The sequence below is a fragment of the Streptomyces albipurpureus genome, assembly GCF_023701525.1.
GTDB lineage: Bacteria > Actinomycetota > Actinomycetes > Streptomycetales > Streptomycetaceae > Streptomyces > Streptomyces albipurpureus.
The window spans coordinates 1-57,671 of the sequence record NZ_JAMQAW010000052.1 but is presented as its reverse complement, the minus strand read 5'-3'; the positions used below and the strand labels follow the sequence as shown (position 1 = coordinate 57,671).

48 protein-coding genes (1 of these 48 running past the window's edge) are annotated in these 57,671 nt (G+C 69.0%); 32 read left to right on the top strand and 16 right to left on the bottom strand.

Translation table 11 applies throughout. The features are described 5' to 3' along the window. On the bottom strand, positions 1-980 hold the 5' portion of the coding sequence (locus NBG84_RS32285; RefSeq protein ID WP_486679382.1) for an NsdA family TPR-like regulatory protein. Its footprint begins 250 nt before the window's first position; only the first 980 of its 1,230 coding nucleotides appear in the window; it begins with the start codon at positions 978-980; its stop codon lies beyond the left edge, outside the window. A 375-nt stretch (positions 981-1,355) separates the two neighbouring features. Between NBG84_RS32285 and NBG84_RS41655 the strand changes: the two genes are divergently transcribed. From NBG84_RS41655 to NBG84_RS32235, 11 genes are all read left to right on the top strand, one after another. Next, positions 1,356-1,844, top strand: coding sequence for an ATP-binding protein (locus NBG84_RS41655; protein ID WP_425608738.1), 489 nt, complete (start codon positions 1,356-1,358; stop codon positions 1,842-1,844). A 512-nt stretch (positions 1,845-2,356) separates the two neighbouring features. Continuing rightward, positions 2,357-2,497, top strand: coding sequence for a hypothetical protein (locus NBG84_RS32280; protein WP_250923234.1), 141 nt, complete (start codon positions 2,357-2,359; stop codon positions 2,495-2,497). 937 nt (positions 2,498-3,434) lie between these two features. Continuing rightward, on the top strand, positions 3,435-3,647 hold the full coding sequence (locus NBG84_RS32275) for a hypothetical protein (RefSeq protein ID WP_250923233.1): 213 nt from the start codon (positions 3,435-3,437) through the stop codon (positions 3,645-3,647). Between the two features lie 31 nt (positions 3,648-3,678). Further along, entirely contained in the window at positions 3,679-4,017 is a 339-nt protein-coding gene (locus tag NBG84_RS32270; RefSeq protein WP_250923232.1) for a MazG-like family protein, read from the top strand. 236 nt (positions 4,018-4,253) lie between these two features. Further along, positions 4,254-6,200 (top strand): acyl-CoA dehydrogenase family protein, encoded by a 1,947-nt coding sequence (locus tag NBG84_RS32265; protein ID WP_250923231.1) that lies wholly within the window; start codon positions 4,254-4,256, stop codon positions 6,198-6,200. 52 nt (positions 6,201-6,252) lie between these two features. Then, positions 6,253-7,503, top strand: coding sequence for a 1-deoxy-D-xylulose-5-phosphate reductoisomerase (gene dxr, locus NBG84_RS32260; protein WP_250923230.1), 1,251 nt, complete (start codon positions 6,253-6,255; stop codon positions 7,501-7,503). Beyond that, positions 7,500-8,801, top strand: coding sequence for a M50 family metallopeptidase (locus NBG84_RS32255; RefSeq protein ID WP_250923229.1), 1,302 nt, complete (start codon positions 7,500-7,502; stop codon positions 8,799-8,801). The genes dxr and NBG84_RS32255 overlap by 4 nt, the downstream gene beginning before the upstream one ends. 166 nt (positions 8,802-8,967) lie before the next feature. Continuing rightward, entirely contained in the window at positions 8,968-10,125 is a 1,158-nt protein-coding gene (ispG, locus tag NBG84_RS32250) for a flavodoxin-dependent (E)-4-hydroxy-3-methylbut-2-enyl-diphosphate synthase (protein WP_250923228.1), read from the top strand. A gap of 368 nt (positions 10,126-10,493) precedes the next feature. Then, positions 10,494-11,339, top strand: coding sequence for a GNAT family N-acetyltransferase (locus tag NBG84_RS32245; RefSeq protein WP_250923227.1), 846 nt, complete (start codon positions 10,494-10,496; stop codon positions 11,337-11,339). Positions 11,340-11,500: 161 nt separating this feature from the next. Further along, positions 11,501-12,049 carry a GNAT family N-acetyltransferase gene (locus tag NBG84_RS32240; protein WP_250923226.1) on the top strand — a complete coding sequence of 183 codons (549 nt, stop codon included), beginning with the start codon at positions 11,501-11,503 and terminating at the stop codon, positions 12,047-12,049. A 69-nt stretch (positions 12,050-12,118) separates the two neighbouring features. Then, on the top strand, positions 12,119-13,816 hold the full coding sequence (locus tag NBG84_RS32235) for a proline--tRNA ligase (protein ID WP_250923225.1): 1,698 nt from the start codon (positions 12,119-12,121) through the stop codon (positions 13,814-13,816). Positions 13,817-13,946: 130 nt separating this feature from the next. Here the strand turns inward: NBG84_RS32235 and NBG84_RS32230 are convergent, their stop codons facing one another. From NBG84_RS32230 to NBG84_RS32220, 3 genes are all read right to left on the bottom strand, one after another. After that, a complete protein-coding gene (locus NBG84_RS32230; RefSeq protein ID WP_250923224.1) occupies positions 13,947-14,807 on the bottom strand; it encodes an aminoglycoside phosphotransferase family protein in 861 nt (286 codons plus the stop codon). Positions 14,808-14,958: 151 nt separating this feature from the next. Then, the gene (locus tag NBG84_RS32225) at positions 14,959-15,402 is read right to left on the bottom strand and encodes a ferritin-like domain-containing protein (protein ID WP_250923223.1); all 444 of its coding nucleotides are present in this window, start codon (positions 15,400-15,402) and stop codon (positions 14,959-14,961) included. Further along, the gene (locus tag NBG84_RS32220) at positions 15,399-15,938 is read right to left on the bottom strand and encodes a hypothetical protein (RefSeq protein ID WP_250923222.1); all 540 of its coding nucleotides are present in this window, start codon (positions 15,936-15,938) and stop codon (positions 15,399-15,401) included. Before NBG84_RS32220 ends, NBG84_RS32225 begins: the two co-directional genes overlap by 4 nt. A 161-nt stretch (positions 15,939-16,099) precedes the next feature. On the opposite strand from NBG84_RS32220, the gene rimP reads away from it, so the two are divergent. The 8 genes from rimP to NBG84_RS32180 all read left to right on the top strand — a co-directional run bounded on the left by rimP (position 16,100) and on the right by NBG84_RS32180 (position 24,823). Next, positions 16,100-16,600, top strand: coding sequence for a ribosome maturation factor RimP (gene rimP, locus NBG84_RS32215; RefSeq protein ID WP_250923221.1), 501 nt, complete (start codon positions 16,100-16,102; stop codon positions 16,598-16,600). A 2-nt stretch (positions 16,601-16,602) separates the two neighbouring features. After that, on the top strand, positions 16,603-17,676 hold the full coding sequence (gene nusA, locus NBG84_RS32210) for a transcription termination factor NusA (protein WP_250923220.1): 1,074 nt from the start codon (positions 16,603-16,605) through the stop codon (positions 17,674-17,676). A gap of 168 nt (positions 17,677-17,844) precedes the next feature. Further along, entirely contained in the window at positions 17,845-18,141 is a 297-nt protein-coding gene (locus NBG84_RS32205; RefSeq protein WP_250923219.1) for a YlxR family protein, read from the top strand. A 151-nt stretch (positions 18,142-18,292) separates the two neighbouring features. Then, on the top strand, positions 18,293-21,463 hold the full coding sequence (gene infB / locus NBG84_RS41240; protein ID WP_250923218.1) for a translation initiation factor IF-2: 3,171 nt from the start codon (positions 18,293-18,295) through the stop codon (positions 21,461-21,463). A gap of 159 nt (positions 21,464-21,622) precedes the next feature. Beyond that, positions 21,623-21,916: a DUF503 domain-containing protein gene (locus NBG84_RS32195; RefSeq protein ID WP_250923217.1), complete on the top strand. Its 294-nt coding sequence runs from the start codon at positions 21,623-21,625 to the stop codon at positions 21,914-21,916. A 33-nt stretch (positions 21,917-21,949) separates the two neighbouring features. Continuing rightward, positions 21,950-22,393 carry a 30S ribosome-binding factor RbfA gene (gene rbfA, locus NBG84_RS32190; RefSeq protein WP_250923216.1) on the top strand — a complete coding sequence of 148 codons (444 nt, stop codon included), beginning with the start codon at positions 21,950-21,952 and terminating at the stop codon, positions 22,391-22,393. Beyond that, entirely contained in the window at positions 22,390-23,286 is an 897-nt protein-coding gene (gene truB, locus NBG84_RS32185) for a tRNA pseudouridine(55) synthase TruB (RefSeq protein ID WP_250923215.1), read from the top strand. Before rbfA ends, truB begins: the two co-directional genes overlap by 4 nt. Before the next feature lie 589 nt (positions 23,287-23,875). Next, entirely contained in the window at positions 23,876-24,823 is a 948-nt protein-coding gene (locus NBG84_RS32180) for a bifunctional riboflavin kinase/FAD synthetase (RefSeq protein ID WP_250923214.1), read from the top strand. A 170-nt stretch (positions 24,824-24,993) separates the two neighbouring features. Here the strand turns inward: NBG84_RS32180 and NBG84_RS32175 are convergent, their stop codons facing one another. From NBG84_RS32175 to eccE, 8 genes are all read right to left on the bottom strand, one after another. After that, entirely contained in the window at positions 24,994-25,992 is a 999-nt protein-coding gene (locus NBG84_RS32175; protein WP_250923213.1) for an ABC transporter ATP-binding protein, read from the bottom strand. Next, entirely contained in the window at positions 25,989-26,975 is a 987-nt protein-coding gene (locus NBG84_RS32170) for an ABC transporter ATP-binding protein (protein ID WP_250923212.1), read from the bottom strand. Before NBG84_RS32170 ends, NBG84_RS32175 begins: the two co-directional genes overlap by 4 nt. Continuing rightward, positions 26,972-27,859 (bottom strand): ABC transporter permease, encoded by an 888-nt coding sequence (locus tag NBG84_RS32165; RefSeq protein ID WP_250923211.1) that lies wholly within the window; start codon positions 27,857-27,859, stop codon positions 26,972-26,974. Before NBG84_RS32165 ends, NBG84_RS32170 begins: the two co-directional genes overlap by 4 nt. Beyond that, complete coding sequence (locus tag NBG84_RS32160) at positions 27,856-28,881, bottom strand: ABC transporter permease (protein WP_250923210.1); 1,026 nt, start codon at positions 28,879-28,881, stop codon at positions 27,856-27,858. The genes NBG84_RS32165 and NBG84_RS32160 overlap by 4 nt, the downstream gene beginning before the upstream one ends. Before the next feature lie 87 nt (positions 28,882-28,968). Further along, complete coding sequence (locus NBG84_RS32155; protein WP_250923328.1) at positions 28,969-30,756, bottom strand: ABC transporter substrate-binding protein; 1,788 nt, start codon at positions 30,754-30,756, stop codon at positions 28,969-28,971. A gap of 202 nt (positions 30,757-30,958) precedes the next feature. Beyond that, positions 30,959-34,636 (bottom strand): SCO5717 family growth-regulating ATPase, encoded by a 3,678-nt coding sequence (locus NBG84_RS32150; RefSeq protein WP_250923209.1) that lies wholly within the window; start codon positions 34,634-34,636, stop codon positions 30,959-30,961. A 318-nt stretch (positions 34,637-34,954) separates the two neighbouring features. Further along, entirely contained in the window at positions 34,955-35,674 is a 720-nt protein-coding gene (locus NBG84_RS32145; RefSeq protein ID WP_250923208.1) for a hypothetical protein, read from the bottom strand. Then, complete coding sequence (gene eccE, locus NBG84_RS32140; protein ID WP_250923207.1) at positions 35,674-36,969, bottom strand: type VII secretion protein EccE; 1,296 nt, start codon at positions 36,967-36,969, stop codon at positions 35,674-35,676. The genes NBG84_RS32145 and eccE overlap by 1 nt, the downstream gene beginning before the upstream one ends. Positions 36,970-37,186: 217 nt before the next feature. Between eccE and eccB the strand changes: the two genes are divergently transcribed. The 4 genes from eccB to NBG84_RS32120 all read left to right on the top strand — a co-directional run bounded on the left by eccB (position 37,187) and on the right by NBG84_RS32120 (position 40,842). Then, positions 37,187-38,725: a type VII secretion protein EccB gene (gene eccB / locus NBG84_RS32135; RefSeq protein ID WP_250923206.1), complete on the top strand. Its 1,539-nt coding sequence runs from the start codon at positions 37,187-37,189 to the stop codon at positions 38,723-38,725. 13 nt (positions 38,726-38,738) lie between these two features. Continuing rightward, a complete protein-coding gene (mycP, locus tag NBG84_RS32130) occupies positions 38,739-40,022 on the top strand; it encodes a type VII secretion-associated serine protease mycosin (RefSeq protein WP_250923205.1) in 1,284 nt (427 codons plus the stop codon). A 145-nt stretch (positions 40,023-40,167) separates the two neighbouring features. Next, entirely contained in the window at positions 40,168-40,503 is a 336-nt protein-coding gene (locus NBG84_RS32125) for a WXG100 family type VII secretion target (protein ID WP_250923204.1), read from the top strand. A gap of 45 nt (positions 40,504-40,548) precedes the next feature. Next, entirely contained in the window at positions 40,549-40,842 is a 294-nt protein-coding gene (locus tag NBG84_RS32120; RefSeq protein ID WP_250923203.1) for a WXG100 family type VII secretion target, read from the top strand. 78 nt (positions 40,843-40,920) lie between these two features. Here the strand turns inward: NBG84_RS32120 and NBG84_RS32115 are convergent, their stop codons facing one another. After that, a complete protein-coding gene (locus NBG84_RS32115) occupies positions 40,921-41,166 on the bottom strand; it encodes a DUF397 domain-containing protein (RefSeq protein ID WP_250923202.1) in 246 nt (81 codons plus the stop codon). A 102-nt stretch (positions 41,167-41,268) separates the two neighbouring features. Beyond that, on the bottom strand, positions 41,269-45,222 hold the full coding sequence (eccCa, locus tag NBG84_RS32110; protein ID WP_250923201.1) for a type VII secretion protein EccCa: 3,954 nt from the start codon (positions 45,220-45,222) through the stop codon (positions 41,269-41,271). Between the two features lie 191 nt (positions 45,223-45,413). Between eccCa and eccD the strand changes: the two genes are divergently transcribed. From eccD to NBG84_RS32080, 6 genes are all read left to right on the top strand, one after another. After that, entirely contained in the window at positions 45,414-46,895 is a 1,482-nt protein-coding gene (gene eccD, locus NBG84_RS32105; RefSeq protein ID WP_250923200.1) for a type VII secretion integral membrane protein EccD, read from the top strand. A 208-nt stretch (positions 46,896-47,103) separates the two neighbouring features. Beyond that, positions 47,104-47,394 carry a 30S ribosomal protein S15 gene (gene rpsO / locus NBG84_RS32100; protein WP_250923199.1) on the top strand — a complete coding sequence of 97 codons (291 nt, stop codon included), beginning with the start codon at positions 47,104-47,106 and terminating at the stop codon, positions 47,392-47,394. A 335-nt stretch (positions 47,395-47,729) separates the two neighbouring features. Then, positions 47,730-49,955: a polyribonucleotide nucleotidyltransferase gene (locus NBG84_RS32095; RefSeq protein ID WP_250923198.1), complete on the top strand. Its 2,226-nt coding sequence runs from the start codon at positions 47,730-47,732 to the stop codon at positions 49,953-49,955. Beyond that, positions 49,952-51,331 (top strand): M16 family metallopeptidase, encoded by a 1,380-nt coding sequence (locus NBG84_RS32090; RefSeq protein WP_250923197.1) that lies wholly within the window; start codon positions 49,952-49,954, stop codon positions 51,329-51,331. Before NBG84_RS32095 ends, NBG84_RS32090 begins: the two co-directional genes overlap by 4 nt. A 44-nt stretch (positions 51,332-51,375) precedes the next feature. Next, on the top strand, positions 51,376-52,128 hold the full coding sequence (dapB, locus tag NBG84_RS32085; RefSeq protein ID WP_250923196.1) for a 4-hydroxy-tetrahydrodipicolinate reductase: 753 nt from the start codon (positions 51,376-51,378) through the stop codon (positions 52,126-52,128). Positions 52,129-52,141: 13 nt separating this feature from the next. Beyond that, on the top strand, positions 52,142-52,600 hold the full coding sequence (locus tag NBG84_RS32080) for a tetratricopeptide repeat protein (RefSeq protein ID WP_250923195.1): 459 nt from the start codon (positions 52,142-52,144) through the stop codon (positions 52,598-52,600). A 137-nt stretch (positions 52,601-52,737) separates the two neighbouring features. Here the strand turns inward: NBG84_RS32080 and NBG84_RS32075 are convergent, their stop codons facing one another. Both NBG84_RS32075 and NBG84_RS32070 read right to left on the bottom strand, forming a co-directional pair. Continuing rightward, complete coding sequence (locus NBG84_RS32075; protein ID WP_250923194.1) at positions 52,738-53,289, bottom strand: hypothetical protein; 552 nt, start codon at positions 53,287-53,289, stop codon at positions 52,738-52,740. 96 nt (positions 53,290-53,385) lie between these two features. After that, positions 53,386-53,625, bottom strand: a complete 240-nt coding sequence (locus NBG84_RS32070) for a hypothetical protein (protein WP_250923193.1) — start codon at positions 53,623-53,625, stop codon at positions 53,386-53,388. 253 nt (positions 53,626-53,878) lie between these two features. Between NBG84_RS32070 and thyX the strand changes: the two genes are divergently transcribed. The 3 genes from thyX to NBG84_RS32055 all read left to right on the top strand — a co-directional run bounded on the left by thyX (position 53,879) and on the right by NBG84_RS32055 (position 57,608). After that, on the top strand, positions 53,879-54,619 hold the full coding sequence (gene thyX, locus NBG84_RS32065) for an FAD-dependent thymidylate synthase (protein WP_250923192.1): 741 nt from the start codon (positions 53,879-53,881) through the stop codon (positions 54,617-54,619). 271 nt (positions 54,620-54,890) lie between these two features. Beyond that, positions 54,891-55,790, top strand: a complete 900-nt coding sequence (gene dapA, locus NBG84_RS32060) for a 4-hydroxy-tetrahydrodipicolinate synthase (RefSeq protein ID WP_250923191.1) — start codon at positions 54,891-54,893, stop codon at positions 55,788-55,790. 132 nt (positions 55,791-55,922) lie between these two features. Beyond that, positions 55,923-57,608, top strand: a complete 1,686-nt coding sequence (locus NBG84_RS32055; RefSeq protein WP_250923190.1) for a ribonuclease J — start codon at positions 55,923-55,925, stop codon at positions 57,606-57,608. Positions 57,609-57,671: the final 63 nt, after the last annotated feature.

Below are 57,671 nucleotides of genomic sequence, written 5' to 3'. Positions count from 1 at the left end.
GCCGCGAGCCCTGACACTTCCGCCGCGTTGAGGAAGTTCAGCCAGACGGCTGGCGGGCCGCCGACGGGGACCCGGTCGTAGGCTTGCTCGGCGCGGAGCAGGGCTCGCGCTGTCTTCGACCGGTCGCGGTTGCGGGCGTGCCCGCACGCGAGTCGAGCGTGCAGGAGAGTGCAGATGTACGGGTCCTGCCGTGCGCGGCGATCGCTGAGGGCGGTCTCTACGATCTGGACCGCCTCGCGGTGACGACCTTCGAGCCGGGCTTGGATGGATAAGGCCGACCACGCGCGCGCAGCGGCAATCGAGTCACCGGCCACAAGAGCGCTTTGTAGGGAAGCGGAGTGCATCCGCGACGCCTGAACGATGTTGTCGCTGTCCCAGGCTCCCCATCCGGCTTTGCAGTACAGGCTGCTGATCGACTTGAGCAGTTCCTTTTCGACCCGGTCGCTGTAGGAGCAGCCATCGAGCGCGGCTCGTAGCCGCGTGATGTAGGCAACTGCGACTTCAACGAGAGGGCTGCCGCCGATGGCAAAGAACTCGGCTTCGAGCCGATCGATCCGCTCGTTCACGCGGCCTACATCGCCCATGGAGATGCGGCCCTGCTGTGGTGTTTCGTCGATTCCGAGGGTGGTAGCGAACGTTGCGGCTGTGGAAGCGGTGACGAACCGGCGACGCAACACTGGGTCCTCCTCCGATTCGAGCGGCGCGGGCGGTTTTGGCACCACGCTGCTCTTTCCTCTCGGCACAAAGCCGATCTCATGGGCTGGGCGCCCGAAAATGTGTTCCAGTGCGACAAGATAGCGCGCGTGCGGCCAGCGGACCTGGCCCGACAGCCAGCGTCGGATGTTCCGGTCCGTGCAAGGTTGAAGACCACCACCGCAGAAGAGAGCTGCTGTTTCATTGATCCTCTCGGCCAGGCTTTCTTGCGTATAGCCGAACTCCTGCATCAGAAGACTAAGTTGACGGTTCGCCGGACTGCTCATCGGATACCCCACTTGCCGCGAGTTGTACCGCTGACCGTAGCTATGACCCACCCGTCCGTTGGTCAAATTGTCCGCCTCCCCGGCGCGAAGTCGGTGCCTTCTGACCTGTGAGTGCATAACTCAGACCGGTTGACTTGAGGAGCACCACAGACGGGTGCCCGGGGAGAGCGGGACAGCTCCGGCGCCCGACTGACCATTCTGGGCAACAGACCGTCGTATGACCTCCGGATCTGAGCTGACCTGCGGCCCAGGAACCACCTCCTCTGAGCCATCTGAAACGCATGGGTGGCCGTTCGGATACGGACCGTGCCAGCAGAGAACATCACGTGGCACAAGCGCCACCAGCGCGTTCCCGACTGATGGAGAGACACCCTCATGTCGCCCTCAACGTCTCGTCAGACCACACTTACCGTCCGCGACGCTCCGTCCCCGCCGAAGGGCGCGCCCATCTTCTCTCTCTGCCTGCGCCCTAGTACTCGGCCTGGTCACCCCATGACGCCGGAGGACAGACAAAGGCCCGGTCAGATCCGCCGCCTCGGCCGTGCTCACGCGAGCCTGTGGGGCTTCTCATCCTTCGGTGATGCCGTCAGCCTGTGCCTCTCCGAGCTGGTCACGAACGCGTTCCTCCACGGGGAGGGCAACGTCGGGGTGCGCATGTGGTGTACGAACACCCAGATCCATATCGAGGTGAGTAGCAGCACGGGCCGCCAGCAGATGCCGTTATGCCCGCGTGAAGTAGATCTACTAGACGAGAGCGGTCGTGGGCTGATGCTGGTGGACGCCTACGCAGATAGCTGGGGGGTTGTTGAGGACGGCTCGCTTAACCGCACTTGGTGTGTCTTTGCGCTTGGAGGCGGTCGGTGACCTCCGGCCGGCTCGCGTATTGGGCCCAGGCCGTGGCCGAGGTGGAGTCGCCTGATTCTTCACCTCCTCGGGTCGTACTCGGCACGTTCGCGACCCCCTACGCGGGGCGGGCCATGCGGTGGTTGTGCGTCCAGGCGGTCCGGATCGCCAACGGGCTTGATCCTGACCCCGATGTGCCCTGGTCGGCCGCCTTGATCTGCGTAGCCATAGAGCCCCAACTCGCCCTTGATCTTGGTGATGCGCCGACCCAATTGCGGATGTGGGTCAACGACGAGCGCCGTCGATACAACGACTTCGAAAGGCTCAAGGCAGGCCAGCCGTTCACACTCGTTGCATCTGACTGGTCCGGCCGATATGTGCTGGGTTTGGTGCCCACGGTCCTCCCCGTCCGCGCTGACCAGAGCGCATTTGGTCCTCCGCGTGCACAGCCACCGAAACGTCGACCCGGATTCCTCTCACGGCGCTGAATGCGCCACCGCCAAATCTTGCGCTGAACAGTTAAGGAGAGCCGGTTGCGACGTCCTCAGGCGGCATATGGCGAGCTAGGGAAACGCCCCCTTGCCAAGAAGGCCGAGCGGATACGTCAGGCCCTGTGCGTAGCGGTCGTCGCCGGATGGATGACCGTGCTCGCGTACAGCGTGACCAGTCAATGAGTAGACGCCGATGTCCCTTTGCATTCCCGACGGGAACCTTATGACCCGACCAGACGCGCTCCGCCGAAATCGTCTCCTGGACACCATCGAGGTGGAGCGGATTCTCCGGGATCTTGGATTGACTCCCTCCTCGGCCGTCCGAGGCGGCATTTCCTATCGCACGCTGCCCGATGGGCTTGGTTGGTGCCAGGTGCTCTCCGCACCCGAAGAAGCGTGGCCGCCCGGTGCGACTCGATGTGTCGTCGTGCGCTGGTATCCCGATAGGACCTGGCGCCGAGACACTAGAACCGGTCTGACACCGACCGGTGCCGAAGAGCACTGGAAGGCGCGTACGAAATCGCTCTGCGAGTCCTTGCGGACGCTGGGATATCAGGCCGAGATCACCGGCCCGCAGAGGGTGCCCAGCCTCCATGCGAATGAAGACATCCTGGTGTGGCGCCAGGACCACGATGAGTTGTGGCCACCCCCGTGCGCGTGGGAGGGATCGGAGCCGGCTCGCCCGCACCTCGGCCAGCCCGCCTACGTATACCCGGAGCGTGATCCCTTGCGCATGGTGCAAGCGGTGCTCAGCCAGACGCAGAGCCAGTGGGCTCAGCCCCACGGGACCCTGATGGCGCAACAGGCACTGGCGGTCCTATGGCCTCCGTACGCCGAGTTGTGTGTCCGGGTCCTGTGGCGGCCAGCCCCCGCGTTTCTGCGTCATCCGGACGGCGCGGTCCCGGCAGCGGCGGGGGAGCACTGGCGAGGGGGGATCGACCGTGTGCGGCGGGGGCTGACCGCAGCCGGCTACCACGTACGTGAGCCTGAGCGAGAGAGGACACCGGCACTAGACGACTACGCCGGGTTCCTGGCGTGGCGTGGGCGTCGTCAGTAGAGGACGGGCCGCTACGTCGATGCGTTCCGTCTGCTCTCCCCGAACACCCTGGAGTACTCATGGGTGGGACGCACCGGGGACGGCTATCGCTACGACCACGCCCATGTATCCGCTCCGCTCAAGGATCGCGTGCGCAACTGCCAGCACGTGCACGAGCCCCGGATCGGACCCGATCGACTCACGGACCATTCGGCCCTGACCTTGGCGCTCGACCGCGACGCCACGGAGCCGCTGTCCGTGACCGACCCGGTCCGTGCCGTGCCTGCCCTTTTCTGACCCCCGCCAGCGAAGACAGAAGGAGACCGATATGGAAGCGAACACCACCTGGGCCCGGGTGGAGCTGTTGAAGGACTGGCTGGACAGGGAAGCCGTCGTGGCTGAGGCGGGAGACGTCAAGCTGCTGCGGGTGCTCAAGATCGGTGAGGAGTACGGCGAGGTCGCACAGGCCCTGCACGGCGCGTTGGGCGCCAATCCCCGTAAAGGATTCAGCCACACCTGGCAGGACGTGGAGAAGGAGCTGTGCGATGTCATCGTGACCAGCATGGTCGCGTTGGCCACCATCACCCCGGACGGGGAGAAGCTGCTCGATGACCGGCTTCGGCACCTGGTGGCCAGGAGCCTGCCGGGTTCCGCTGGCGAGGGATGACCAGCCTGGCACACCCGTGGTGCGGGTCCTGGCCGACCAGCTCCGGGACCGCTGGCGCCCACACCGCGAGGTGACGCGGAGGCCGATTCCCCACCCCTCCGCCCCACCATTCCCCCACCTGCTGCCCCCATATGGTGAGCGGTCCCGTAATCGGGTAATACGGACGAGTAGTACCGGTTGGTCGAGCGCCCCGCCCCGACCGGCGCCCCAACCCGACTCGCGGCGAGGTGGACCTCATGACCGCACCACTGGAGAAGGACCGCACCCCCAAGGTCACCGAGCGTGAGGCCCGGCAGGTCGCCGAGGCCGCGCGTGAGCAGGACTGGCACAAGCCGAGCTTCGCCAAGGAGCTGTTCCTGGGCCGGCTGCGGCTCGATCTGATCCATCCTCACCCTGTTCCCTCGGGTGAGGCCAGCCGGCGGGGCGAGGAGTTCCTCGCCAAGCTGCGCGAGTTCTGTGAGACCCGTATCGACGGCGCGCTCATCGACCGTGAGGCCCGTATCCCCGATGACGTCATCAACGGCCTCCGGGAGATCGGCGCCCTGGGGATGAAGATCGACACCAAGTACGGGGGGCTCGGTCTGACCCAGCTCTACTACAACCGGGCCCTGGCGCTCGTGGGCTCGGCCAGCCCCGCGATCGGCGCGCTGCTCTCCGCTCACCAGTCGATCGGCGTACCGCAGCCGCTGAAGACCTTCGGCACCGAGGAGCAGAAGGACACCTTCCTGCCGAGGCTCGCCCGTACCGATATCTCGGCCTTTCTGCTCACCGAGCCCGATGTCGGCTCCGACCCGGCCCGGCTCGCCACCACCGCGGTGCCGGACGGGGACTCGTACGTCCTCGACGGGGTCAAGCTCTGGACCACCAACGGTGTCGTCGCCAACCTCCTGGTGGTGATGGCCCGGGTGCCGAAGTCCGATGGGCACCCCGGGGGCATCACCGCCTTCGTGGTGGAGGCGGACAGCGAGGGCATCACGGTGGAGAACCGCAACGCCTTCATGGGGCTGCGCGGTCTGGAGAACGGTGTCACCCGCTTCCACCGGGTACGGGTCCCGGCCGCCAACCGCATCGGTCCCGAGGGGGCCGGGCTGAAGATCGCCCTCACCACCCTCAACACCGGCCGGCTGTCGCTGCCGGCGATGTGCGCCGCCGCGGGGAAGTGGTGTCTGAAGATCGCCCGCGAGTGGTCATCCGCCCGGGAGCAGTGGGGCAAGCCGGTCGCCCAGCACGAGGCGGTGGGCGCGAAGATCTCCTTCATCGCCGCCACCACCTTCGCCCTGGAAGCCGTCATCGACCTCGCCTCCCAGCTGGCCGACGAGGACCGCAACGACATCCGTATCGAGGCGGCCCTGGCCAAGCTGTACGGCTCCGAGATGGCCTGTCTGATGGCGGACGAGCTGGTCCAGATCCGCGGCGGCCGTGGCTTTGAGACCGCGGACTCGCTGGCCGCCCGCGGTGAGCGGGCGGTGCCGGCCGAGCAGATGCTGCGCGATCTGCGGATCAACCGCATCTTCGAGGGTTCCACCGAGATCATGCACCTGCTGATCGCACGCGAGGCGGTCGACGCCCACCTCAAGGTGGCGGGCGACCTCATCGATCCGGACAAGTCACTGGGCGACAAGGCCAGGGCCGGGGCCCAGGCGTCCGCCTTCTACGCCCGCTGGCTGCCCAAACTGGTGGTGGGAGCGGGCCAGAGCCCCCGGTCGTACGGCGAGTTCCACCCCCGTGGCTACCCCGATCTGGCCGTGCATCTGCGCTACGCCGAACGCTCCGCCCGTAAGCTCGCCCGCTCGACCTTCCTCGCCATGTCCCGCTGGCAGGGCCGGATGGAGACCAAACAGGGTTTCCTGGGCCGGATCGTCGACATCGGCGCCGAACTGTTCGCGATCAGCGCGGCCTGTGTACGGGCGGAGATGCTGCGCGGCTCCGGTGAGCACGGCCGTGAGGCGTACCAGCTCGCGGACGCGTTCTGCCGGCAGTCCCGGGTGCGGATCGAGGAGTTGTTCACCCGGCTGTGGTCCAACACCGACGACATCGATCGCCGCGTGGTCGACGGGGTGCTCGCGGGACGGTACGAGTGGCTGGAGGAAGGCATCGTCGACCCCAGCGGTGAAGGCCCCTGGATCGCGGACGCCAGCCCCGGCCCCTCCCAGCGGGAGAACGTCCACCGGCCCATCCCCTGACCCGGTCGGCACCGCTGTCAGGGCCGCCGGAGATTACGGCCACAATGGGGGGATGAGCGACAGCCCATCCCCCCTTGCCGATCCGCACACCGTCTTCGATCCGGCCACCGGCCGCAGGGACGTCGTCGTCCTCGGCAGCACCGGATCGATCGGCACCCAGGCCATCGACCTCGTCCTGCGCAACCCGGAGCGCTTCCGGGTCACGGCGCTCTCCGCCGCGGGCGGGCGGGTCGCCCTGCTGGCCGAGCAGGCCCATCGGTTGGGAGTCCGCGCCGTCGCCGTGGCCCGCGAGGAAGCCGTTCCGGCGCTCCGCGCCGCACTCTGCGCGGAGTACGGTTCCCAGCCGCTGCCCGAGATCCTGGCCGGACCGGACGCGGCCACCGACCTGGCCGCATCCGAGTGCCACACCGTGCTCAACGGAATCACCGGCTCCATCGGGCTCGCCCCCACCCTGGCCGCGCTCCGGGCGGGCCGCACCCTGGCCCTCGCCAACAAGGAGTCGCTCATCGTCGGCGGGCCCCTCGTCAAGGCCCTCGCCAAACCGGGCCAGATCATCCCGGTGGACTCCGAGCACGCCGCGCTCTTCCAGTCGCTCGCCTCCGGCAAGCGCTCCGAGGTCCGCAAGCTGGTGGTCACCGCCTCCGGCGGCCCCTTCCGCGGGCGTACCCGGGCGGAGCTGGCCGAGGTCACCCCCTCGCAGGCACTGGCACACCCCACCTGGGCCATGGGCCCGGTGATCACCGTCAACAGCGCGACCCTGGTCAACAAGGGCCTGGAGGTCATCGAGGCACACCTCCTCTACGACATCCCCTTCGAGCGCATCGAGGTCGTCGTCCACCCGCAGTCCTACGTTCACTCCATGGTGGAGTTCATCGACGGCTCGACGCTGGCCCAGGCAACGCCGCCCGATATGCGCGGCCCGATCGCGCTCGGCATCGGCTGGCCCGAGCGGGTGCCCGACGCGGCCCCGGCCTTCGACTGGACCAAGGCGTCGGCTTGGGAGTTCTTCCCCCTGGACACCGAGGCCTTTCCCTCGGTGGGTCTGGCCCGCCGGGTGGGCGAGCTGGGTGGCACCGCACCGGCCGTGTTCAACGCGGCGAACGAGGAGTGCGTCGAGGCGTTTCTCGCCGGCCGGCTGCCGTTCAACGCCATCATGGATACGGTCACGGAGGTCGTCACCGAACACGGAGTGCCCGCCCGGGGAACTTCACTGGCGGTGTCCGACGTCCTGCAAGCGGAGACCTGGGCCCGGGCCCGGGCTCGGGAACTCGCGGTCAAGGCCACAGCGGAGGCTCGCGCATGACGATGTTGTTGACCATCCTCGGCATCGGGCTGTTCGCCGTGGGGCTGCTGTTCTCCATCGCCTGGCATGAGCTGGGCCATCTCTCCACGGCGAAGCTCTTCGGCATCCGGGTGCCCCAGTACATGGTCGGTTTCGGCCCGACCCTCTTCTCCCGGCGCCGGGGGGAGACGGAGTACGGCATCAAGGCCATCCCCATGGGCGGCTACATCCGCATGATCGGGATGTTCCCACCCGGGGCCGACGGCCGCATCGAGGCCCGTTCCACCTCGCCGTGGCGCGGCATGATCGAAGACGCCCGCACCGCTGCCTACGAGGAGCTCCAGCCGGGCGACGAGAAGCGGCTGTTCTACACCCGCAAGCCGTGGAAGCGCGTCATCGTGATGTTCGCCGGGCCGTTCATGAATCTGATCCTGGCCGTGGCGATCTTCCTCGGCGTGGCGATGACCTTCGGTTTCGCCACCCAGACCACCAAGGTCGCCGGTGTCCAGAGCTGTGTCATCGAGCAGAGCGAGAAGCGTGACAAGTGCGCGGCCGGCGACCCGGTGTCGCCCGCCAAGCAGGCCGGCCTCCAGGAGGGCGACAAGATCGTCGCTTTCAACGGTGAGCCCGTCTCCGGCTGGCCCGAGCTCTCCGACCGCATCCGCGAGACGATCGGCCCGGCCTCCATCACGGTCGAGCGCGATGGAACCGAGCAGGTCCTCCAGGCCACCCTCATCAAGAACATGGTGGCCAAGAAGGACTCCGACGGCGAGGTCGTCCCGGACGCCTTCATCCCGGCCGGCTACCTCGGCTTCGCCGCCCAGACCGAGATCCTGCCGCTGAACTTCCCGCAGTCCGTCGACCGCATGGGCGACATGATGGAGAACGGCGTCGAGTCGATCATCGCGCTGCCCGCCAAGGTCCCGGACCTCTGGGACGCGGCCTTCAGCGACGGCGAGCGCAAGGACGACTCGCCGGTCGGTGTGGTCGGCGCGGCCCGCATCAGCGGTGAGGTGATGAACCTCGATGTGCCCACCGAGAACATCATCGCCACCTTCATGATGCTGCTCGCCGGCTTCAACCTCTCCCTGTTCCTGTTCAACATGCTGCCGCTGCTGCCCCTGGACGGCGGCCATATCGCCGGCGCCCTGTGGGAGTCCGTACGCCGCAACGTGGCGAAGGTCTTCCGGCGCCCGGACCCCGGCCCCTTCGACGTCGCCAAGCTGATGCCGGTCGCCTATGTGGTCGCGGGCGTCTTCATCTGCTTCACCCTGCTGGTGCTCGTCGCGGACATCGTCAACCCGGTCAAGATCAGCTGAAGGGCCCCCTTGTGCGGCGGCCGGGTGCACTTTGCACCCGGCCGCTCACCTATGGGTGGTGTTTTCCTCGCGCGATGTGCTTGTCGTAACCCCGGTGCCGTAATCTCGACTACCTGGAGCCCGCCGTTCTCGGGACCTCGATCCACACCTTGGGGTTGCACAGCAGATGACCGCGATTTCTCTCGGAATTCCTCCCGTTCCGATCAAGCTCGCCGACCGACGGGTCAGCCGGAAGATCCAGGTCGGGTCCGTGGCGGTAGGCGGTGACGCCCAGGTCTCCGTGCAGTCGATGACGACGACCCGCACCTCCGACATCGGTGCGACCCTTCAGCAGATCGCCGAGCTGACGGCCTCCGGCTGCCAGATCGTCCGGGTGGCCTGCCCGACCCAGGACGACGCCGACGCGCTCGCCACCATTGCGCGCAAGTCGCAGATTCCGGTCATCGCCGACATTCACTTCCAGCCGAAGTATGTCTTCGCCGCCATCGACGCCGGCTGCGCCGCGGTCCGGGTCAACCCGGGCAACATCAAGCAGTTCGACGACAAGGTGAAGGAGATCGCGGGGGCCGCGCTGGCATCCGGCACCCCGATCCGGATCGGGGTCAACGCCGGCTCGCTGGATGCGCGGCTGATGAAGAAGTACGGCAAGGCCACCCCCGAAGCGCTGGTCGAATCGGCGCTGTGGGAGGCCTCGCTCTTCGAGGAGCACGGCTTCCGGGACATCAAGATCTCGGTCAAGCACAACGACCCCGTGGTGATGGTCAACGCCTACCGCCAACTCGCGGCCCAGTGCGACTACCCGCTCCACCTCGGTGTCACCGAGGCAGGACCCGCCTTCCAGGGCACCATCAAGTCGGCCGTGGCGTTCGGCGCACTGCTGAGCGAGGGCATCGGCGACACCATCCGCGTCTCGCTCTCGGCCCCTCCGGTCGAGGAGATCAAGGTCGGCATCCAGATCCTGGAGTCGCTCAACCTCCGCCAGCGCCGACTGGAGATCGTCTCCTGCCCCTCCTGCGGTCGGGCCCAGGTCGATGTCTACAAGCTCGCCGAGGAGGTCACCGCCGGCCTTGAGGGCATGGAGGTGCCCCTGCGGGTCGCCGTCATGGGCTGTGTGGTGAACGGACCGGGCGAGGCCCGTGAGGCCGACCTCGGCGTGGCATCCGGCAATGGCAAGGGGCAGATCTTCGTCAAGGGCGAGGTCATCAAGACCGTCCCCGAGTCGAAGATCGTGGAGACCCTGATCGACGAGGCGATGAAGATCGCCGAGGAGATGGAGAAGGCCGGCATCGGCTCGGGCGAACCGACGGTCTCGATCGGCGTCTGAGTCCGGCTCTGCCACGCGCGCTTGCGGCCCCGGCGCTGGGAGGCCCGCGCCGGGAAGCCTGTGCGGGGAGGCGACGTTCCCCCTCCGTGGTTTCGCTGGGCCTACCGCAGCGATATGCGGTGGGCCCCGCGACAGCCCCCGGGTCCGCCCAGCGGGAACACCGCGGAAACGGGTGCACGACCCCGGTCACAGCCCTGACCGATGCCCACTGGGCCCACCCGCCCCGAAACCGTTGACCAGCCCCTCACCAGGGCATTTCGGCCCCGTATCCGTCTCCGTCGCGGTTGCGGGGCCATCCGCTGCTCGGCACCCCGCCCACCTGGCAGGTACAGTTCGGGGATCAGCAGACCGTTTGGTGAGGCCCCCTCGTGTTGACGCAGACCACCACCCGGGTCCTCGAACCCAGCGAACTCGGAGCGGCGCTCGCCGTTCTGGAGAGCGAACCTGTGACGAACGCCTTCGTCACCTCTCGGGTTCAGGTCGCCGGACTCGACCCCTGGCGGCTCGGCGGCGAGATGTGGGGCTGGTACACCGACGGCCGCCTGCGCTCCCTGTGCTACTCCGGCGCCAATCTGGTGCCCATCTGCGCCACCCCCGAGGCCATCCGCGCCTTTGCCGACCGCGCCCGCCGGGCCGGCCGTCGCTGCTCGTCGATCGTCGGCCCGGCCGAACCCACGGCCAGACTCTGGCGCCTGCTGGAACCGAGCTGGGGCCCGGCCAGGGACGTACGCCCCCATCAGCCGCTGATGGTCGCCGATCGGCTGCCCACCGACATCGAGCCCGACCCCTATGTCCGCCGCATCCGCAAGGATGAGATGGATGTGATCATGCCCGCCTGTGTGGCGATGTTCACCGAGGAGGTCGGCATCTCCCCGATGGCCGGTGACGGCGGACTCCTCTACCAGGCACGGGTGGCGGAACTCGTGGGGGCCGGCCGCTCGTTCGCCCGCATCGACGACGGCAGAGTCATCTTCAAGGCCGAGATCGGCGCCGCCACCCCCCAGGCCTGCCAGATCCAGGGCGTCTGGGTCGACCCCGAGTACCGGGGCCGCGGACTGTCCGAGACCGGTATGGCCGCCGTGCTGCGCTACGCACTCGCCGATGTGGCGCCCGTCGTCAGCCTCTATGTGAACGACTACAACACCGCCGCGCGGGCCGCGTATCGACGGGTGGGCTTCGAGGAGACCGGCGCCTTTATGAGCGTCCTGTTCTAACGCCAACCCCTGACGTTCGCCTCTGGCGCCCAGTTCCGGCGCCCTGTCCTGGTGCCTCTTCCCCCGGCCATCGGTGAACCGGCTGGGCAGCGGGCCGCGCATCCGCCCCTTGGTCACCGTGCGCCGACCTGGACACCGAGTGCGCCCAGTAGGGTTCGCGCATGGCAGCACTCTCCGATGTTGTGGTCGGGCCGGTCAATCTCGCCGCCCGGATCGACGAAGCCCTTGCGGTGCAGGCCCTCGCCTTCGGGCTCACCGACGAAGAGATCGGCGTGCGCCGCCACATCGTCTACCGCCATCTGCTCCAGCCGGGCGCCTGGGCCCTCGGCGCCCAGACGGAATCCGGCCGGCTCGTGGGGTTCGTCTACGGCATGCCCAACGACCGCGGGCACTGGTGGTCCACCGTGGTGGAGCCCTACCTCCGCCGCCAGGGCATCGACCACTGGCTCGATGACTCGTTCGTCATCACCGAACTCCATGTCCACCCCGCCTTCCAGGGCCGGGGCATCGGGCGTTCGCTGATCACCTCCATCACCGACGGCGTGGATCAGCCGCGCTCCATCCTCTCCGCCCTCGACTTCGAGTCCCCGGCCCGCGGGCTCTATCGCAGCCTCGGCTACCAGGACCTCGCGCGCCCGGTCCACTTCCCCAGCGCACCCAGTCCCTACGTGGTCATGGGCGCCCCGCTGCCGTTGCTGCGGGGGAACTGATTTCCACCCTCAGCGGCCACCCAGCTAACCTCCTGAGCACCACCCTTTCTTGACGCAGGAGAGTTCCCCATGGCAGCCCAGGTCCAGCGCATGTCCCGTCTGATGGTCAAGACACTGCGCGATGACCCGGCAGACGCCGAAACGCTCAGTCACAAGCTGCTCGTCCGGGCCGGCTATGTGCGGCGCAACGCGGCGGGCATCTGGTCCTGGCTGCCGCTCGGCAAGCAGGTCCTGGAGAACGTCACCCGTGTGGTGCGCGAGGAGATGGACGCCATGGGCGGCCAGGAGGTCCTCCTCCCGGCAGTGCTCCCCAAGGAGCCCTACGAGGCCAGCGGGCGCTGGGAGGAGTACGGGCCCGAGCTGTTCAGGCTCAAGGACCGCAAGGGAGCCGACTACCTCCTCGGACCCACCCACGAGGAGATCTTCACCCTTCTTGTCAAGGACCAGTGCAGCTCCTACAAGGACCTGCCCGTGGTCCTCTACCAGATCCAGTCGAAGTACCGCGACGAGGCCCGCCCCCGCTCGGGCATCCTGCGCGGCCGGGAGTTCCTGATGAAGGACTCGTACTCCTTCGACACCACCGACGAGGGCCTCACCGAGTCCTACGGCCTGCACCGTGAGGCGTACATCAAGATCTTCCGCAGGCTCGGGCTCGACCACCGGATCGTCTCCGCGGTCTCGGGCGCCATGGGCGGCTCGGCGTCGGAGGAGTTCCTGGCCCCGGCCGCGGCCGGCGAGGACACCTTCGTCCACTGCACCTCCTGCGACTACGCGGCGAACACGGAGGCCGTGACCTTCACCGTCGAGGCCCCCGCCGCCGTGGCGCACCCCGCCATGGAGGAGCTGGACACCCCCGACACCCCGACCATCGAGTCCCTCGCCGCCCACCTCGGGGTGCGGGCCTCCGCCACCCTGAAGAACCTCCTGGTGAAGGTCGACGGAGAGATCGTCGCCGTCGGGGTGCCCGGGGACCGCGAGGTGGACCTCGGAAAGCTCGGCGACCACCTCGCCCCCGCCCAGGTGGAGCTGGTCACCGCGGAGGACTTCACCGACCGCCCCGACCTGGTGCGCGGCTACGTCGGCCCGCAGGGCCTGGAGAAGGTCCGCTACCTCGCCGACCCGCGGATCGCCGCCGGCACCGCCTGGATCACCGGCGCCAACAAGGACGGCGCCCATGTCCGCAATGTGGTGGCCGGGCGGGACTTCGAGATCGACGAGTACGTGGATGTCGTCGTGGTCCAGGACGGCGACCCCTGCCCGAAGTGCGGGACCGGCCTCAAGTTGGACCGCGCCATCGAGATCGGCCATATCTTCCAGCTGGGCCGCAAGTACGCCGACGCCTTCCAGCTCGATGTGCTGGGGCAGAACGGCAAGCCCACCCGCGTCACCATGGGCTCCTACGGCATCGGCGTCTCCCGTGCGGTCGCGGCGCTCGCCGAGCAGACCGCCGATGAGCAGGGTCTGTGCTGGCCCGCTGAGATCGCGCCCGCGGACGTCCATGTGGTCGCGGCCGGCAAGGCCCTCCAGATCGAACTGGCGCTCCAGGCGGCCGAGCAGCTGGCCGAGGCCGGGCTGCGCGTGCTGGTGGACGAGCGTCCGGGTGTCTCGCCGGGCGTGAAGTTCACCGACGCCGAGCTGATCGGTGTCCCCAAGATCCTGGTCGCCGGCCGCCGTGCGGCTGAGGGCGTCCTCGAACTGAAGGACCGCCGCACCGGCGAGCGCGAGGAACTCCCCCTCGCGGAAGCGGTTGCCCGACTGCGCGCCTGACGGCCTGCCTACTCGCCCGGTCCGCCGCCATGCGGACTGGGCGAGCGTGTGTCCCCTGCGGCATCCGACCGAACGTGGAGCCGGGCCCGCGCGGGGAGTAGCCCCAGCGGACCGGCTCTCCCATGGGCGTTCAGAGCCAGGAAGCGAACTCCAAGCGGAGTTCCGCCTCCCGAGTGGGCACCCGACCCGCCGACTCCACCGCGCGGAACAGCGCCCATCCGCGTACCCGTTCCGCGTCCACTTCCAGCGAGTCGGCCAGCTTCTTCACCCTGCGCCGGGCCGCCGATGCCCCCGCCGACGCGGCCACCAGGTCCTCCACCCGGTCCCGCACCAGCCGGGCCAGGTCGTAGGCCCGCTCACCGACCAGCGGATCAGGACCCACCGCCACCCATGGCGTCTGGTCCCCGGCCAGCACCTTGCCCTGACGGAAGCTCCCGTGCAGCAGCAGGGTCTCCGGCGAGGTGGCGACCAGCTCATCGCGAGCGGCCAGAGCGGCCCTCACCAGGGGATCGGTGGAGTCCCGCATCGCCAGCGACTGCCGCTCGGTCCGTTCCGCGACCGACTCCAGGTCATGCCGGGGCGGCGGCTCCACCCAGAGCCGCCGTACGATCCCGGCCGCCTCCAGCAGCGCCTTGGCGTCGGGCAGCGACCGCAGGGAGACCTCCGGATGCAGCCGCTCCAGCAGGAGTGCCCCCTGTGGACGTCCTTCCGCGGCGAGCGGGCGTACCGCACCCCAGCCGTCCCAACGCTCCAGCGCCACCTGCTCCCGTTCGGGGGCGGCTGCCGGCGGTGCGAGCTTGAGCGCCGCCGGGGTGCCGTCCGCCCGACGCACGAGGAGGACACAGCTGCTTCTGCCGCCGGGGACCACCGTGCGGTCGACCGTCAGTCCCAGTCGGTTCACCGTCTGTTCGACGGTCGATGGCAGCCCGGCCAGCCAGGCATCGCCCTCGTCGAGCGCCCGCACCAGACGCTGGGGCGCTTCAAAACCCATGCGCGAGTAGTTCCCTCTCCGACATCTTCACCACGTTCGCCACGGCCAGAGCCGCAGCCACCGACAAAGGCACTGCTGCCGCGTCGTCCCAGCGGGCTCGACCGGTGAAGACCGCTCCACCGGCGCCAAGGACATCACGCCCCGGACGACATCACTGGGGGGTCGCCCGTTCGGCGAGCCCAGGAAAGGCTACGCCGCGGCCCCGCCACCGCACCGACCGCACTGCCGCCTCCCGCAGCGCCACCGCCGCCTCCCGTCTGAGCTGCCCGTCCGCGGCCCTGACGAGATCGGAGTAGACACCGGCGATCCGATCCTCCAGATGCGTGGCGAACCGTATGGCGGCCACGCTGTCCGGCACCGGGAAGGGCAGGGCGTAGCCAGGAGCCGCCGGAGTGGGCCTGCCACCCAGATCGCGCACGGTACGGGCCAGCGCGTCCCGCCGCGCGCGGTGTGCACCGTACGCCTCGACGGCCTCGGCCTCGCGGGCCTTCTCCACCCGGGCGCCGACGACCCCGTACCCGTACACCGCGGCGTGCTCCGCCGCCAGGGCGGCTTGGACGGCGGTCAACAGCCCCTGCGTGTCGTCCGCACTCATACGGCGTCACCGCTCGGGGCCGGTGGGGTGAGCGGGGTGGTCGTCAGCGTCGTGGTCAGCAGATAGCCGTGGGCGGCGCCGGCCGCGGCGATGGACGCCAGCAGCCTCGCGAGCTCCGGCTCCGCGTCCATGAGCGCGGCCGTGTGGGCGTCCGCGGTATGGCGTTCGGCGGTGGCCAGGGCCTTGAGCGCGGCGGCGGCGTCGGCCGGGACCGAGGGCGGTGGCACCGTTCGAACGGTGCCACCGAAGGCGGTCACATGTTCGGCCACCGAGCCCCGCAGCGCGGTCAACCGCACGGCCAGCTCCGGATGGCGGGCTACTGTTGCGTCATAGTGGTCCCTGAGCGCTCCACTGGCCGCGGCCAACCGTTTCCGCGTCACCGCGTCAGCTTGCGCCCGCCGCTGTGCCGTCCGCTCCGCTTCCCGCTGCCGCGCGGTCGTTCCGGCGCCGCCGCCGGAGCAACCCGCCAGCGATCCCGCAGCTGCGACGGCCGTCACGACGAGGGCACGTCTGCGTGTCGTCCCCGTGCGCCCCACACGTGTCTCCCTGCATCTCGGTGATCATCGCCGCAGGCGAGCGTACCCGTGGGTCCCCCGTCCGTGGACGGCAACACCCTCCCGGACCGGATACCCTTTGATCTGACACGCAGACTTGCAGCGCACCCGACAACAGCACACGCGGCCGAGGAGTCACCCGGATGAGCACCACCCAGAGCGAGAGGCTGCGCGGGCTGCTGGAGCCACTTGTCAGCGCCGCGGACCTGGACCTGGAAGAGATCGAGGTGTCCCGCGCGGGACGTCGCCGGGTACTGAGGGTCATCGTGGACTCCGAGGACGGCGCCACCCTCGATGCCTGCGCCGAATTGAGCCGTGTCATCTCCCAGCAGCTCGACGAGAGCGACGCCATGGGCGACGAGGAGTACGTCCTCGAAGTCAGCTCGCCCGGCGCCGACCGCCCCCTGACCGAGCACCGTCACTATGTGCGTGCCGTCGGCCGGCTGGTCAGGTTCCAGCTCGACGACAGCGGCGAACTGGTGGCCCGGGTGCTCACCGTGGATGACGAGGGACTCGACCTCGAAGTGCCGGGCGTGAAGGGGCGCAAGCCCACCGCCCGCCGTATCGCCTTCGGTGACATCGCCAAGGCGCGGGTGGAGATCGAGTTCAACCGCAAGGACAAGAAGCAGGAAGAGGAGGCGTAGCCGTGGACATCGACGTAAAGCTCCTGAAGGGCTTGGCACAGGAGAAGGAGATCCCCTTCGACCTTCTGGTCGAGGCGATCGAGTCGGCCCTCCTCATCGCGTACCACCGCACCGAGGGCAGCCGCCGTCAGTCACGTGTGGTGCTCAGTCGGGAGACCGGGCACGTGACGGTGTGGGCGAAGGAGGACGCGGCCGATCTGGAGGAGGGCCAGGAGCCCAAGGAGTTCGACGACACCCCGTCGGACTTCGGCCGGATCGCCGCCACCACGGCCCGACAGGTCATTCAGCAGCGGCTGCGCGACGCCGAGAACGATGTCACCTTCGGTGAGTACGCCCGCCGAGAGGGCGATGTCGTCGCCGGCATGGTCCAGCAGGGCAAGGACCCGAAGAACGTCCTGGTGCGCCTTGACGACAAGCTGGAGGCGATCCTGCCGGTGCAGGAGCAGGTCCCCGGCGAGGTGTACACCCACGGTCTGCGGCTGCGCACCTATGTCGTACGGGTGGCCAAGGGCGTGCGCGGCCCGTCCGTCACCCTGTCGCGCACCCATCCCAACCTGGTGAAGAAGCTCTTCGCGCTGGAGGTCCCGGAGATCGCGGACGGCAGTGTGGAGATCTCGGCGATCGCCCGCGAGGCCGGTCACCGCACCAAGATCGCGGTCCGCTCCACCCGCTCCGGACTCAACGCCAAGGGCGCCTGCATCGGCCCCATGGGCGGCCGGGTGCGCAATGTCATGGCCGAACTGCTCGGTGAGAAGATCGACATCGTCGACTGGTCGGACGACCCCGCGGAGATGGTGGCGAACGCGCTCTCCCCCGCACGGGTGAGCAAGGTGGAGGTCGTCGATCTGGGCGCACGCTCCGCCCGGGTGACCGTGCCGGACTACCAGCTGTCCCTGGCGATCGGCAAGGAAGGGCAGAACGCCCGACTGGCCGCCCGTCTCACCGGCTGGCGCATCGACATCCGCCCGGACACCGAGCAGCCGGAGCAGTCCGGACCCTCGGACGGCTCCGACCGTGACCGGGATCGTGACCGGGATCGTGACCGTGGTCAGGACCGCGACCGGTACCGGGGCTGAAACCGACACCGAGACAAACACCGAGACGGGTCCAGCCGGGCCCAGCAGCCCTCCCGCGCCCGATGAAAGGGCCGATGGGAGGGTGTGGTGGGTCACCAGTATCGAGACAACGAACGTTCGATTCCTGCCCCAAAGGGGTGAGGTCGCTACGGGGAGGTAGACTTTAACGTGTCTGGCCGGACGTTTGCCCGCCTACGCCCTGAGCGCACCTGCGTGGGCTGCCGGGAACGAGCGGCCAAGACCGATCTGCTGCGCATCGTGGTGGTCGGAGACAACTGCGTCCCCGATGATCGCGGTACGCTGCCCGGCCGGGGCGCGTATGTACACCCCGCCTTGGTCTGTCTCGATCTGGCTGTACGACGCCGGGCGTTCCTCAGGGCCTTCAAGGTCAAGGGACCGCTCGACGCGGCTGGAGTGCGTCGGCATATGCAGGACGCACAGGAGGCGGCGCAGACAGCACCGTAAGAAGAAGTACGGCACGGAATCCCGTGCGGTCAGGTACCTCGCGAGTCGGAAGTAGGTCGAGATTGCGATGAGCACCCCTCGATGAGTACGCGATGAGTACGCCCATGAAGTAGCGACGGTCCGGCGGTAACCCGGACCTAAAAGGAGCGAAGTGGCTAAGGTCCGGGTATACGAACTCGCCAAGGAGTTCGGCGTAGAGAGCAAGGTCGTCATGGCCAAGCTCCAAGAGCTCGGTGAATTCGTCCGTTCGGCTTCCTCGACGATCGAGGCGCCGGTTGTACGAAAGTTGACTGACGCTTTGCAGGGACCCGGCGCCGCCGGTAAGTCCGCTGCCAAGCCTGGCGCGCCCCGCAAGGCCGCGCCTTCCCCCGCCGCCCCCCGTCCGGGTGGCCCCACTCCGGCCGCGCCGGCCCGCCCCGGGGCTCCCAAGCCCGGCGCGCCCGCCCCTCGGCCCACCGCGGCCGAAGCGCCCGCAAGCAGTGCCCCCGCCGCCAGCGCACCGGTGACCCCGGCAGCCTCCGGCCCGCGTCCGGGTCCCAAGCCCGCGCCGGCCAAGCCTGCTCCGGCGGCTCCCGTGCCCGCTGCGGAGTTCTCCGCGCCGGCGCAGCCCGCCACACCTCAGACCCCGCAGTCCGCGCGTCCCGCTACCCCCGGACCGCGTCCGGCCCGTCCGGCCCCGGCCGGCGGCCAGCGCGACGGTGGCCAGCGTGAAGGCGGCCAGCGCGAGGGTGGTCAGGGTCGCGGCGGTGAGCGTGGCGACCGTGGTGGACGCCCCGCGTCCGGCCAGGGCGCCCCGCGTCCCGGCGGCAACCGTCCGGCGGGTCCCCGTCCGGGCAACAACCCCTTCACCTCTGGTGGCTCCACCGGTATGGCGCGCCCGCAGGCGCCCCGTCCCGGCGGTGCCCCGCGACCCGGCGGTCAGGGTGGCGCCCCCGGCGCCGCACGTCCGCAGGGTGGTCCCGGTGGCGCGCCCCGTCCGCAGGGTCAGGGCGGCGCCCGTCCGAGCCCCGGCGGGATGCCCCGTCCGCAGTCCCCGCGTCCCGGTGGCAGCGGCGGTCCCGCAGGTAATCGCCCGAACCCGGGCATGATGCCGCAGCGTCCCGCTGCCGGTCCCCGCCCCGGCGGTGGCCCCGGTGGTGGCGGCGGCGGTCGTGGTCCTGGTGGCGGCGGTGGCGGTCGTCCCGGTGGCGGCGGCGGCGCTGGTGCCGGTCGTCCCGGTGGTGGCGGCGGCGGTTTCGCCGGTCGTCCCGGTGGCGGTGGCGGTGGCGGTCGTCCCGGTGGCGGTGGCGGTTTCGCCGGTCGTCCCGGTGGCGGTGGCCCCGGTGGTGGCGGCGGCTTCGGCGGCGGTCGTCCCGGTTTCGCCGGTCGTCCCGGTGGCCCCGGTGGCCGTGGCGGCACACAGGGTGCGTTCGGTCGTCCCGGTGGTCCGGCCCGTCGTGGCCGCAAGTCGAAGCGACAGAGGCGCCAGGAGTACGAGGCCATGCAGGCCCCGTCGGTCGGCGGCGTGATGTTGCCTCGCGGCAACGGACAGACCGTCCGACTGTCGCGCGGTGCCTCGCTGACCGACTTCGCCGAGAAGATCAACGCCAACCCGGCGTCGCTCGTCGGCGTGATGATGAACCTCGGCGAGATGGTCACCGCCACGCAGTCCGTCTCCGACGAGACGCTGAAGATGCTCGCGGACGAGATGAACTTCGTCCTGGAGATCGTCAGCCCCGAGGAGGAGGACCGCGAGCTGCTCGAGTCCTTCGACATCGAGTTCGGCGAGGACGAGGGCGGCGAGGAGTTCCTTGAGTCCCGTCCGCCGGTCGTCACCGTCATGGGTCACGTCGACCACGGAAAGACCCGGCTGCTGGACGCGATCCGCAAGACGAACGTCGTCGCGGGCGAGGCCGGCGGTATCACCCAGCACATCGGCGCCTACCAGGTCGGCACCGAGGTCAACGGCGAGCACCGCAAGATCACCTTCATTGACACCCCCGGTCACGAGGCGTTCACCGCCATGCGTGCCCGTGGTGCGAAGTCCACCGACATCGCGATCCTCGTGGTCGCGGCGAACGACGGTGTGATGCCGCAGACGATCGAGGCGTTGAACCACGCCAAGGCGGCCGGTGTGCCGATCGTGGTCGCGGTCAACAAGATCGACGTCGAAGGCGCCGACCCGGTCAAGGTGCGCGGTCAGCTCACCGAGTTCGGTCTGGTCGCCGAGGAGTACGGCGGCGACACCATGTTCGTCGACATCTCCGCCAAGCAGGGTCTGCACATCGACTCCCTGCTGGAGGCCGTGGTCCTCACCGCGGACGCCTCGCTCGACCTCCGGGCCAACCCGGGTCAGGACGCGCAGGGTATTGCGATCGAGGCCCACCTCGACCGCGGTCGCGGCGCCGTCGCCACCGTCCTCGTCCAGCGCGGTACCCTCCGCGTCGGCGACACGATGGTCGCCGGTGACGCTTACGGCCGAGTCCGCGCCATGCTCGACGACAAGGGCGAGAACGTGGAGGAAGCGGGTCCCTCGACCCCCGTCCTCGTGCTCGGTCTCACCAACGTCCCGGGCGCCGGCGACAACTTCCTGGTGGTCGACGAGGACCGTACGGCCCGTCAGATCGCCGAGAAGCGTGCCGCTCGTGAGCGCAACGCCAACTTCGCCCGCAAGGGTGTCCGGTTCTCCCTGGAGAACCTGGACGAGGCGCTCAAGGCCGGACTGGTCCAAGAGCTCAACCTCATCATCAAGGGCGACGCGTCCGGTTCGGTGGAGGCTCTGGAGTCCTCGCTGCTCCAGCTCGACGTCGGCGAAGAGGTCGACATCCGCGTGCTGCACCGTGGCGTGGGTGCGGTCACCGAGTCCGACATCGACCTGGCGATGGGCTCCGACGCCATCGTCATCGGCTTCAACGTCCGTGCGGCCGGCCGTGCCGCGCAGATGGCGGAGCGCGAGGGCGTCGACGTTCGGTACTACTCGGTGATCTACCAGGCCATCGAGGAGATCGAGGCAGCCCTGAAGGGCATGCTGAAGCCGGAGTACGAAGAGGTCGAGCTCGGTACGGCGGAGATCCGCGAGGTCTTCCGCTCGTCCAAGCTGGGCAACATCGCGGGTGTTCTCATCCGCTCCGGCGAGGTCAAGCGGAACACCAAGGCCCGTCTCATCCGCGATGGCAAGGTCATCGCGGAGAGCCTCAACATCGAGGGTCTGCGCCGCTTCAAGGACGACGTCACCGAGATTCGGGAAGGCTTCGAGGGCGGTATCAACCTCGGAAACTTCAACGACATCAAGATCGACGACGTCATCGCGACGTACGAGATGCGCGAGAAGCCGCGCGGCTGATCGCCTATGGCATCGCCGGGGCCGATCGACGGAGAATATTCCGTCGATCGGCCCCGGCTGCCGCGTGTACGGTTCTGATGTTCCCGCCCCGCGTCACGCACCACGGCGGAGACACCTCAATCGCACATGAACCCGAACCGGCGGGATATCCGGGCATACATGTATGTAGGGACGCTGTCCTTCGATGTGCTTCTCGGTGACATACGGTCACTGAAGGAGAAACGCTCCGTGGTCCGCCCGATCGTCGCCGAGATCCAACGGAAGTTCTCGGTGAGTGTGGCGGAGACCGGGGATCAGGACCTCTACCGCAGAGCCCAGATCGGCTTGGCGGTGGTATCAGGGGACGTGGCGCACCTCACGGAAGTACTGGACCGGTGCGAGCGCTTCGTCGCGGGCCGGCCAGAGGTGGAGCTGCTCTCAGTTCGACGCAGGCTCCACGGCGACGAAGACTGATGGCAAGGCAAGCAGGTAAAAGGAGAAGGACCAGTGGCCGACAACGCGCGGGCGAAGAAACTGGCGGACCTCATCCGGGAAGTGGTCGCTGAGAAGCTGCAGCGCGGCGTCAAGGACCCGCGGCTCGGCACCCATGTGACCATCACCGACACCCGAGTCACCGGCGATCTGCGGGAGGCCACGGTCTTCTACACGGTCTACGGCGATGACGAGGACCGGGCGAGTGCCGCAGCCGGACTGCAGAGCGCCAAGGGCGTGCTGCGCAGCGCGGTCGGGGCCGCGGCGGGGACCAAGTTCACGCCCACCCTGACCTTTGTGGCGGATGCCCTCCCGGAGAACGCCAAGACGATCGAGGACCTGCTCGACAAGGCACGTGCCTCGGACGAGAAGGTCCGCGAGGCATCGTCAGGTGCGAGCTACGCCGGCGAAGCGGACCCGTACCGCAAGCCGGAGGACGAGGACGACACCTCCGCATGACACAGCAGAACACCCCCGACGGCTTGGTCATCGTGGACAAGCCGTCGGGCTTCACCTCCCATGATGTCGTCGCCAAGATGCGCGGGATCGCCAGAACCCGCCGGGTGGGGCACGCGGGCACGCTTGACCCCATGGCAACCGGAGTGCTGGTGCTCGGAGTTGAGCGGGCCACCAAGCTCCTCGGGCACCTCGCCCTGACCGAGAAGGAGTACCTGGGCACCATCCGGCTCGGGCAGAGCACCGTCACGGATGACGCCGAGGGCGAGATCATGGCCTCCGTGGCCGCCTCCGGGGTCACCCGGGAGGGCATCGACGCGGGAGTGGCCGCGTTGAGCGGCCCCATCATGCAGGTGCCGTCGAAGGTCAGCGCGATCAAGATCGATGGCAAACGCTCCTACGCCCGGGTCCGTGGCGGCGAGGAGTTCGAGATCCCGGCCCGCCCGGTCACCGTCTCCTCGTTCCAGGTTTACGACGTGCGGGAAGCCGTCGCCGACGACGGCACCCCGGTCATGGACCTGGTCGTCTCGGTGGTCTGCTCCTCGGGTACCTACATCCGCGCCCTCGCCCGCGACCTCGGCGCCGGGCTCGGCGTCGGGGGCCATCTCACCGCACTGCGACGCACCCGGGTCGGACCGTACGGCATCGACGCGGCCAGGACGCTCGACCAGCTCCAGCAGGAGCTGACCGTGATGCCGATCGCCGATGCCGCCGCCGCCGCGTTCCCGCGGTGGGAAGTGGACGAGCGACGGGCCAAGCTCCTGGCCCATGGCGTACGCCTGGACATGCCCACGTACACCCGGTCCCCGGTCGCCGTCTTCGGCCCTGAGGGACGCTTTCTCGCCCTGGTGGAGGAGCAGAAGGGCAAGGCGAAGAGCCTTGCCGTCTTCGGCTGACGTCCAGGGCTGGTTCTCACACCGTGGGACGGGCGGCCCGCAGTCCGGGACCGCCCGCCCCACGATCTCCCTCCGGTAGGGGATCTGTCCCACGCACCCCGGGTGATCAACGGTCGCGGGGCGTGTTCGCAGGGCGTTCCCTCACCCGCTGATCACGTCCGGCCCACCGTCGACGCCTGCTTGCGGGACGCCCGCCCGGCAAGGGCACGGCGACCTCCGGCGGGCCGTGCGAGCCGTGCGCGGTACCCACCCGACGAGCGCATCCGGTGCTGGGCGCCGGGGTGCTCAGCACCCGCACGCCCCAGGCGCCGACCCTTTTGACCAGCGGTCGGCTGAGCCCGCCCATGACGCCCCGAACCCGCCCCGCCCCTGGTCGGGCGGCTGGATAGCGCCCCCGAGGGTGCGTTGCGCCGCATGGTCGGAAAGGGCACGGGAGGGTCCGTAACCGAGGTGGTGCGATGCCGATGCGAACCGTACGGCGTGGGCATGGCAGTCTTAGACCTGCGTAATCGGCAATCGACTGTCGGAATGTCGACACACCGGCAGATCGGCACATCTGTTAATCGGGTTCGGGCGAGGAGCGGTCGCAGTGCAGCGCTGGCGTGGCTTGGAGGACATCCCCCAGGACTGGGGGCGCAGCGTCGTCACCATCGGCTCCTATGACGGGGTGCACGGCGGGCACCAGGTGATCATCGGAAAGGCCGTGGAGCGGGCGCGTGAGCTCTCCCTGCCCTCGGTCGTGGTGACCTTCGATCCGCATCCCAGCGAGGTCGTGCGCCCGGGCAGCCATCCACCGCTGCTCTCCGCGCACCACCGACGGGCCGAGCTGATGGCGGAGCTGGGGGTGGACGCGGTACTGATCCTGCCGTTCACCGCCGAGTTCTCCCAGCTCTCCCCGGCAGACTTCATCGTGAAGGTCCTGGTCGACAAGTTGCACGCCCTCCTGGTGGTGGAGGGCCCGAACTTCCGCTTCGGCCACAAGGCCGCGGGCAATGTCGCCTACCTGGCCGAGCTGGGTGCCACCTATGACTACGAGGTCGAGGTCATCGACCTCTTTGTGACCGGTGCCGCCGGCGGTGGTGAACCGTTCTCGTCCACGCTGACCCGACGCCTGCTCGCCAGTGGCGACATCGCGGGCGCGAACGAGATCCTGGGCCGCCCCCACCGGGTCGAGGGCGTGGTGGTGCGAGGAGCGCAGCGCGGGCGCGAACTGGGCTACCCGACGGCGAACCTGCAGACCCTGCCGCACACCGCGATCCCGTCCGACGGTGTCTACGCGGGCTGGTTGACGGCGAACGGCGAACGGATGCCCGCCGCGATCTCGGTGGGCACCAACCCGACGTTCAACGGTACGGAACGGACCGTGGAGGCATACGCCATCGACCGGGTGGGACTGGATCTCTACGGTCTCCATGTCGCGGTGGACTTCCTGGCCTACATCCGGGGCATGCTGAAGTTCTCCTCGATCGATGAGCTCCTGGTCGCCATGGCCGAGGACGTCAAGAAGTGCCGGGAGCTGATCGCCGCCGCGTCGTGAGTCCGGTCGGCTGACCCCCTCCGGCGAGTGCTGCCCTGCCCCGGCCGAGCCGGGGCAGGGCACAACGCTTTCAGCGGCGGCTGCCAGCCGGTGCGGTCGCCCGCCGTACCGCCAGGGCGCGGCGCCCAGGAGCCCCAGGGCTGCCCCGCCGCCCGGACCGGGCCTGCGGGTCACGCCCAGTGGCAGGCCACCCCCGGCCCCGTCAGTACGGGCAGGGGCTGCGTCCGGCACCGCAGTGCGCGGAGGGGGTCAGCGCCCTGGGCGGTGGCGGGACCATCGGGGGTGGGCTCCCGCCGTCCCATCCCGGCCAGCACCTGGCAGCGCTGGTGGAATCGGCACCCGGCCGGAATCCTCGCCGGGTCCGGTGGCTCGCCCCTCAGTACCACGGCCGGGGTCTTGGACTCCGGAAGGACTGACAGCAGTGCCTGTGTGTAGGGGTGGCGAGGCGCGGTCAGCACCTCCTCGACCGTCCCGTACTCCACGATCCGCCCCAGATACATCACCGCGACCCGGTCCGCGATGTTCCAGGCCAGGCCCAGATCATGCGTCACGACCAAGGCCGACAGACCGAGTTGATCCCTCAGCCGCAGCACCAGGGCGAGGATCTCCCCTCGCACCGATGCGTCCAGCGATGCCACCGGCTCATCGGCGATGATCAGTTCCGGTCCCAGTACGAGCGCACCCGCGATGACCACCCGCTGCCGTTGGCCACCCGACAGCTCATGCGGATAGCGCAGCAGAAAGCGCTCGGGCGGTCGCAGTCCGGCCTGGGAGAGCGCCTGGCAGACCGCGGTGCGTTCATCGCCTACGTGACGGTGGATCCTCAGTCCCTCCGCCACGGCGTCGTACACCGTGTGCCGGGGGTTGAGCGAACCGGTGGGGTCCTGGAGCACCAGCTGGACCTTGCGCCGATGGGACTTCAGCGCCCGCGCGGTGTAGGCGAGCGGTTGGCCGGCACAGCGGATCTGCCCCGACGCGGGTGCCACCAGTCCCAGCAGGGCGCGTGCCAGAGTGGTCTTCCCGCACCCCGACTCACCGACGAGGGCCACGATCTCGCCCGCCTCGACCGCGAGATCGACCCCGTCCACGGCGTGTACGGGTGGCCCGCCGCGGTGCCCGGGAAAGCTGATCCGCACCCCGCTCGCGGTCAGCAGGGGAGTGGTGGTCATGGGGTCCTTCCCAGCGGGACGGTTTGGAGGTCGCCGGCCCGTAGACAGGCGGCCCGGTGCGGATCGTCCCCCGTCAGCACCTGCTCCTGGTGGCCGCACAGGTCCAGTGCCAGCGCGCACCGCGGATGGAAGGCACAACCCGCGGGGAGCGCCGAGGGATCGGGTGGGTCACCGGGCAGTCCGCGGGGGGCCCGGCGGGAGGAGGCGTCGCCCACCCGGGGGAACGCGGCCGACAGCGCCTGCCCATAGGGATGCCGGGCCCCCTCGTACACCGCGCGCGCCGGGCCCTCTTCGACCACTCGCCCCGCGTACATCACCGACAGCCGGTCGCAGACGTCCGCCAGTACCGCCAGATCGTGACTGATCATCAGCAGCCCGATGTCCCGGTCGGTGACCAGCCGCCCGATGAGGCCCAGGATCTGCGCCTGGATCATCACATCCAGCGCTGTCGTCGGTTCATCGGCGACGATCAGCGAGGGAGCGCAGGCCAGCGCCATCGCGATCATGACCCGCTGGCGCTGACCGCCGGAGAGCTCATGGGGGTAGGCAGCCGCCCGGCTGCCGGGCAACCCGACCTGCTCAAGCAGGTCCTGGGCCAGTCGACGGGCCGCGGCGGGAGTGGCGCGACGATGGACGAGCGCCGGTTCGGCGATCTGCTCACCGATCCGGCGTACCGCGTTGAGCGAGTGCATCGCCCCCTGGAAGACGATCGAAGCGCCGGCCCAACGCACCGCCCGCAGCCGCCCCCAGCGCATGGTGAGCACATCCTCGCCCTGGAGCAGGATCTCTCCGCGCAACCGGGCGGACGGAGGCAGCAAGCGCAACAGGGCGAGGGCGATGGTGGACTTCCCGCACCCCGATTCACCGGCGATGCCGCACTTCTGCCCGGCGGCCACGGTGAGGTCCACACCTCGTACGGCGGGCACCGCGTGGGGGCCCGAACCATAGGTGACATGCAGGTCCCGTACCTCCAGCAGGCTCATCGCACCGCCCCCAGCCTCGGGTTGAGCACCGACTCCACCGCTCGCCCGCAGAGGGTGAACGCCACCGCGACCAGCGCGATCGCCACCCCCGGTGGGGCGAGGTACCACCAGTGCCCCGAGGAGACCGCACCCGCCTCCCGTGCGTCCTGGAGCATCCCGCCCCAGGAGACCACCGCCGGATCGCCCAGCCCGAGGAACGCCAGCGTCGCCTCGGTGAGGATCGCCGTCGAGATGCCGAGGGTGGTCTGGGCCAGCACCAGCGGCATCACATTCGGCAGCACATGGCGGCTCATGATGTGCCCATGACCGCCGCCGAGCGCCTTGGCGCGCTCGATGTAGGGGCGGGACTCTACGGCGAGGGTCTGTGCCCGTACCAGCCGTGCCGTCGTGGGCCAGCTGGTCACTCCGATCGCGATCACCACGGTCCACAGGCTCCGTGACATCACCGTCGCCAGCACGATGGCCAGCACCAGCGCGGGCATCACCAGAAACCAGTCGGTCACCCGCATCAAGGCGGTGGCGAACCAGCCGCCGTAGTGTCCGGCGATCACCCCGACCAGGGTGCCGATTCCCACCGACAGCACCGCCGCGAGCAGCCCGACCGCCAGCGAGATCCTGGCACCCCACAGCAGCAACCCCAGCAGGGAGCGCCCGAACTGGTCGGTTCCCAGCCAGAACGCCCCACTGGGCGCCTCCAGCGGCCCGCCGGGCGCATCGGCCACGCTCCGCAGATCCCCGTCCGTCAGCAGGGGGGTGGCCAGGGCGACCGCACCGATCACCAGCAGCGCCGTCAGTCCCCACAGCCCGGTCCGCTGTTGGCGGTAGGTCCCCCAGAAGCGAGTCAGCGAGTCACGGCGGCGCGCCCACACCAGGGGGGTGGTCATCGGCGCACCCGTGGGTCCAGCAGCGGATAGATCAGATCGGCCAGCAGGTTCATCACGATCATGGCTCCGGCGAAGACGATGAAGAGCCCCTGGACCAGGGGCAGATCGGGGACGCTGAGTGCCTGGTAGAAGAGGCCGCCGAGGCCCGGCCAGGAGAACACCGTCTCCACCAGGATCGAACCGGCCACCACATGGCCCAGATTGATGAAGACCATGGTCACCGTCGGCAGCAGCGCGTTGGGCACCGCATGGCGACGGCGTACGGCAGCGTCCCGCAGCCCTTTGGCCCGGGCGGTCGTCAGATAGTCGCCGCCCATTTCGTCCAGCAGGGAGGAGCGCACCACCAGCAGCGTCTGCGCATAGCCCACCGCGACCAGGGTGAGGACCGGCAGCACCAGGTGGTGTGCCACATCGATGGCATACGCGAAACCCCGCTCGCCACCCGACTCCATCCCCCCGGTGGGAAAGAGCCCCGGCAGTGGGCCCACCCCCACGGCGAAGGTGATGATCAACAACAGTCCCAGCCAGAAGGACGGCACGGACCACAGGGTCAGCGCCACACCGGTGGTGAGCCGATCCGCCCTTCCGCCGTGCCGCCAGGCGGAGCGGGTGCCGAGCCAGAGGCCGAGGGTCGAGTAGAGCAGTACGGCGGTTCCGGTCAGCAGCAGGGTGGCGGGCAGCTTCTGCGCGATGAGCTCCCCCACGGGTGCGTGGAACTGGTAGGAGAGGCCGAGATCGCCCGTGAGCGCCTTGCCGCAGTAGTCGGTGAACTGCCGCCAGAGGGGGAGATCCAGCCCGAACTGGCCGCGGAGGGTCGCCAGCTGTTCGGCCGAGGTCGGCATTCCATGGGTCATGGCCTTCACCGGATCGCCGGGGATGATCCGGAACAGGAAGAAGCCGGTGACCAGGACCGCGACCAGCGAGATGAGCGCACCACCCAGCTTGCCCGCCCCATAGCGGAGATAGCCCGTCCGCTTCCGGTCCACTGGGGCGGGTGCGACCACCGCCGTGGTCGCCGTCATCGCCGGCTCCCGATCGTCGGCGTCCCCGGTGCGGGGCAGCGTCGCCAGACCACCCCGGCCAGGGCCGAGGAGACGCCCCGCAGGCGGCTACTCACGGTCATCCGCCGTGGCCCGCCGCCGCCAGCCGATCACGGCGGCGACCAGAGCCGCGCCGGCCAGGGCCGTTCCCATCCCGGAGAGCACCGCCGCGGCGGACGGCTGACCCGACGCACCCGCACCGGCGCCGGCTGCCGGCTTCGCCGACCACCAACTCCAGTAGCCGTCCTGCCCCCAGATATTGCCCCCGGATTCGGGCATCGTGGTGATCGAGGCGATCTGGTCGGTGCGATAGGCCTCAACGGCGTTGGGGTACGCCAGAATGTTCAGATAGCCCGTGTCGTAGAGCCGTGACTGCATCTTCTTCACCAGTTCGGCGCGCTGTGGTGCGTCGTACTCCACGGATTGCTTGGCATACAACTCGTCAAACCGTCGATCGCAGATGAAGTTGTCGGTTGAGCCGGTATCGCGGGCAGTGGCGGGAAGGGCGGCGCAGGTGTGGATCGACAGGACGAAGTCCGGATCGGGACTGACCGACCAGCCATCGAAAGCGAGGTCGTAGTCACCGCTCAGCCAGGGGTCGGAGACATTGTCCCGACAGTCGAGCTGCAATCCGATGCCGAGCCTGCCCCACCACTCCTGAAGATATCGGCCAATGGCCTTGTCATTGGGGTCCGTGGCATGGCACAGGACGCGGAACTCCAGCGGTCGCCCGTTCTTGTCCCGGCGCTTTCCGTTTCCCTTGCGGCGGTAGCCGGCCTGGTCGAGCAGTTCTGCCGCCTTTCCCGGTTCATAACCGATCCGCTGCCCAGCGGGCGGTTTCCAGAAATACGGGGTGAACCGTGGCGGAATGTATCCCGCGCCCTCCACGGCATGGCCCCGGAACACCTTCTCGACAATGGTTCGCCGATCGGTGGCATGGAAGAGGGCCTTGCGCACACCGGGATCGAGTAGGGCGCGATGGCCGCTGCCGAAGCGCTGACCGTCCTGGGAGCGTGCCCCGGGGTTGGTGGCCAGGGCGAGGAAGCGGCGGCCCGGCGCGTCATTGACCTTGATGCGCTCGGTGCGGGAGAGCGCCGACGCCTGCGCTGGGGTGAGGCCTGGTACGAAGGAGACCTCGCCCTTTCGGAGGGCCGCGACCGCCGCGTCCCCGTCCTTGTAGTAGGTGAGCACCAGTTCGTCGAAGTGCGGAGCACCTCGCCAGAAGTCCTTGTTCGGCCGCAGCCTGATGAACCGGTCCACCTGGAAATCGGTCAGGATGAACGGACCGTTCCCCACGATCGGGAACTTCTGGTCGTTGTTGAAGGAGGAGAAGTTCCGCACCTTCTCCCACTGATGCTTCGGCACGATCGGAACATCGAGCGCCAACATCGTGGCCTGCGGCTTCTTCAGTTCGATGACCAGCGTCCGAGGATCGGGTGCGGTGACCTTGCGGAAATTCGCCGTGAAACTACCGTTGGCGGTCGCCGCCCGTGGATCGCTCATCATGGTGTTGAACGTCCATGCCGCGTCCTCGGCGGTGACCGGTTCCCCATCGGACCATCGCGAGTTGGACCGGATGGTGTAGGTCCAGATGAGCTTGGACGGCGAGGAGGTCCAGGCGGTGGCGAGACCAGGGATCGCGCGCCCGTCGCGGACGTCGTAGTTGGTGAGATTCTCGTAGATCAGCCGATGAACGGTGATGGCGACCAGTCGCTGGGCCAGAAACGGGCTCAGTGAGTCCACGCTCTGGGAGACGGCCACCGACAGCACCCGCTCGCCGTCATCCGCCGCCCGTACCGGCTGCGCCGACAGGGCCGCCACAAGCACCGCGACGCCGAAGGCGAGCGTGTGGCGCATACGGGCCGAGAGCTCTGTGGCCAAGTTGGTGACCTCGCGTCATCACTCACGGGGAGCAGATGGCCGGTTGCTGGCCGGACCATCGGTGAAGCGACGTCTATCAAGGGCGGTTCCGCGGGTCAACGACCCGCTGACCGGGTGTCAGGGACATAGGCGCACCTCGGCCCATACCGCTCGGCGGTATGGGCCCAGGTGGAGGGAGCTACTGCGGTGGGGCCTGTGGCGGGTGCGGCGGTTGCTGTGGCGGCCAGGTGTTCGGGGGGAGCGGAGCCTGGGGTTCTGGCGGCTCGGAACCACCCGGTTGGCCCTGCCCTGCCGACTGCCCCGGGTTTCCCTGCTGACCATGTCCCGGCTGCTGGGCCCCGGGGTGCTGGGGACCCGGCTGTGCGGGACCCGGGTGATGCGGAGCCTGCGCGGGGAATCCCGGCGGACTCGTCGGCTGCGCCGGTGGCTGCTGCCCCTGCCCGGGCTGCAACTGCCAACCCTGTGGCGGGTAGGACTGCTGCTGCGGAGCGCCGCCGTAGGGGGCACCGGCCCCTTGCTGAGGGGGCCCCGGCTGACCGTAGGGCCCCTGCGCCGGCCCGCCCGGCTGCCCGTACTGCTGCCCGCCCTGTCCTGTGTGCTGCCCGGGCACGCCCGGCTGCTGCGCCGCCGGAGCGCCCTGGTGGCCGGGCATCGGCGGTGCCATCGTCGGCGGTGCATTGCCGTTCGATGCGGTCCACAGCCCCTGCTGCTGCTGGGCCCGGACGAAGTCCTCCGCGATCAGCGCGGAGAGATTGAAGTACGCCTCACGCGTCTTGGGCCGCATCATGTCCAGATCGACTTCGGCACCCGCCGCGAGATGCTCGTCGAACGGTACGACGACCACTCCCCGGCAGCGCGTCTGGAAGTGCTGCACGATGTCCTCGACCTTGATCATCTTGCCGGTCTCGCGGACTCCGGAGATCACCGTCACCGAACGCTGCACCAGATCCGCGTAGCCATGCGCGGACAGCCAGTCGAGCGTCGTCGACGCACTGCTGGCACCATCCACCGACGGTGTGGAGACGATGATCAACTGATCGGCGAGATCCAGCACCCCCCGCATCGCGCTGTAGAGCAGCCCGGTGCCCGAGTCCGTGAGGATGATCGGGTACTGACGGCCCAACACCTCGATGGCCCGTCGGTAGTCCTCGTCGTTGAACGCCGTCGAGACCGCCGGGTCCACATCGTTGGCGATGATCTCCAGTCCGGACGGGGCCTGCGAGGTGAACCGCCGGATGTCCATATACGAATGGAGGTACGGGATCGCCTGGACCAGGTCCCGGATGGTGGCCCCGGTCTCCCGGCGCACCCGACGGCCGAGCGTGCCCGCGTCCGGGTTGGCGTCGATGGCCAGGATCTTGTCCTGACGCTCGGTCGCCAACGTCGAACCCAGTGCGGTGGTCGTGGTGGTCTTGCCGACACCGCCCTTGAGGCTGATCACCGCGATCCGATAGCAGGACAGCACCGGCGTACGGATGAGATCGAGCTTGCGCAGCCGCTCGGCCTCCTCCTTCTTGCCGCCGAGCTTGAACCGTGAGGCGCCCGAAGGGCTACGGCTCGACTTGGGCTTCTGCCGGTTGTTGCGCAACAGCCGGTCCGATGACAGCTCCACGGCCGCCGTGTAGCCAAGCGGCGCTCCGGGCACCGATCGCTCGCGCTGATCGTGTGTCACGGGAGTCGGCCAAGCCGCCCCGGCCCGAGGGTCGACGGGCTGGCCCACGGGGGCGGGCGGACCGGCCGGTGGCTGACTCTGCTGATACGCGGACGGGGGCTGCTGTACGGGTGGCGCCTGTTGCGCGGGCGGGGCCTGCTGCGTGTGCGGGGCCTGCTGTACGGGCGGCTCAGCGGGACCGGGGCGCTGCGGCGGCAACGGAAGTGATGCCTGGTCACCGGCCTGGGGCTGCTGCGGATAGCCGTATCCGGGCGGCGGCGCCTGCACCTGCGCCGGTGCGGGCGGATGCTGCTGGACGCCGGGGAGGGGGCCTGGCGGGTTCGGCGGTTGGGGGAAGCCGTAACCGCCGGGCCCCGGCGCGGTGCTGGGCTGCTGCGGTACGGGGAGCGGCCCTGGTAGCGCGGGTTCCACCGGCTGCCCCAGCTGCTGCGGCGGCTGAGGTACGGGGGCGTTGGGCGCCTGGTGCTGAGCCGGGAACCCCGACTGCGCGGCCACCGCAGGCTGACTCGGGGCCGACGGCTGGCCCGGCACCCCCTGGGGACCCGGTGCTGGTGGAAGCCCGTGATGCCCCTGGGGTCCCTGATACTGCTGGGGGCCAGGTGTCGCATAGGGCCCCTGAGGAGCGGGCGGAGCCTGTGGCGGATAGCCGTACCCACTCTGGTCCGGCCCGCCCGCGTGGTGCGGCACGCTCGGGTGAGGGAAGCCATAGCCCGGCGCGGGCCCGCCCTGGGGGACAGCGGGCAGCGGCGGCGGCGCCGACTGCTCCGAACTCTGCGGGGACACCGGCCACTGCGGCGCCGATGCGGGAGCCGCGGGCTGGAAAGCGGGCGGAAGCGGGGGCAGCGCGGCATCGGGCGGCTGAGCGCCAGGAGACCAGGGATGTGCCGGCGCGGGTAGCGCGGCCGGGGCAGCGGATGCCGCCGCAACCGCGTCCTGGGGACCGGAACCGGAAGTCCGATCATCCGCGGCGTCCCCGATGGGGTGCTGCTGATCCGGGACCGCCCGCGGAAGGACATGCTGATCCGGGACCCCAGGTGGAGCGAGATCAGCCACGGCGGCCTCATCGGTCGCGGCCCGGGACACCGACACCTCGTCCACGGTCGGGGGCGAGGGCTCGGCCACGGGGGCCGGCGTCCGATCGGCGGGTTCGGCCTGCCGCCGTGCGTCGGCGATGCTCGCCGGCTCCGCTGGTGGCGGTCCGACCGAAGGACGATCCACGGCCGCGGCTTCGTCCACCTCGGCCTGGTCCGTCCCGGCGGTCCGGGAAACGTCGTCGTGGGACGCGGGCGCCCCGGCGCCCTCCTGCTGCGCCGCCGCGTCCCGTCGCGCGATCTCCTGCTTCAGCGCGGCGGGGGAGAAGCGCATGGTCGCGCCGCTCTCCACATCGCCGCCCCCGAAGGGCTCGGAGTGCGCGGGCTCAGCGGTGGCCGAGTGGCTCAGTTGTCCCTGCCCGGCGGCCGGGTCAGCGAGCCCGGTCGGCGCCTGGACTGACTCAGAGCCCTGGTCCAAGGACTCCGGCTCATGGGCGCTCTGGGCGAGGGGAGTCGATTCCGCGACGGCTGCGGCGGTTGGATGCGTCATGGGTTCACTCGGCGACTCGGGAGCCGTACGGGGAACGGGCCCGCCGTCAGCTGCCGTACCCGTCAGGGGCTCGCCCGTCACCCTCCCGGTCGGGGGTTCCGTGCTGGGAGAACCGTCAACGGCCGGCACGGCAGGCGCGGCCGAAACCGGAATGGCCCCGGCAGCGGGAACAGCACCCGAAGAGGCGGCAACGCCAGCAGTCGAGGGGGAGTGTCCTTCGCTCTGCGGAAGCGGTGGGGGAGTCCCTGTCGAGAGCTGACCTCGGGAAGGCCCCGGAAGGTGTCCAGCGGGCTGGCCCGACTGCTCACCCGACTGCTCACCCGACTGCTGGGTCATCGGCGGCTGGGGCATCGGCTGCTGAGTCCAACTCGGCTCGAACCCACTCCCCGTGGGCAGCCCGGGCACCGCGACCGGCGCCCCGTTGGGCGGCGGAGGCGCGGTATGACCAGCCCCGGAGCCCGAGGGGTCACCCGACGCGTTCTGCGTGTACCAGGCCGGCGGGGTGTAGTCGATGGTGAACTCACCCGTCATCTCGGCGGGCTCCGCGTCGGACTCATCGGCAGGGACCCATCCCCCGCGGATCTCGTCCCGATCGCTGTTCACTGTGCCTCCTGGTGTGGTCGAGCACCCTGGTGCCGTCGTGGGTGGGGGCGACCGCTCTGTCCCGATCGGCCCGGCTCTCTCCCTGTGGGCCGCGGCCGGTGTCCCCTCAGGTTCCGCGGCGAGGTTCCCGCAGGGTCTTCCGCCGCTCTCCCTACCACCCTAATCGTCAACAAGGCCCCTCCGGCAGGGCCGACCACCCGTTGGCTACCGTCCCGTACGGCACGGGTGGTCCCCAAGTGGCCAATGCCCACAACGCGGTAAACAAAACGCCAGGGAAAAACCGGATAAAGCCGGTCAACTCCCTGCGTGGTAAAGCGCTCAGTCCATCCGTCGGGCGCTGCCCAACAATCCGGTCTCGGCGTCGGTCGCCTGGGTCATGACGAACTGCCGATCACGAGCCGTACACCAGAGCGTCACACCGTCAGCAAGAGTGGACAGCGCCTCGGTCTCGGCCCCCGGTAGATGCATGATGCGGCCGATCCGGCCGGCCTCGTCCGGAGACACCCGCTGGACACCGACCACGCCCGACTTCTCCATCAGCCGTGGCGCGACCGGGCTGAGGTACGGCAGCAGCGTCAGCACCGACTGCCAGGGACCGGACACCACCCGCCCCCGGGGCGGGCGCATCCCGCAGTCACGGACCACCACCACCGGGCTCCCCGCCGAGGGGCCCTGGGGCGGCACCCGACCCACGTCGTGCAGGGAGATGCACTGCTGACCGCCGCCGGCGGCCTGTGCCAGTGCGGTCCAGGCGGGTGCCCGACCGGTCTCGACCGTCACCCGGGCGCCCGTGGCCGCCGCCCGTAGCGCCAGTACCTGTGCCGTCCACAGACCGCCGATCAGGGTGACGTCATACGGTGTGGGGCGATTGATACCGAGCACGGACGGCCGGCCCTCGGCGTCCACGCCGATGACCATCCCGTCGTCGCCCACCGGCAGCGCCAGCGGAGCGAGCTGGTCCAACGGCAGTTCATGCCGGTCGCGGCGCGGTCCGATCAGTCCCAGACCGGTGCGCGGTCTGGCCGTGGGTGATGGCATCAGCGGGCTCCCCCGAGCGGCAGTGTGGCGAGCATTCCGGGCAGCTGCTCCCGATCGAGGCGTACCAGTCCGGTACGGACTCCCCGGGCGGCGCGCTCCAGTTCATGGCGGGCGGTGACGAGTTCCTCGTCGCTGCGACCGGTGATACGAACATGACCGGTCACGGTCACTCCCTGCCGGTCGCCCTGCCCCAGGGTGAGGCTGAAGGTCGTGGCCAGCGCGGGGATCGAGGTGAGCAGTGCGACCAACTGGGGCATGGAGGCGCCGCCGCCGCCCAGTTGCGGCCAGCGGCCCATCCAGTACGTGGTGTGCCGGCGGTCGTCCACGCGCCAGGTGCGGGAGGTCTCCTGGGTGCGCCGGGTGGGCGCGTCCGCGCGACCGGCCTGGGCGATGGCCAGCGGGCTGGCGCAGGTGGAGGTGGCGATGGCGGCGATCAACTCCGGCTCCGTCAGCACGGTCGCGGTGAATCCGGCCCCCGCCAGTCGGCTCGCCAACTGGTCCGCCGTCCGCACCAGGCACTTCTGTGCCCCCTCCAACCCCCCACCGCGGGCCGCCACGGCCTCGGGGCAGAGTTCGGGATCGAGCTTGAGCGCGATCCAGGTGATCCGGAGCGCGGGGGAGCCCGTCTGGGCCTGGAGGGGCGCGTAGTTGCGTGCGGCCACCGACTGCTCGGGCAGATGCGGGGCGGGCGCGGGCTGGGTGTGCTGGACGATCTGCGCGGACTCCAGCCGGATGCCGTCCACTTCCAGCACATCACGGACGAGTGAGACGGGCAGCGGTCGTGCGGTGCGCTCCGGGCGGAGGGCGGTGGGTCCTGATTCGACCTGGAGGACCGCGGTCAGGAAGGTGCCGTCGCCGATCATCCCGACCGGGCGTCGATCCCGGTCACTGAAGGTGTACGTCCGCAGGGCCGGATCGCATTCCACGGCGGGTGCCAGTCCCGGCTCGGTGTCCGGTGGCAGCACCAGGGACGCGGCCTTGCGGGTCCGGGAGCGCAGGGCCAGCACGGTGGAGAGCCATTCGGGCAGCGATCGCCGATGTCTGCGCAGGAGGGCGAGGAGCACCAGCACGGAGGCGACCGCCGCCGCCGGTACCAGCAGCAGGGCATCGATCACCCAGGCCACCAGCAGCAGTGCGGCGGCGATTTCGATCAGTACGAATTGTTGCAGTCGGAACGAGCCGAAGTGTCCGGGTCGTCCCTTGAGCCGGGGTGCGACGGCTCCCTGGGGAGGTGCCGCGGACCTGGCCGGGGACTGCCCCCGGGCGGCGCGCCGCGCACGCGTAGCGGAAGCCATTAATCCGTCCCCCAGTTCATCAATCCACAAACCGTCCCGATCACCCCTGATGACCCTTTCCCATAAGGGCTTTCAGGGGCCGGAACACCCTACCCGGCCCACGCGGACCATCGGATAACAGGCATAGTAGGGGGCTGGTCCGGTATCCAGGACCCGAGGCCGAACGCACCACACGGCCTCCACGGGGAAATAGCGCCTTCTTCATCAATGGGGACTCATGGCATCACGGCGGGATGAGCTCAACGCGTACACCTTTGCGAAGAAACGCACGGTGGCGGCATTCCTCCAGCCTTCCGCCACGGGTACGGAGGAAGGCGCGCCACGTCCGATGCGGGCCATCGTCCCCGGGCTGATCGTCGGTGCACTGGTTCTCGCGGGATTCGGTGCCTTCGGCATGTTCAAGCCCAAGGCGCCCAAGGACTGGGCGGCCCCCGGCACCAAGGTGATCGTGGGCAAGAAGTCCACCACCCGCTATGTGGTCTTGGAGACCGGCAAGGACAAGAGCAAGAAGGTCCTCCTCCATCCGGTGCTCAATCTCGCGTCGGCACGACTGCTGCTCAACCCCCAGGGGTTCAAGGTAATCACGGTCAGCGATGACGTCCTTGACCGGGGGAAGCCACCGCGCGGACCCATTCTCGGCATCCCGTACGCCCCCGACCGGCTCCCCGCGGAGAAGGAGGCAGGACGGGCCAAGCGGTGGGCGGCCTGCGAGCAACCCGGCGCGGGCAAGGGCACCTCGGTGCAGAAGGCGACCTTCGTCCTCGGCAAGCGGGACCACGGGTTGACCGAAGGCGCGCAGAAGCTCAGGGACGGCCAGGTCCTCTATGTGCAGGGCCAGCGCGAGCAGCGGTACCTGGTGGACCCCTCCGGCACCAAGTACCTGGTACCGGGTGACAGTTCGGCCGACTTGTTGACCCGAACCCTGGTCAACCGGGAACAGCCCCAATCCGTCACCGACGACTGGCTGGCCACCCTCCATGACGGCAGCCGGGTCGAGTTCCCCCGGGTACCCGGTGAGGTGGGCGCTCCCGCGGGTGTCTCCGGTGGTCTCACCAAGGAGCAGGACCGGATCGGTATGGTGCTGCGTGCGGCCACCGGAACCGGCCCCCAGCACTACGTCGTTCTGAAGGGCGAGGTGCGCCCGGTCTCCGACTTCACCGCCTGGCTGCTGATCAACTCACCGCAGACCGACCCGCTCAACATGGAGGGTGAGGCAACCCGAGTGGACGCGTCGTCACTCTCCCCGGAGTCGGAGGACTTCGGCGCCCAGTACCGCTGGCCGCTGCTCAAGGCCGAGCCGGTCAACTCCGCGGGCGGCGAACGCGACACGATCTGCAGTGTGCTGCGCAAGGTTGACGACAAGGGGCGTACGACGCTGTCGATGTGGGCCGGCTCCCGCTATCCGGCGGAGATCACCGCCGGTGGCACCAGCACCTATGTGACCCCCGGCACCGGTCTGCTCTACACCCAGATCCAGGGCGAGCAGGCCCAGCCCGACGGCTCGCTCTTCCTGGTGACCGACACCGGACTGCGGTACGCGGTGCAGGCCAACGGCGACAGCGACAGCGACCGCTCGGAGATCGGCACCGGTGATCAGCAGGGGCAGTCGGACGGCCGCCCTGAGCCGAGCGAGGCGCAGAACCGCCTGGGCTACGGCAAGGTCACTCCCGCCCTGGTACCGATCGTGTGGTCGGAGTTCCTGTCCAAGGGCCCCCGGCTCGACACCAACAGCGCGCGTCAGCCGCAGGGTTCGTAGGGGGTGGCCACCCATGCCGCGACTGTCCAGGAAAGCCGCTCTGCTCACCGCCGCGACCGCTCTGACGGGGTTGGCCGCCGCGCCCTCGTTCGCGTACGCCGTGGATGCCACGGGGCCAGGGACGGGCGGCACCTCCGACCGCCAGCACGGCAGGGATCTCACCCTGAACGGCAGCGGTGAGTGCACCATCCCCATGAAGGAGCAGATCCCGGGCATCCCCTGGCCGCTCCAGCGGGTCCTGCTGGACGAGCTCTGGCAGGACACCAAGGGCAAGGGGGTCCGGGTCGCGGTGATCGACACCGGCGTTGACAACAAGAATCCCCAGCTGAGCTCCGCCGTCGACGTATCCGCCGGTAAGGACCTGCTGCCCCCCGACAAGGAGGACCCGAGCGGTAACGCGGGGAAGACCAATGGCACGGTCGACGAGATCGGCCATGGCACCAAGGTCGCCGGGATCATCGCCGCCCGCCCCCGCAAGGGCACCGGCTTCGTGGGACTGGCGCCCGAGGCCACGATCATTCCGATCCGCCAGAACGACGAGAAGAACAGCGGTAGCGACAAGACCATGGCCACGGCGATCGACCACGCGATCGCCGAGGAGGCCGATGTCATCAACATCTCGCAGGACACGACCAAGGCGCTCGCCCCTGACTCGGCATTGGGACTCGCGGTGCGCCGGGCGCTGGAGAAGGACATCGTCGTCGTGGCGTCGGCGGGCAACGACGGCATGGACGGCAAGACGAAGAACACCTACCCCGCTGCCTTCCCCGGTGTCCTCGCCGTCGCCTCGTCCGACCGCAACAACGAGCGGGCGGCCTTCTCCCAGGCGGGTGACTTCGTCGGGATCGCCGCCCCCGGTGTGGACGTGGTCTCCACCGTCCCCGGCAACGGCCAGTGCGTCGACAACGGTACGAGCTTCTCGGCGCCCTATGTCGCCGGGGTCGCGGCACTGCTGAAGGCGAAGTACCCGAAGTGGAAGCCGCATGAGATCGTCGCCCAGATCGAGCAGACCGCCGAGCGCGGCATCAACGGTCGCGACGACTTCGTCGGGTGGGGCGTCATCGATCCGGTACGTGCGCTCAACGGCGAAAGCGGGCCGCCGCAGCAGGCGACCCCCGACCCCGGACCTGCCAGGGCCCCCGCGCCGGAGCCCGCCGAACTGACGCTCCACGAGACTCCGCAGGAGCGCGACGAACGGTACGCAACCTACGCACTGGGAATAGGCGTCGTCCTGGTAGCCGTGGTCGCCGGGACGGCGACGGTCGTCCGCGACACCCGGCGCAGGAGCGCCCGGTAGGACAAGTACGCCTTGTTACTTTGCAGTTGGAACAGCTGTATCGAGTCGATAGAGTGACAGTAGGACTGGGTGGAAACCCGTCCGCAACGGGGGCGGCATCCATACGGCTTCCGTCTACGTCACCGTCGAAGGAAGAAGGGGCACGATGTCGGGCAACAGGGACCTTGATGTCACTAGTGGCGAACTTGTCGGTCTATCCGGCAAGATCGACAAGTTTCAGCAGGAACTGAACAGCCGGATCACCTCGCTCAACGGCGTTGTGGACCGCATTCAGGCGGGCTGGAAGGGCGCGGCCCAGCAGGAGTACGACCGGGTGCAGGCCGAGCTCAACCGTCGACTGCGCGATGTGCAGCGCGACCTGGACAACCTCCAGCAGCTCGTGAAGATGAGCGCCGACGGCTTCGACGCCCAGGAGACCGAGCGCATCCAGGCCTTCCGCAAGATGGAGCCCGGACAGGGCAGCGCCATCCTCAACGTCTGAGCATCCGCGCACCCCTTGCACCACCATCGCCACTAGGAGCAAACCATGACGACTGCTGTCAATTACGACACGGTAACCACGGCGGCCAGCGATGTGCGCGCCACCTCCTCCTACCTCAACCAGCAGCTCCAGGACCTGCTGGGCCAGGTCAAGCAGGTCGCGGGGAACTGGCAGGGTGAGGCCCGCGAGGCCTACATCACCGTCCAGGGCAACATCGCCACCAACATGGACGGCCTCAACCAGGAGCTCGCCACCATCGCGCGCCTCCTGGACCAGGCCGTCGTCGGCTACCAGGACACCGACAAGGGCAACGCGGCCCGGTTCCGCATGATGCAGTGAACCAACCCTGCCCAGCAGAAGGGGGGTTGCCCGGCGATGCCGGGCAACCCCCCTTCTGGCGTCTCCTTCGTCAGGTCCCTACTTCAGGTCGAACTCCCCATCACGCGCCCCGAGGACAAAGGCCCGCCACTCGGCTTCGGTGTACCGCAGCACGGTGTCCGGGTCGAGCGACGAGCGCATCGCGACGGCCCCATCGGGAAGATGGGCGATCTCCACCCGCTCTTCGTCCTCGCTGGTGCCGGGGGCGCTCAGCCACTCCACACCGGAGATGTCCAGGGCGTACAGCTCGTCCTTCTCGCGTTCCTTGTCGGCTGCGTCAGCCATCGCGCTGTCCCTCCCACGGTTCGGTCAGACAAGGCGGCCCGCACCTGCGCAGGGCCACCTGCTGGGCCGCCCCTTCGGACGGCCCTGGACACCCTATGGGCGTCAGCGATCCGGCAGCCAGCCCACCTGGATCAGCGGCGCGCCACGCTTGCGCGAAACGAACGTGCCCCGGCCCGGAGGCATGGGCCGAGCCCGCACACTGCCCAGGATGTCGCCCTCACCCGGGTCCCCGGAGAGGATGACGCCCTGGGCGCCCAGCTCCTTGACCCGCTGCATGAACGTCTCGTACATCGCCCGTGACGCCCCCGCCGAACTACGGGCCACGATGAAGCGAATGCCCACATCGCGAGCGAACGGCAGGTGCTGCACCAACACCGACAGCGGATTGCCCGAGTTGGTGGCGACCAGTTCGTAGTCATCGATGATCACGAACAGTTGGGGACCCGTCCACCAACTGCGGTCCCGCAGCTGCTGCGGGGTGATGTCCGGCTTGGGCGCACGCTTGCCCATCACCGTACCGATGGCGTCCATGTGCATCTCCATGGCCGACGTCATCGGCGCGTACTCCAGGAGATGCGACGGGGCGACCGCCTCCAGCATGGTGCGCCGGTAGTCGCCCACCACGATCCTGGCCTGCTCCGGGGTGTATCGCTCGGTGATCTGCTTGGCGATCAGCCGCAGCAGCGCCGTCTTACCGGACTCGCTCTCACCGAAGACCAGGAAGAACGGATCGGTCTCGAAGTCGACGAACACCGGCTCCAGACTGGTCTCGTCGATACCGATCGCGATGCCGTGCTGCGGCTGCTCAAAGCCCTTGGGCAACTGCTCGGCGGGGAGCCTGCGCGGGAGCAGCCGGATGACCGGGGCCGGCGGCCCGCTCCAGTGGCTCTTCACCGACTGGACAAAGGCGGCGCAGCCTTCCGAGAGGTCGGTCGCCGAACTGACCGAGTCGATCCGCGGCAGCGCGGTCATGAAGTGCAGCTTCTCCGGGACCTGGCCACGACCGGGCACTCCGGTCGGAACGTTGGCCGCCACCTTGCGGTCGAACTCGGAGTCCATGACATCGCCGAGCCGTAGCTCCAACCGCCCCAGCATCTGGTCCTTCAGGGCCGCCCGCACCTCCATATAGCGCGCGGCGGTGATCACCACATGGATGCCGTAGCCAAGACCCCGCGAGGTCAGATCGGCGACGACCGGTTCCAACATCTCGTAGTCGTTCTTGAAGCCGCCCCAGCCGTCGATGACCAGGAAGACATCGCCCCAGGCCTCGCCGGGCAGATCACCCGCGGCCCGCCGACGGCGATAGGTGCCGATCGAGTCGATGCCGTTGGCGCGGAAGAACTCCTCGCGCCGGTTGAGCACGCCGAGCACCTCGGCGACCGCGCGCCGCACCCGCTCCGGGTCAAGCCGGGAGGCGACCCCGCCCACATGCGGGAGATCCGCCAGCGACGACAGACCGCCACCGCCGAAGTCCAGGCAGTAGAACTGCACTTCATGGGGGGTGTGGGTGAGCGCGAAGGACGAGACGAGCGTCCGCATCAGGGTGGACTTCCCGGACTGGGGGCCACCGACGATCATCATATGGCCGGCGGCTCCGGAGAAGTCCCGGTACAGCACCTCGCGCCGCTGCTCGAAGGGCTTGTCGATCAGACCCAGCGGAACGGTGAGACCACCCGGTCGGGTGTACTCGGTCGCGGTCAGCCCGCGGTCCGCGGTCGGCGCCAGCCCCGGCAGCAGTTGGTCCAGTGTGGGCGCCTGCTCCAGCGGCGGCAGCCACACCTGGTGCGCGGGCACCCCCTGCCCTTCCAGCCGGCGCACGATGACATCGAGCACGGTGTCCGCGTTCGCTTCGTCCTCCCCGCCGCGCGCCGCCGCCCCGGCGGTGGGGTCCGGGGCCGCGTACACCACCGGGACCGGGGTCGCGGTGAAGAGCGCGGGCCTTCGCTCGATGGGCAGCTGACCCGCTGAGAGATCCGGGCCGCCGGTGCGGTAGGTCCCGGAGACATACGCCGCCTTGAAGCGGGTCATCTCCTCCGTACCGAACTTCAGATAGCCCGACCCCGGCACCGACGGCAGATGGTAGGCGTCCGGCACCCCGATCGCCGCCCGGGACTCGGCCGCCGAGAACGTCCGCAGACCGATGCGGTACGACAGATAGGTGTCGAGGCCGCGGAGCTTGCCCTCTTCCAGCCGCTGGGACGCCAGCAGCAGATGCACCCCGAGTGAACGGCCGATCCGGCCGATCTGGATGAACATGTCGATGAAGTCGGGCTTGGCGGTGAGGAGTTCGGAGAACTCGTCGAGCACCAGCACCAGTGAGGCCAGCGGCTCCAGCGGAGCACCCGCGGCGCGTGCCTTCTCGTAGTCGTGGATGTTGGCGTAGTTGCCGGAGCGGTGGAGCAGTTCCTGCCGGCGCTGGAGCTCACCGCGGATCGCGTCTCCCATGCGGTCCACCAGCGTCAGATCGTCCGACAGGTTGGTGATCACGGCCGCCACATGCGGCATCTGCGACATGCCCGCGAAGGTCGCACCACCCTTGAAGTCGGCGAGTACGAAGTTCAAGGTCTCCGACGAATGGGTGACCGCGAGGCCGAGGACCAGGGTGCGCAGCAGCTCCGACTTGCCGGAACCGGTGGCGCCGACGCAGAGCCCGTGCGGACCCATGCCCTCCTGGGCCGCCTCCTTGAGGTCCAGCATCACCGGCTGGCCGTCCTCACCCACTCCGATCGGCACCCGCAGCCGCTCCGCCATGGACCGGGGCCGCCACGTACGGGCGACATCGACGCTCGCCGCGTCCCCCAGGTTCAGCAGATCGGTGAAGTCCAGATTGGCCAGCAGCGGCTCGTCGTCGTCCCCGCCACCGATCCGCAGCGGTGCCAACTGACGCGCCAGCGCCTCCGCGGCCGGCAGTGAGATCCCGTCCGGGACACCCTCGTACGCCACCCGGTGGCCGGACGCCAGGCGCAGTCTGCCCGGTCGCACCACGATCGACAGACCACCCCGCGGCTCATCGAGATCACCGGAGACCACCTCGATGATGGTCACTCCCTGCAAGCCCTCCGCCGCCGCGAACAGGGAATCCGGAGGCACCATCCCACCGTCGAGGACCACGACGACATGGGGCTGGTCGAGCACCGGCTGATTCTCCCGGCTGAACCGGGGCCGGCCCTCCAACCTGCTGTACAGCAGCTGTTCCAACTCGCCGAGGTCATCGCCGAACAGCCGCTTGGTGCCCGCCCCGTCGATCTGCCCCGGCACCTGGGTGTGCGGCAGCCACTTGGTCCAGTCCCAGCGTTCCACCGCACCCGGCATCGCCACCACGGCGACCATCAGGTCCTCGGGGGAGTGCAGTGTCACCAACTGGGTCACCAACGCCCGCGCGGCCGACTGCGCCGACTCGGGCTCCCCGGAAACCGTCAGATGGTAGAAGGCCCGCAGGGAGACCGCCATCGGCAGCCCGTCCAGCGAACCGTGCACCGCCAGGAACTGCTGCATCGCCCCCGCGGCCAACGGCTCCAGCTCATCCACGGGCGCCGTGTCCGGTGCGATGAGCGGCGTCGCCAACTGCTGGGCGCCGAGACCGACGCGGATCTGACCGAAATCATGGTCGCCGACCCGTCGCTCCCACACCCGCGACCCCTCGGCCACCAGCGACCAGAGCTGCTCCGGTTCGGGGTTCAGATACAGCTGTGCGTCCCGCTGCCTGCGGGCCGTCTTGCGGATCGTGCGCCGCGTCTGCGCGAGGTATTTGAGGTAGTCCCGCCGCACATCGGCCATTTGCCCCTGCGTACCGCGGCGGAATCTCACGACCTGGGCGATGACCATCGCCAGCGTTGACACCAGCATCAGCACACCCATGATGCGCATGAACGGAGGTGCCTGCGGCGAGAAGAAGAAGACCACCGACGACCCCATGCCGAGCACCGGCAGGATCTGCATCAACATGCCCTCTTGCTGCCCCCTGGGCAGCTCCGGAGGCGGCTCAAGAGCCAATGGATCAGTGGGCACTTCAGGCGGCAGGGACCTCGGCGGGCGTTTCACGACGATCAGGCTCACCGGAGCATCAATCCCTCAATACGGACGAAAAGCAGGTGCAGTTGAATGCAGGCGGGCAGCTTTCGTACCGACGCCCCCGTGAGCGGCGGGCCCCCTCCGCGCGACGGCGATCCTACTTGCAGACCAGCCCAAGATGTCCCGGTAGGGTGGCGCGCGCAGTGTGCGCAACCGCGAATCAGGGGGTCCAGACAGTGAGTACGACCACAGCGACCGGCTTCTGCCGTGTCACCGTCGTCGCGCCGGACAGCCGGATCGATGTCGCTCTTCCCGAGGACATCGCCGTAGCCGACGTCTACCCGGAGATCCTGCGGCTCACCGGCCAGACCCAGGCGGCCGGCACTCCCACCGGATTCCACCTCGTCCGCCGCGACGGCACCGTACTCGACGGCGCGCGCACCCTGGCCGCCCAGCAGATCCTGGACGGCGAAGTCCTCAGTCTGCGCCCGTTCGCCGAATCCCTCCCACCGGCCGTCTATGACGATGTGTCAGACGCCGTGGCGTCGGCCGTCCGCCGCGACCGCCACCTGTGGAGCGATGAACTCCTGCGCATCGCGGGCCAGCTCGGCGGAGTGGTGCTGCTGGTGCTGATGGGCTTCATCCTCTGGTTCGCCGACCCGGTCCACCACGACATGAACAGCCTGCCGGGGATCATCGCGGGCGCGGCCGGAGTCATCCTCACCGCCTTCGCCGGCGTCCGCGCCCGGGTCTACGCCGACCGCGCCAGCGCCGTCGCCCTCGGACTCGGCGCGCTGCCCCTGCTCCTGATCGCCGGCTCCGGCATCATCGCCCCCGACAGCGGCGACGGACCAGGACGACTCCAGTTCCTCCTCGGCTGCGTCACCGTCCTGGTCGCCTCGGTCGCCCTCGTCGCGCTCACCCCCAGCGGTGACGCGCCCTTCGTCGCCGCCACCTTCCTGAGCGCCACCGGCACCCTCGCCACCTTCATCGGCATCCTCACCGAGGCCACCGCCACCGAGACCGCGGCGGTCGTCGTCCCCGTCGCCATAGGGCTCGTCGCCTTCCTGCCCGGACTCTCCGCCCGCTTCGCCCGGCTCCCCATCGGCTACGCGTCACCCCGCAGCGCCGCCGAGGACGACTTCAACGCCGACCTCTCGGACCCCGCCGACCCCGGCGCCACGCCCGAACCGGTCGACGGCGAACGCATCGCCCTCCAGGCCCGCCGCGGCCATGAAATGCTCCTCGGCCTCGTCGGCGGCTGCGCGGCGGTCGTGGTCGGCTGCGCCGCCGTCCTCGGCTTCTCCAGCAGCTTCTGGGGCCAGCTGCTCGCCCTCGCCGCCGGCCTGGCGATGCTGCTGCGCGCCCGGCTCTTCCGCTACACCTCCCAGGTCGCCTGCGCCCTGGTCGCCGGCATCACCGCCATCGCACTCCTGGTCATCGGCCTCTCCCTCAACCCGCCGCTCGACCTGGTCAAGGACCTCGTGATGTACGGGGACCGCGGCGGACTCGACATCCGTACGGTCTGGCTCACCGCGGCCGTCGCCACCGGCGCCGCACTGATCACCGCCATCGGCCTCGTCATCCCGAAGAAGGGCCTGTCACCCTTCTGGGGCAGACTGCTCGACCTCACCGAGGGCCTCGTACTGCTCTCACTCGTCCCGCTCTGCCTCGCGGTCCTCGACGTGTACGCCGCCGCACGCTCCCTGACCAGCTAGGCGGCCCCTTTCCCGGCGGTAGCTGCGGGGGCTGGTCCGGACGCCCACAAAGGGGCTGGTACGCTGGGTGACGGCCGTTTGTGTACGCGCCCCCGGTTCTCTCTGGGAGCAGCGCCCATCGCGCCTTCGCCTGCGAGTAACGGAAGCCCCCCTGAGAACAAGACCAGGGGCACTCGTGGGCGCATCGAACACCACAGAGGAGTACCGAGTGTCTCTCGACGCCGCTACGAAGAAGCAGATCTTTACCGAGTTCGGCACCAAGGAGGGCGACACCGGCTCCCCCGAGGTCCAGGTCGCCATGCTCTCGCGCCGGATCTCGGACCTGACCGAGCACCTCAAGACGCACAAGCACGACCACCACTCCCGTCGTGGTCTGCTGATCCTGGTTGGCCAGCGTCGCCGTCTGCTGCAGTACCTGGCCAAGAAGGACATCCAGCGCTTCCGTACGCTGGTCGACCGCCTCGGCATCCGCCGCGGTGCGGCCGGCGGTGCCAAGTAAGACGCCACGTGGAGGGAGCGGTTCCCCCGTAACAAGGGGACCGCTCCCTTTGCTGTACGTGCGCGACATACCACCCGGCATTTACTCTGGTGTGGTCACACAAAGCAAGAGTGACGCCCCAGCGCACGACCCCCAGCACTACCCCTAGCACCACTGAATGTGCGAGAAGCCGACTCGCCGCCGCCGGTCCTCGGTAGTGGCTCCCGGAAACCGGACCACCGGTGCCCCCGGGTGCTTCGATCGAAGACCGGCCCCAGGCACGAGAGCTTCTCCGCCACGTCCCCCCGCCACACGGGCGCCGGGACACAAGACGCAAAGTAACGGAGAAATCACTAGTGGAGAACGAGACCCACTACGCCGAGGCCGTCATTGACAACGGTTCCTTCGGCACCCGCACCATCCGCTTCGAGACGGGCCGCCTGGCCAGGCAGGCCGCCGGCTCCGCCGTGGCGTATCTGGACGACGACACCATGGTGCTGTCGGCCACCACCGCTTCCAAGAAGCCCAAGGACCAGCTGGACTTCTTCCCCCTGACGGTCGACGTCGAGGAGCGGATGTACGCGGCCGGCAAGATCCCCGGCTCCTTCTTCCGCCGCGAGGGCCGGCCCTCCGAGGACGCGATCCTCACCTGCCGCCTGATCGACCGCCCGCTGCGCCCCTCCTTCAAGAAGGGTCTGCGCAACGAGATCCAGGTCGTCGCGACGATCATGGCGCTCAACCCCGACCACCTGTACGACGTCGTGGCCATCAACGCCGCCTCGGCCTCCACCCAGCTGGCCGGTCTGCCCTTCTCCGGTCCGATCGGCGGCGTCCGCGTCGCACTGATCAAGGGCCAGTGGGTCGCCTTCCCGACGCACACCGAGCTGGAGGACGCCGTCTTCGACATGGTCGTCGCCGGCCGTGCCCTCGAAGACGGCGATGTCGCGATCATGATGGTCGAGGCCGAGGCGACCGAGAAGACCATCGCGCTGGTCAAGGGCGGTGCCGAGGCTCCGACCGAGGAGATCGTCGCCGCTGGTCTGGACGCCGCGAAGCCCTTCATCAAGGTCCTCTGCAAGGCCCAGGCCGACCTCGCCGCCAAGGCCGCCAAGCCGGTCGGCGAGTTCCCGGTCTTCCTGGACTACCAGGACGACGTGTACGAGGCACTGTCCTCGGCCGTCAAGGACGAGCTGACCCAGGCGCTCACCATCGCGGGCAAGCAGGACCGCGAGAGCGAGCTGGACCGCGTCAAGGAGCTCGCGGCCGAGAAGCTGCTCCCGGCCTTCGAAGGCCGCGAGAAGGAGATCTCCGCCGCCTACCGCAGCCTGACCAAGGCCCTGGTGCGCGAGCGCGTCATCAAGGACAAGGTCCGCATCGACGGCCGTGGCATCACGGACATCCGTACGCTGGCCGCCGAGGTCGAGGCGATCCCGCGCGTCCACGGCTCCGCGCTGTTCGAGCGTGGCGAGACCCAGATCCTGGGCGTCACCACCCTGAACATGCTCCGCATGGAGCAGCAGCTGGACACCCTTTCCCCGGTGACCCGCAAGCGCTACATGCACAACTACAACTTCCCGCCGTACTCCGTCGGTGAGACCGGCCGCGTGGGCTCGCCCAAGCGCCGCGAGATCGGCCACGGCGCGCTCGCCGAGCGCGCGATCGTGCCCGTCCTGCCGACCCGCGAGGAGTTCCCCTACGCGATCCGCCAGGTCTCCGAGGCCCTCGGCTCCAACGGCTCCACCTCCATGGGCTCGGTCTGCGCCTCCACCATGTCGCTGCTGAACGCCGGTGTGCCGCTGAAGGCCCCCGTCGCCGGTATCGCCATGGGCCTGATCTCCCAGGAGATCGACGGCCAGACGCACTACGTCGCCCTCACCGACATCCTCGGTGCGGAGGACGCCTTCGGTGACATGGACTTCAAGGTCGCCGGTACGAAGGAATTCGTCACCGCCCTCCAGCTCGACACCAAGCTGGACGGCATCCCCGCCTCCGTCCTGGCCGCGGCCCTCAAGCAGGCCCGCGACGCTCGCCTCCACATCCTCGACGTGATGATGGAAGCGATCGACACCCCGGACGAGATGTCCCCCAACGCCCCGCGGATCATCACCGTCAAGATCCCCGTGGACAAGATCGGCGAGGTCATCGGCCCGAAGGGCAAGATGATCAACCAGATCCAGGAGGACACCGGCGCCGAGATCACGATCGAGGACGACGGCACCATCTACATCGGTGCCGCCGACGGCCCGGCCGCCGAGGCCGCCCGCGCCACGATCAACAGCATCGCCAACCCGACCATGCCGGAGGTCGGCGAGCGCTACCTGGGCACGGTCGTCAAGACGACCACCTTCGGTGCGTTCGTCTCGCTGCTCCCCGGCAAGGACGGTCTGCTGCACATCTCGCAGATCCGCAAGCTCGCCGGTGGCAAGCGCGTGGAGAACGTCGAGGACGTGCTCGCGGTCGGTTCCAAGGTCCAGGTCGAGATCGCCGAGATCGACTCCCGCGGCAAGCTCTCCCTGATCCCCGTGATCGACGGCGAGTCCGACGCCGGCGGCTCCGAGGACAAGGACGACGCTGCCAAGTGACGTCGCGCAGCTCACGAGCGACGGCCCGCCCCTCTTCGAAGGCGCGGGCCGTCGCCCGTACCCAAACACTTCTGCAGGGTGAGAACGGCATCGGCACCGTCCGCCGCACCACCCTCCCCGGCGGTCTGCGGATCGTCACCGAGACCCTGCCGTCCGTACGCTCCGCCACCTTCGGCATCTGGGCGCACGTCGGCTCCCGCGATGAGACGCCGTCCCTGAACGGCGCCACCCACTATCTGGAGCACCTCCTCTTCAAGGGCACCAAGCGCCGCTCCGCCCTGGACATCTCCTCGGCGATCGACGCGGTCGGCGGTGAGATGAACGCCTTCACGGCGAAGGAGTACACCTGCTACTACGCGCGGGTCCTCGACACCGATCTACCGCTCGCCATCGACGTGGTCTGCGACATGCTCACCGGCTCCCTGATCCTCCAGGAGGACGTGGACGCCGAGCGCGGGGTGATCCTCGAGGAGATCGCCATGACCGAGGACGACCCGGGCGACTGCGTGCACGACCTCTTCGCCCACACCATGCTCGGCGACACCCCCCTGGGCCGCCCGGTCCTCGGCACCGTCGACACGGTGAACGCGCTCACCGCCGACCGGGTCCGCCGCTTCTACCAGAAGCACTACGACCCCACCCATCTGGTGGTCGCGGCCGCGGGCAATGTCGACCACGCCACCGTCGTGCGCCAGGTCCGCCGCGCCTTCGAGAAGGCCGGCGCCCTGACCGTCACGGACGCGGTCCCCCTCGCCCCCCGCGACGGACACCGCTCGGTACGCACCGCCGGCAAGGTCGAACTGCTGGGCCGCAAGACCGAGCAGGCCCATGTGGTCCTCGGGATGCCGGGTCTCGCCCGTACCGATGACCGCCGCTGGGCGCTGGGCGTACTGAACACCGCACTCGGCGGCGGTATGTCCTCCCGCCTCTTCCAGGAGGTACGGGAGAAGCGCGGCCTCGCCTACAGCGTGTACTCGTACACCACGGGCTTCGCCGACTGCGGACTCTTCGGCGTCTACGCCGGCTGCCGCCCGAACCAGGTCCACGACGTCCTCAAGATCTGCCGGGACGAACTGGACCGAGCGGCGTCCGACGGGCTCACGGACGACGAGATCGGCCGCGCCATCGGCCAGCTCTCCGGCTCCACCGTCCTCGGCCTCGAAGACACCGGCGCGCTGATGAACCGTATCGGCAAGAGCGAGCTGTGCTGGGGAACCCAGATGTCCGTCGATGAGATGCTGGCCCGGATAGCCGCCGTCACCCCGGACGAGGTACGCGATGTCGCGTCCGAGGTCCTGGGGCACCGCCCCTCACTCGCGGTGATCGGCCCACTGAAGGACCGCCAGGCGGACCGGCTCCAAGAAGCGGTCTCCTAACCACACGATCACCACCCGAGTCACCACACGAGGGAAAGAAACGCATGAGCAAGCTGCGCGTGGCAGTCATCGGCGCCCGGGGCCGTATCGGCTCCGAAGCGGTACGTGCCGTCGAAGCCGCCGACGACCTGGAACTCGTCGCCGCCCTCGGCCGGGGGGACGAACTGGAGACCCTGGCCGAAGCGGGCGCCGAGGTCGTGGTCGAGCTGACCACACCGGACTCGGTGATGGGCAACCTCGACTACTGCGTCGGCCAGGGAATGCACGCGGTCGTCGGTACCACCGGCTGGACCGATGACCGCCTCGCGCAGCTGAACGGCTGGCTCGCCGCCTCGCCGAGGACCGGAGTGCTGATCGCGCCGAACTTCTCCATCGGCGCGGTCCTCACCATGAAGTTCGCCCAGCAGGCGGCCCGCTACTTCGAGTCCGCCGAGGTCATCGAACTCCACCACCCGAACAAGGCGGACGCCCCCAGCGGCACCGCCACCCGCACCGCGCAACTGATCGCGGCGGCCCGCGCGGAGGCCGGCTGCGCCCCGCAGCCGGACGCGACGGTCACCGCACTCGACGGCGCCCGCGGCGCGGACGTCGACGGTGTCCCGGTCCACGCGATCCGGCTGCGCGGTCTGCTGGCCCACCAGGAGGTCCTGCTCGGCGGCGAGGGCGAGACCCTGACCATCCGGCATGACTCCCTGCACCACAGCAGCTTTATGCCAGGCATCGTGCTCGGCGTTCGACGCGTAGTGTCCACCCCGGGCCTCACCTTCGGCCTGGAACACTTCCTCGATCTGGCCTGAGGGCTCTGCACCCATGCGCGCGAAGATCACTTACCTTGTCCTGGCTGCCGCCCTGGTCGTCTACTTCGTCCTGGTCGGCAGCAGGGGCGTGATGCTCCTCCAGCAGGGCACTCTGATCACCGTCACCTTCGGGGTGGCGGTGCTGATCCTGCCGGTGATCGGTATCTGGTTCCTCTGGAAGAACACCCAGTTCGTGACCAGGGCCAACCGTCTCGCCACCGAACTGGAGGCCGAGGGCGGCCTCCCGGTGGACGAGTTGGTACGCCTGCCCAGCGGCAGGATCGACCGCGATTCCGCGGACCAGGTCTTCGCCCGGCGCCGCGCCGAGACGGAGGCCGCCCCCGACGACTGGCGCAACTGGTTCCGTCTCGCCGTCGCCTACCACGACGCTCGCGACACCCCCCGTGCCCGCAAGGCGATGCAACGGGCGATCACCCTCCACGCGGCGACCCCGAAGGCGACCCAGAAGTAGTCCCCGCTGGATCAGTGGAGTCGGCCTCGCCCGGGTGTACGGCGTAGGCCCGGGCGGCACATCGGAGATACCCCGCCCCGAAACGCGTCGCAAGAACCAGCCCCGCCGGCGCTGGGCCACGGGAGCGCGGCCCCGCCTCACGCCTTCTGGTACTCCGACCCCCACGCCTCAACGGTGTCCGCCGCCCGATCGAAAGCCTCGACGCGCGACAGGAAGTCCGCGTTGTGGTCGGTCAGCAGGAGTAGCGGCTCGCTCGACCCCTTCCGTACGAGAAGGAGCGCCTGCCCCTGGACGGTCCGGGGCAGCCCCAGCCACCGCACGGGCTGCTGTGCCGTCCGTACCTCCGCGATCTGGTCCCACGCCACCGTGGTCGTGATGAGGAGCGCCACCCGCCGCAGCCCATGGCGGCTCACCCACACACCCATCCGCAGAAGTCGCAGCGCCGCGGCGATCACGGTGAGCCCCAGCGCCATACACACGGCGGCCCCACCCAGCTCACCGGCGAAAGCGGTGATCATCCCGGCGATGAGCACAAAAGAGGCGAGGAGGAGCAGCACCGCGGCTGTTCCCACCCGCCAGGGCCCGGGACGGTAGGGCCGCCGCCAAAGGTCATGATCGTCGAAGGGCAGCGCAACATCGTCCGCGTTCGCGTCAAATGTGCGATCCGCCGTCAGAAAGGGCAAGGGCACGACTGATCCTCACTCACCAGCACACGGGGATGGGGCTGTGACGGGTGAGGCTACCGAGGTGTCCCTCGACCGACCACCCCAGGGGGGCCGTACGAGTCAGCGCCGCTCGGTGGCCTCGGACTGCTGGCCGTGAGCCGGCACCGCGCTGGACTCCAGCGAGGGCATCCCCAGGAGCAGTGAACCGACGAGACCGGCGACGACGGTCAGCCCGATCAGCGTACGACCGCCGAGCTGAGAGATACTCGGGCGTTCCCGTGGCGGTGGAGTGACGTTACTGCGGAAGTTGTTCTGCTCGGCTACGAACGAAAACGGGACGGCCTCCCGCCGGCGGAACATCAGGAACTCTCCTTGATTCGGACTCGGTGCTGTCACACCTATAGACGTATGGAAGGCCGAATCGGTGCCCGATTTCGCCGGGCGGATCGAAGGACGCCGGCCCTCATCCCGTACGAAACGGCGGGCGAAGGTTGCTGGACCGGCTGAAACATGCTGGTCAATCGGGTCTCGCCGGCCAAGGGCCGACGAAGGAGGGGCGAAGGGGTGGACTAGAGTGGTCGCCGCCCACGCAGCCCTTGGAAGGACCCTCCTGGTGACCGACACTCCCGACGAGTCCGCACCCCCCAGCTTCCGCGCCGATGTCAGCGTCGAGCTGGTGAAGCACGCCGCGCAGGACTCCGATGTGCTCTGGGCCGCGCGCGTCTCCACGGCTGGTGAACAGTCCTTGGCGGAGCTGCAGAAGGACCCCGAGCGCTCCAAGGGGCTCATCAACTACCTGATGCGCGACCGTCACGGCAGCCCCTTCGAGCACAACTCGATGACGTTCTTCATCAGCGCCCCGATCTTCGTCTTCCGCGAGTTCATGCGCCACCGGGTGGGCTGGTCGTACAACGAGGAGTCCGGCCGTTACCGGGAGCTCCAGCCGGTCTTCTACGTACCCGGTCAGGACCGCAAACTGGTGCAGGAGGGCCGCCCGGGCAAGTACGTCTTCATCGACGGCACCCCCGAGCAGCACAAGGTCGTCAGTGAGGCGATGGAAGACTCCTACCGACGGTCGTACGAGACCTACCAGGAGATGCTCGCCGCCGGTATCGCCCGCGAGGTCGCCCGCGCGGTCCTGCCCGTGGGCCTCTTCTCCTCCATGTACGCGACCTGCAACGCCCGCTCGCTGATGCACTTCCTCGGTCTGCGCACCCAGCACGAACAGGCGAAGGTCCCGTCCTTCCCGCAGCGGGAGATCGAGATGGTCGGCGAGCGGATGGAAGAGCACTGGGCCCAGCTGATGCCGCTCACCCATTCCGCCTTCAACGCGAATGGCCGTATCGCACCCTGAGCCACCGGAACCCCGTGTTTTGTATGTCTCTCGTTCTGCGACCCAAGGGGTGGCCCGGGCCTGACACCTGGGCGGGGCGGCGAGACAGATGTACGGATTCACCCGGCGAAGTGTCCACATTGCGGTGTTTCGTGAAGTTCATCTAGGCTGATCAAACGGACCCGGCACTGCCTGAACCCCCGAGCAGGCAGTGCCGGGTTCCTTAGGTCACGTCGTACGTCACGCCCCCTCAAGGGACACAGTGTGCTGAGCAACGAGTAGCGTGTTACCCATGGCTCCGATCTCCACTCCGCAGACCCCCTTCGGGCGGGTCCTCACCGCCATGGTCACGCCATTCACGGCGGACGGCGCACTCGACATCGACGGCGCACAGCGTCTGGCGGCCCATCTGGTGGACGCAGGCAATGACGGCCTCGTCATCAACGGCACCACCGGAGAATCGCCCACCACCAGCGACGCGGAGAAAGACCAGCTCGTACGAGCCGTACTGGAAGCGGTCGGAGATCGCGCGCAGGTCGTGGCCGGTATCGGCACCAACGACACCCGCCACAGCATGGAACTGGCCCGCACGGCCGAGCGCGCCGGCGCACACGGCCTGCTCGCGGTGACGCCGTACTACAACAAGCCCCCTCAAGAGGGTTTGCTCCGCCACTTCTCGGCCATCGCCGACGCCACCGAGCTGCCGGTGATGCTCTATGACATCCCTGGCCGCAGTGGCGTCCCGATCGACACCGAGACCATCGTCCGGCTCGCCGAACACCCCAGGATCGTCGCGAACAAGGACGCCAAGGGCGATCTCGGGCGCGCCAGCTGGGCCATCGCCCGGAGCGGCCTGGCCTGGTACTCCGGCGACGACATGCTCAACCTCCCCTTGCTGTCGGTCGGCGCGATCGGCTTTGTCTCCGTCGTCGGCCATGTCGTCACCCCTGAGCTGCGCTCCCTGGTCGATGCCCATGCCAACGGTGACGTCCAGAAGGCCACCGAGATCCATCAGCGTCTGCTCCCCGTTTTCACGGGTATGTTCCGGACACAGGGCGTCATCACCACCAAGGCCGCCCTCGCTCTTCTCGGCCTCCCGTCCGGTCCCCTCAGGCTCCCCCTCGTGGAGCTGTCCCCGGAGGAGACGGCCCAGCTGAAGATCGACCTCAGCGCTGGTGGGGTACAGCTCTGACCACACACTTCACAACTGAATAAGCCAAGTGAACCGATCGACAACGATCGGGTACAGAAACAGCAAGTGCACGAATGTCACGTACGCCACGTGTCCTCAGCGGCACGTGGCGTACGTGGTGAGGAGAGTCTTTTGAGCCATCCGCATCCCGAACTCGGCCCCCCGCCGAAGCTCACCAAGGGTGGACTACGCGTCACCCCGCTGGGCGGGCTCGGTGAGATCGGTCGGAACATGACGGTCTTCGAAGTCGACGGCCGATTGCTTGTCGTCGACTGCGGTGTTCTCTTCCCCGAGGAGGAGCAGCCCGGAATCGACCTGATCCTGCCCGACTTCACCACCATCAGAGATCGCCTCGACGACGTCGAGGGGATCGTCCTCACCCATGGTCACGAGGACCACATCGGTGGTGTCCCCTTCCTGCTCCGGCTGAAGCCGGACATCCCCCTGATCGGCTCCAAGCTGACCCTCGCACTGATCGAGGCGAAGCTCCAGGAGCATCGCATCCGGCCGTACACCCTTGAGGTCTCCGAGGGGAACCGCGAGCGCATCGGACCCTTCGACTGCGAGTTCATCGCCGTCAACCACTCCATTCCGGACGCTCTCGCGGTCGCCATTCGCACCCCCGCGGGGATGGTGGTCCACACCGGCGACTTCAAGATGGACCAGCTGCCGCTGGACAACAGGCTCACTGACCTGCACGCCTTCGCCCGGCTCAGCGAGGAGGGCATCGATCTTCTGCTGTCCGACTCGACCAATGCCGAGGTCCCGGGCTTTGTCCCGCCTGAGCGCGAGATCTCCAATGTGCTGCGCCAGGTGTTCGCGAACGCCCAGAAGCGGATCATCGTGGCGAGCTTCGCCAGCCATGTGCACCGCATCCAGCAGATTCTCGACGCGGCGCATGAGTACGGCCGCCGGGTCGCGTTCGTCGGTCGCTCCATGGTCCGCAACATGGGCATCGCCCGCGATCTCGGCTACCTGCGCGTTCCCGCCGGTCTCGTCGTGGACCTCAAGACGCTCGACGATCTGCCGGACCACCAGGTGGTCCTGGTCTGTACGGGCTCACAAGGCGAGCCGATGGCAGCCCTGTCCCGGATGGCCAACCGCGACCACCAGATCCGTATCGTCCAAGGCGACACGGTGATCCTGGCGTCCTCCCTGATCCCGGGCAACGAGAACGCGGTCTACCGCGTGATCAACGGCCTCACCCGGTGGGGCGCGAACGTCATCCACAAGGGCAACGCCAAGGTCCATGTGTCCGGCCATGCCTCGGCGGGCGAGCTGCTGTACTTCTACAACATCTGCAAGCCCAAGAACCTGATGCCGGTCCATGGCGAATGGCGTCACCTTCGGGCGAACGCGGAGCTCGGCGCGCTCACCGGGGTTCCCAAGGACCGCATCGTCATCGCCGAGGACGGCGTCGTGGTCGACCTCATCGACGGCAAGGCCAGGATCGTCGGCAAGGTCCAGGCCGGCTATGTCTATGTGGACGGCCTCTCGGTCGGCGATGTCACCGAGTCCTCCCTCAAGGACCGACGCATCCTCGGAGACGAGGGCTTCATCTCCGTCTTCGTGGTCGTCGACTCCACCACCGGCAAGGTCGTGGGCGGTCCTCATGTGCAGGCCCGCGGCTCCGGCATCGACGACGCGGCTTTCGGCGATGTGCTCCCGAAGATCGAGGACGCGATCGCCAAGTCGGCTTCCGACGGCGTCGTGGAACCGCATCAACTCCAGCAGTTGGTACGGCGCGCGGTGGGCAAGTGGGTCTCCGACACCTACCGGCGCCGCCCGATGATCCTCCCCGTGGTGGTCGAGGTCTGACAGCCTGACGTCGCGCTTCCTGGAGCGGAGCGCCTCGATTTGCATCGAGGCGCTCCGCTCCAG

Excerpts from the sequence above, each read along its gene's own strand:
- NBG84_RS41655 (WP_425608738.1), top strand. The coding sequence starts at position 1,356 with ATGTCGCCCTCAACGTCTCGTCAGACCACACTTACCGTCCGCGACGCT.
- NBG84_RS32270 (WP_250923232.1), top strand. The coding sequence starts at position 3,679 with ATGGAAGCGAACACCACCTGGGCCCGGGTGGAGCTGTTGAAGGACTGG.
- NBG84_RS32265 (WP_250923231.1), top strand. The coding sequence starts at position 4,254 with ATGACCGCACCACTGGAGAAGGACCGCACCCCCAAGGTCACCGAGCGT.
- dxr (WP_250923230.1), top strand. The coding sequence starts at position 6,253 with ATGAGCGACAGCCCATCCCCCCTTGCCGATCCGCACACCGTCTTCGAT.
- NBG84_RS32255 (WP_250923229.1), top strand. The coding sequence starts at position 7,500 with ATGACGATGTTGTTGACCATCCTCGGCATCGGGCTGTTCGCCGTGGGG.
- ispG (WP_250923228.1), top strand. The coding sequence starts at position 8,968 with ATGACCGCGATTTCTCTCGGAATTCCTCCCGTTCCGATCAAGCTCGCC.
- NBG84_RS32240 (WP_250923226.1), top strand. The coding sequence starts at position 11,501 with ATGGCAGCACTCTCCGATGTTGTGGTCGGGCCGGTCAATCTCGCCGCC.
- NBG84_RS32235 (WP_250923225.1), top strand. The coding sequence starts at position 12,119 with ATGGCAGCCCAGGTCCAGCGCATGTCCCGTCTGATGGTCAAGACACTG.
- NBG84_RS32230 (WP_250923224.1), bottom strand. The coding sequence starts at position 14,807 with ATGGGTTTTGAAGCGCCCCAGCGTCTGGTGCGGGCGCTCGACGAGGGC.
- NBG84_RS32225 (WP_250923223.1), bottom strand. The coding sequence starts at position 15,402 with ATGAGTGCGGACGACACGCAGGGGCTGTTGACCGCCGTCCAAGCCGCC.
- rimP (WP_250923221.1), top strand. The coding sequence starts at position 16,100 with ATGAGCACCACCCAGAGCGAGAGGCTGCGCGGGCTGCTGGAGCCACTT.
- NBG84_RS32195 (WP_250923217.1), top strand. The coding sequence starts at position 21,623 with ATGTATGTAGGGACGCTGTCCTTCGATGTGCTTCTCGGTGACATACGG.
- truB (WP_250923215.1), top strand. The coding sequence starts at position 22,390 with ATGACACAGCAGAACACCCCCGACGGCTTGGTCATCGTGGACAAGCCG.
- NBG84_RS32175 (WP_250923213.1), bottom strand. The coding sequence starts at position 25,992 with ATGACCACCACTCCCCTGCTGACCGCGAGCGGGGTGCGGATCAGCTTT.
- NBG84_RS32170 (WP_250923212.1), bottom strand. The coding sequence starts at position 26,975 with ATGAGCCTGCTGGAGGTACGGGACCTGCATGTCACCTATGGTTCGGGC.
- NBG84_RS32165 (WP_250923211.1), bottom strand. The coding sequence starts at position 27,859 with ATGACCACCCCCCTGGTGTGGGCGCGCCGCCGTGACTCGCTGACTCGC.
- NBG84_RS32160 (WP_250923210.1), bottom strand. The coding sequence starts at position 28,881 with ATGACGGCGACCACGGCGGTGGTCGCACCCGCCCCAGTGGACCGGAAG.
- NBG84_RS32155 (WP_250923328.1), bottom strand. The coding sequence starts at position 30,756 with ATGCGCCACACGCTCGCCTTCGGCGTCGCGGTGCTTGTGGCGGCCCTG.
- NBG84_RS32145 (WP_250923208.1), bottom strand. The coding sequence starts at position 35,674 with ATGCCATCACCCACGGCCAGACCGCGCACCGGTCTGGGACTGATCGGA.
- eccE (WP_250923207.1), bottom strand. The coding sequence starts at position 36,969 with ATGGCTTCCGCTACGCGTGCGCGGCGCGCCGCCCGGGGGCAGTCCCCG.
- eccB (WP_250923206.1), top strand. The coding sequence starts at position 37,187 with ATGGCATCACGGCGGGATGAGCTCAACGCGTACACCTTTGCGAAGAAA.
- mycP (WP_250923205.1), top strand. The coding sequence starts at position 38,739 with ATGCCGCGACTGTCCAGGAAAGCCGCTCTGCTCACCGCCGCGACCGCT.
- NBG84_RS32125 (WP_250923204.1), top strand. The coding sequence starts at position 40,168 with ATGTCGGGCAACAGGGACCTTGATGTCACTAGTGGCGAACTTGTCGGT.
- NBG84_RS32120 (WP_250923203.1), top strand. The coding sequence starts at position 40,549 with ATGACGACTGCTGTCAATTACGACACGGTAACCACGGCGGCCAGCGAT.
- NBG84_RS32115 (WP_250923202.1), bottom strand. The coding sequence starts at position 41,166 with ATGGCTGACGCAGCCGACAAGGAACGCGAGAAGGACGAGCTGTACGCC.
- dapB (WP_250923196.1), top strand. The coding sequence starts at position 51,376 with ATGAGCAAGCTGCGCGTGGCAGTCATCGGCGCCCGGGGCCGTATCGGC.
- NBG84_RS32080 (WP_250923195.1), top strand. The coding sequence starts at position 52,142 with ATGCGCGCGAAGATCACTTACCTTGTCCTGGCTGCCGCCCTGGTCGTC.
- NBG84_RS32070 (WP_250923193.1), bottom strand. The coding sequence starts at position 53,625 with ATGTTCCGCCGGCGGGAGGCCGTCCCGTTTTCGTTCGTAGCCGAGCAG.
- dapA (WP_250923191.1), top strand. The coding sequence starts at position 54,891 with ATGGCTCCGATCTCCACTCCGCAGACCCCCTTCGGGCGGGTCCTCACC.